This is a genomic window from Erwinia sp. BNK-24-b (genome assembly GCF_047456155.1).
Lineage (GTDB): Bacteria > Pseudomonadota > Gammaproteobacteria > Enterobacterales > Enterobacteriaceae > Erwinia > Erwinia phyllosphaerae.
Map to the genome: position 1 here is coordinate 974,802 of NZ_CP179901.1, position 57,671 is coordinate 1,032,472.

Annotated in this window: 50 protein-coding genes (1 of these 50 only partly in view); 35 read left to right on the top strand and 15 right to left on the bottom strand. The window is 53.3% G+C overall.

The genetic code is table 11. From position 1 onward, the window contains the following. The 4 genes in view from ACMGGR_RS04550 to ACMGGR_RS04565 are tightly spaced (at most 2 nt apart) and all read left to right on the top strand, a layout consistent with a single transcriptional unit that may run on beyond the window. Positions 1–156: the final stretch of a baseplate J/gp47 family protein gene (locus ACMGGR_RS04550; RefSeq protein ID WP_414148261.1), read on the top strand. 1,047 nt of this gene lie to the left of the window's left edge; the window shows 156 of its 1,203 coding nt (coding positions 1,048–1,203); its start codon lies beyond the left edge, outside the window; the stop codon is at positions 154–156. Further along, on the top strand, positions 153–725 hold the full coding sequence (locus ACMGGR_RS04555) for a DUF2612 domain-containing protein (protein WP_414148262.1): 573 nt from the start codon (positions 153–155) through the stop codon (positions 723–725). Before ACMGGR_RS04550 ends, ACMGGR_RS04555 begins: the two co-directional genes overlap by 4 nt. Before the next feature lie 2 nt (positions 726–727). Beyond that, positions 728–1,708: a hypothetical protein gene (locus ACMGGR_RS04560; RefSeq protein WP_414148263.1), complete on the top strand. Its 981-nt coding sequence runs from the start codon at positions 728–730 to the stop codon at positions 1,706–1,708. 1 nt (position 1,709) lies between these two features. Beyond that, the gene (locus tag ACMGGR_RS04565) at positions 1,710–2,135 is read left to right on the top strand and encodes a tail fiber assembly protein (RefSeq protein ID WP_246760682.1); all 426 of its coding nucleotides are present in this window, start codon (positions 1,710–1,712) and stop codon (positions 2,133–2,135) included. A 345-nt stretch (positions 2,136–2,480) separates the two neighbouring features. On the opposite strand, the gene ACMGGR_RS04570 is transcribed toward ACMGGR_RS04565, so the two are convergent. The 4 genes from ACMGGR_RS04570 to ACMGGR_RS04585 all read right to left on the bottom strand — a co-directional run bounded on the left by ACMGGR_RS04570 (position 2,481) and on the right by ACMGGR_RS04585 (position 7,762). Further along, entirely contained in the window at positions 2,481–3,698 is a 1,218-nt protein-coding gene (locus ACMGGR_RS04570) for a DUF6056 family protein (protein WP_414148264.1), read from the bottom strand. Between the two features lie 241 nt (positions 3,699–3,939). Continuing rightward, positions 3,940–5,319, bottom strand: coding sequence for a hypothetical protein (locus tag ACMGGR_RS04575; RefSeq protein ID WP_414148265.1), 1,380 nt, complete (start codon positions 5,317–5,319; stop codon positions 3,940–3,942). Positions 5,320–5,324: 5 nt separating this feature from the next. Then, positions 5,325–6,602, bottom strand: coding sequence for an O-antigen ligase family protein (locus ACMGGR_RS04580; RefSeq protein WP_414148266.1), 1,278 nt, complete (start codon positions 6,600–6,602; stop codon positions 5,325–5,327). Positions 6,603–6,922: 320 nt separating this feature from the next. Further along, a complete protein-coding gene (locus ACMGGR_RS04585; protein WP_414148267.1) occupies positions 6,923–7,762 on the bottom strand; it encodes a MurR/RpiR family transcriptional regulator in 840 nt (279 codons plus the stop codon). A 161-nt stretch (positions 7,763–7,923) separates the two neighbouring features. Here ACMGGR_RS04585 and murQ point away from each other — a divergent pair, with 161 nt between their 5' ends. From murQ to tadA, 3 genes are all read left to right on the top strand, one after another. Then, complete coding sequence (murQ, locus tag ACMGGR_RS04590) at positions 7,924–8,832, top strand: N-acetylmuramic acid 6-phosphate etherase (RefSeq protein WP_414148268.1); 909 nt, start codon at positions 7,924–7,926, stop codon at positions 8,830–8,832. Between the two features lie 125 nt (positions 8,833–8,957). After that, on the top strand, positions 8,958–9,596 hold the full coding sequence (yfhb, locus tag ACMGGR_RS04595) for a phosphatidylglycerophosphatase C (RefSeq protein ID WP_246760688.1): 639 nt from the start codon (positions 8,958–8,960) through the stop codon (positions 9,594–9,596). Between the two features lie 39 nt (positions 9,597–9,635). Continuing rightward, positions 9,636–10,151: a tRNA adenosine(34) deaminase TadA gene (tadA, locus tag ACMGGR_RS04600; RefSeq protein WP_414148269.1), complete on the top strand. Its 516-nt coding sequence runs from the start codon at positions 9,636–9,638 to the stop codon at positions 10,149–10,151. Between the two features lie 139 nt (positions 10,152–10,290). On the opposite strand, the gene mltF is transcribed toward tadA, so the two are convergent. Beyond that, positions 10,291–11,748 (bottom strand): membrane-bound lytic murein transglycosylase MltF, encoded by a 1,458-nt coding sequence (mltF, locus tag ACMGGR_RS04605; protein WP_414148270.1) that lies wholly within the window; start codon positions 11,746–11,748, stop codon positions 10,291–10,293. 266 nt (positions 11,749–12,014) lie between these two features. Between mltF and purL the strand changes: the two genes are divergently transcribed. Next, complete coding sequence (gene purL, locus ACMGGR_RS04610) at positions 12,015–15,902, top strand: phosphoribosylformylglycinamidine synthase (RefSeq protein WP_414148271.1); 3,888 nt, start codon at positions 12,015–12,017, stop codon at positions 15,900–15,902. Positions 15,903–15,952: 50 nt separating this feature from the next. Here the strand turns inward: purL and ACMGGR_RS04615 are convergent, their stop codons facing one another. Continuing rightward, on the bottom strand, positions 15,953–16,123 hold the full coding sequence (locus ACMGGR_RS04615; RefSeq protein WP_414148272.1) for a hypothetical protein: 171 nt from the start codon (positions 16,121–16,123) through the stop codon (positions 15,953–15,955). A gap of 373 nt (positions 16,124–16,496) precedes the next feature. Between ACMGGR_RS04615 and ACMGGR_RS04620 the strand changes: the two genes are divergently transcribed. The 4 genes from ACMGGR_RS04620 to glnB all read left to right on the top strand — a co-directional run bounded on the left by ACMGGR_RS04620 (position 16,497) and on the right by glnB (position 20,419). After that, entirely contained in the window at positions 16,497–17,924 is a 1,428-nt protein-coding gene (locus ACMGGR_RS04620) for a sensor histidine kinase (RefSeq protein ID WP_414148273.1), read from the top strand. Beyond that, positions 17,924–18,625 carry a two-component system QseEF-associated lipoprotein QseG gene (gene qseG, locus ACMGGR_RS04625; RefSeq protein WP_246760693.1) on the top strand — a complete coding sequence of 234 codons (702 nt, stop codon included), beginning with the start codon at positions 17,924–17,926 and terminating at the stop codon, positions 18,623–18,625. The genes ACMGGR_RS04620 and qseG overlap by 1 nt, the downstream gene beginning before the upstream one ends. Beyond that, entirely contained in the window at positions 18,622–19,953 is a 1,332-nt protein-coding gene (gene glrR / locus ACMGGR_RS04630) for a two-component system response regulator GlrR (protein WP_246760694.1), read from the top strand. Before qseG ends, glrR begins: the two co-directional genes overlap by 4 nt. 127 nt (positions 19,954–20,080) lie before the next feature. After that, the gene (gene glnB, locus ACMGGR_RS04635) at positions 20,081–20,419 is read left to right on the top strand and encodes a nitrogen regulatory protein P-II (RefSeq protein ID WP_246760695.1); all 339 of its coding nucleotides are present in this window, start codon (positions 20,081–20,083) and stop codon (positions 20,417–20,419) included. Positions 20,420–20,822: 403 nt separating this feature from the next. Here the strand turns inward: glnB and hmpA are convergent, their stop codons facing one another. Then, positions 20,823–22,007 (bottom strand): NO-inducible flavohemoprotein, encoded by a 1,185-nt coding sequence (gene hmpA / locus ACMGGR_RS04640; RefSeq protein ID WP_414148274.1) that lies wholly within the window; start codon positions 22,005–22,007, stop codon positions 20,823–20,825. A gap of 333 nt (positions 22,008–22,340) precedes the next feature. Here hmpA and glyA point away from each other — a divergent pair, with 333 nt between their 5' ends. Together glyA and ACMGGR_RS04650 are read left to right on the top strand one after the other, a co-directional pair. Next, a complete protein-coding gene (glyA, locus tag ACMGGR_RS04645; protein ID WP_246760697.1) occupies positions 22,341–23,594 on the top strand; it encodes a serine hydroxymethyltransferase in 1,254 nt (417 codons plus the stop codon). 70 nt (positions 23,595–23,664) lie between these two features. Further along, the gene (locus ACMGGR_RS04650; protein WP_414148275.1) at positions 23,665–24,807 is read left to right on the top strand and encodes a 3-phenylpropionate MFS transporter; all 1,143 of its coding nucleotides are present in this window, start codon (positions 23,665–23,667) and stop codon (positions 24,805–24,807) included. Here ACMGGR_RS04650 and csiE read toward each other — a convergent pair. Further along, positions 24,802–26,067: a stationary phase inducible protein CsiE gene (gene csiE / locus ACMGGR_RS04655; RefSeq protein ID WP_246760699.1), complete on the bottom strand. Its 1,266-nt coding sequence runs from the start codon at positions 26,065–26,067 to the stop codon at positions 24,802–24,804. The genes ACMGGR_RS04650 and csiE overlap by 6 nt on opposite strands. A 187-nt stretch (positions 26,068–26,254) precedes the next feature. Here csiE and ACMGGR_RS04660 point away from each other — a divergent pair, with 187 nt between their 5' ends. Further along, the gene (locus ACMGGR_RS04660) at positions 26,255–26,848 is read left to right on the top strand and encodes a DUF1007 family protein (RefSeq protein ID WP_414148909.1); all 594 of its coding nucleotides are present in this window, start codon (positions 26,255–26,257) and stop codon (positions 26,846–26,848) included. Continuing rightward, positions 26,839–27,870, top strand: a complete 1,032-nt coding sequence (locus tag ACMGGR_RS04665) for a nickel/cobalt transporter (protein ID WP_414148276.1) — start codon at positions 26,839–26,841, stop codon at positions 27,868–27,870. The genes ACMGGR_RS04660 and ACMGGR_RS04665 overlap by 10 nt, the downstream gene beginning before the upstream one ends. Before the next feature lie 49 nt (positions 27,871–27,919). Here the strand turns inward: ACMGGR_RS04665 and suhB are convergent, their stop codons facing one another. Next, positions 27,920–28,723, bottom strand: coding sequence for an inositol-1-monophosphatase (suhB, locus tag ACMGGR_RS04670; protein ID WP_246760702.1), 804 nt, complete (start codon positions 28,721–28,723; stop codon positions 27,920–27,922). A 117-nt stretch (positions 28,724–28,840) separates the two neighbouring features. Between suhB and trmJ the strand changes: the two genes are divergently transcribed. From trmJ to sseB, 5 genes are all read left to right on the top strand, one after another. Then, positions 28,841–29,569 (top strand): tRNA (cytosine(32)/uridine(32)-2'-O)-methyltransferase TrmJ, encoded by a 729-nt coding sequence (trmJ, locus tag ACMGGR_RS04675; RefSeq protein ID WP_246760703.1) that lies wholly within the window; start codon positions 28,841–28,843, stop codon positions 29,567–29,569. 154 nt (positions 29,570–29,723) lie between these two features. Beyond that, entirely contained in the window at positions 29,724–30,221 is a 498-nt protein-coding gene (gene iscR, locus ACMGGR_RS04680; protein ID WP_246760704.1) for a Fe-S cluster assembly transcriptional regulator IscR, read from the top strand. Between the two features lie 105 nt (positions 30,222–30,326). Then, positions 30,327–31,514 carry an IscS subfamily cysteine desulfurase gene (locus ACMGGR_RS04685; protein ID WP_414148277.1) on the top strand — a complete coding sequence of 396 codons (1,188 nt, stop codon included), beginning with the start codon at positions 30,327–30,329 and terminating at the stop codon, positions 31,512–31,514. A 159-nt stretch (positions 31,515–31,673) separates the two neighbouring features. Beyond that, positions 31,674–32,957 carry an aminopeptidase PepB gene (gene pepB / locus ACMGGR_RS04690; protein ID WP_414148278.1) on the top strand — a complete coding sequence of 428 codons (1,284 nt, stop codon included), beginning with the start codon at positions 31,674–31,676 and terminating at the stop codon, positions 32,955–32,957. Positions 32,958–33,004: 47 nt separating this feature from the next. Then, complete coding sequence (gene sseB / locus ACMGGR_RS04695) at positions 33,005–33,769, top strand: enhanced serine sensitivity protein SseB (protein WP_246760707.1); 765 nt, start codon at positions 33,005–33,007, stop codon at positions 33,767–33,769. Positions 33,770–33,881: 112 nt separating this feature from the next. On the opposite strand, the gene sseA is transcribed toward sseB, so the two are convergent. Further along, positions 33,882–34,736 carry a 3-mercaptopyruvate sulfurtransferase gene (gene sseA / locus ACMGGR_RS04700; RefSeq protein ID WP_414148279.1) on the bottom strand — a complete coding sequence of 285 codons (855 nt, stop codon included), beginning with the start codon at positions 34,734–34,736 and terminating at the stop codon, positions 33,882–33,884. Positions 34,737–35,011: 275 nt separating this feature from the next. Here sseA and ndk point away from each other — a divergent pair, with 275 nt between their 5' ends. From ndk to ACMGGR_RS04760, 12 genes are all read left to right on the top strand, one after another. Continuing rightward, positions 35,012–35,443, top strand: a complete 432-nt coding sequence (gene ndk / locus ACMGGR_RS04705) for a nucleoside-diphosphate kinase (RefSeq protein WP_414148280.1) — start codon at positions 35,012–35,014, stop codon at positions 35,441–35,443. 179 nt (positions 35,444–35,622) lie between these two features. After that, positions 35,623–36,783: a bifunctional tRNA (adenosine(37)-C2)-methyltransferase TrmG/ribosomal RNA large subunit methyltransferase RlmN gene (locus tag ACMGGR_RS04710; RefSeq protein WP_246760710.1), complete on the top strand. Its 1,161-nt coding sequence runs from the start codon at positions 35,623–35,625 to the stop codon at positions 36,781–36,783. A gap of 79 nt (positions 36,784–36,862) precedes the next feature. Further along, positions 36,863–37,585, top strand: a complete 723-nt coding sequence (pilW, locus tag ACMGGR_RS04715) for a type IV pilus biogenesis/stability protein PilW (RefSeq protein WP_414148281.1) — start codon at positions 36,863–36,865, stop codon at positions 37,583–37,585. Then, the gene (gene rodZ / locus ACMGGR_RS04720) at positions 37,575–38,540 is read left to right on the top strand and encodes a cytoskeleton protein RodZ (protein WP_246760712.1); all 966 of its coding nucleotides are present in this window, start codon (positions 37,575–37,577) and stop codon (positions 38,538–38,540) included. Before pilW ends, rodZ begins: the two co-directional genes overlap by 11 nt. Before the next feature lie 37 nt (positions 38,541–38,577). Further along, complete coding sequence (gene ispG, locus ACMGGR_RS04725) at positions 38,578–39,699, top strand: flavodoxin-dependent (E)-4-hydroxy-3-methylbut-2-enyl-diphosphate synthase (protein WP_246760713.1); 1,122 nt, start codon at positions 38,578–38,580, stop codon at positions 39,697–39,699. A gap of 66 nt (positions 39,700–39,765) precedes the next feature. Continuing rightward, positions 39,766–41,055 (top strand): histidine--tRNA ligase, encoded by a 1,290-nt coding sequence (gene hisS, locus ACMGGR_RS04730; protein ID WP_414148282.1) that lies wholly within the window; start codon positions 39,766–39,768, stop codon positions 41,053–41,055. A gap of 13 nt (positions 41,056–41,068) precedes the next feature. After that, on the top strand, positions 41,069–41,689 hold the full coding sequence (locus tag ACMGGR_RS04735) for a YfgM family protein (RefSeq protein WP_414148283.1): 621 nt from the start codon (positions 41,069–41,071) through the stop codon (positions 41,687–41,689). Between the two features lie 42 nt (positions 41,690–41,731). Continuing rightward, positions 41,732–42,913: an outer membrane protein assembly factor BamB gene (gene bamB, locus ACMGGR_RS04740; protein ID WP_414148284.1), complete on the top strand. Its 1,182-nt coding sequence runs from the start codon at positions 41,732–41,734 to the stop codon at positions 42,911–42,913. Positions 42,914–43,076: 163 nt separating this feature from the next. Next, the gene (gene der / locus ACMGGR_RS04745) at positions 43,077–44,567 is read left to right on the top strand and encodes a ribosome biogenesis GTPase Der (RefSeq protein WP_246760717.1); all 1,491 of its coding nucleotides are present in this window, start codon (positions 43,077–43,079) and stop codon (positions 44,565–44,567) included. Between the two features lie 431 nt (positions 44,568–44,998). After that, on the top strand, positions 44,999–45,904 hold the full coding sequence (locus tag ACMGGR_RS04750) for a hypothetical protein (protein WP_414148285.1): 906 nt from the start codon (positions 44,999–45,001) through the stop codon (positions 45,902–45,904). Between the two features lie 224 nt (positions 45,905–46,128). Next, positions 46,129–46,356 (top strand): zinc ribbon domain-containing protein, encoded by a 228-nt coding sequence (locus tag ACMGGR_RS04755; protein WP_246760719.1) that lies wholly within the window; start codon positions 46,129–46,131, stop codon positions 46,354–46,356. Between the two features lie 461 nt (positions 46,357–46,817). After that, complete coding sequence (locus ACMGGR_RS04760; protein WP_246760720.1) at positions 46,818–49,250, top strand: glucose/quinate/shikimate family membrane-bound PQQ-dependent dehydrogenase; 2,433 nt, start codon at positions 46,818–46,820, stop codon at positions 49,248–49,250. Between the two features lie 43 nt (positions 49,251–49,293). Here ACMGGR_RS04760 and ACMGGR_RS04765 read toward each other — a convergent pair whose 3' ends face one another. From ACMGGR_RS04765 to xseA, 3 genes are all read right to left on the bottom strand, one after another. After that, on the bottom strand, positions 49,294–49,626 hold the full coding sequence (locus tag ACMGGR_RS04765) for a protealysin inhibitor emfourin (protein ID WP_246760721.1): 333 nt from the start codon (positions 49,624–49,626) through the stop codon (positions 49,294–49,296). Beyond that, entirely contained in the window at positions 49,623–50,636 is a 1,014-nt protein-coding gene (locus ACMGGR_RS04770) for a M4 family metallopeptidase (protein WP_246760722.1), read from the bottom strand. The genes ACMGGR_RS04765 and ACMGGR_RS04770 overlap by 4 nt, the downstream gene beginning before the upstream one ends. A gap of 169 nt (positions 50,637–50,805) precedes the next feature. After that, entirely contained in the window at positions 50,806–52,182 is a 1,377-nt protein-coding gene (xseA, locus tag ACMGGR_RS04775) for an exodeoxyribonuclease VII large subunit (protein WP_414148286.1), read from the bottom strand. 170 nt (positions 52,183–52,352) lie between these two features. On the opposite strand from xseA, the gene guaB reads away from it, so the two are divergent. Together guaB and guaA are read left to right on the top strand one after the other, a co-directional pair. Further along, entirely contained in the window at positions 52,353–53,819 is a 1,467-nt protein-coding gene (gene guaB / locus ACMGGR_RS04780) for an IMP dehydrogenase (protein ID WP_246760724.1), read from the top strand. A gap of 77 nt (positions 53,820–53,896) precedes the next feature. After that, positions 53,897–55,477, top strand: coding sequence for a glutamine-hydrolyzing GMP synthase (guaA, locus tag ACMGGR_RS04785; RefSeq protein WP_414148287.1), 1,581 nt, complete (start codon positions 53,897–53,899; stop codon positions 55,475–55,477). A gap of 220 nt (positions 55,478–55,697) precedes the next feature. Here guaA and ACMGGR_RS04790 read toward each other — a convergent pair whose 3' ends face one another. Together ACMGGR_RS04790 and ACMGGR_RS04795 are read right to left on the bottom strand one after the other, a co-directional pair. Beyond that, entirely contained in the window at positions 55,698–56,786 is a 1,089-nt protein-coding gene (locus tag ACMGGR_RS04790) for an amidohydrolase family protein (RefSeq protein WP_246760726.1), read from the bottom strand. A gap of 134 nt (positions 56,787–56,920) precedes the next feature. Then, positions 56,921–57,550, bottom strand: coding sequence for a TetR/AcrR family transcriptional regulator (locus tag ACMGGR_RS04795; RefSeq protein WP_246760727.1), 630 nt, complete (start codon positions 57,548–57,550; stop codon positions 56,921–56,923). Positions 57,551–57,671 lie beyond the last annotated feature (121 nt).

The following is a 57,671-nucleotide window of genomic DNA, read 5'->3' on the forward strand; positions in this document are numbered from 1 at the left end:
ACGGGTATCGACAGTACGGACAGCCAGTTTTATGACATTCTTGGTCTGCAGGCGGGCAGCAGCGAATCGGCATTATCGTCAGCTAATATCACCATTGGCTACAACCAATACGCCAGCTGTGAGGTAAATAATATTACTATCACGGTGACGTCATGAGTAAATATACCGATCTTATTACTAACTATCATCGCGGGAAGCCATTATTTGTTGACCATATTGATCTTGTAACAAGGCCTCAGCAGGAAACTATTTCTGTTTTCAATGAGATCGTTACGGCATTAGATATAGACAGCGCGACTGGCGACCAGCTGGATATTTTAGGCGAATGGATAGGGCGGGACAGGCGTATTAATGCGCCTGTCGAAGACTATTTTTTCACCTTCGATAAGGCTTCGCTGGGTTTTAATCTGGGAAGCTGGAAAGACAGGTACGAACCCGATTCGGGCATTATTAACGTTGATGATGAGGATTATCGCACCATGCTGCGCGCTAAAATCGGCGCAAACCGATGGGACGGAACGGCGGATAGCCTGCCTGGCATACTGCAAAGTATCTATCCTCAGCAGGATATAAAAATAACCTTTACCGATAATCAGGATATGACGGTAACGGTTTATGTTACGGAAAAAAATATTTCTACCATTACCTCAGAGATTATTAAGCAAGGTTATCTGGCCATCAAGCCTGCCGGTGTCGCGGTAAACTATAAAATTAACGGAGAATAGATATGGCAAAAAATGATTTTAAGCCCTTTGCAACGGGTGAAGGTGCCAACGTGCTGTCGCAGGCAGAATTTGAAGCGCTAGATGCAGTAGAAAATGGCTTTCAGACCGGTATTGCGAGAAGCGAACAGTTAAATAAGGTATGGCGTCAGGCTTCGACCATAGCCTCAGTTGTCGCAAGCTTTATGGCTGACAAATCCGGAAGTGATGTCGTCGATAACGGTGACATTGCTACCCTACAGGCAACTTTATTGAAGGCACTATTGAGTAATTCGAAAGCTCAGCTGGATAGCCACTATTTGCAAACCGAAAAGAATCTTGCGGATCTCAACAGTGCGGAAAAAGCACGAGGCAATCTTGGCCTTGGCAGCCTGGCTTTAAAAAATAGCCTTAGCGCGGCAGATGTAGGGGCGTTTCCTGCAGCGGGGGGATCCGTAGGAAGTCAGGGGATTAAATCACCTGGCGTTTTCGTGAATAACCATACTATGCCTGGAAACAGTCAAGGTATGTATATGCTATGGAACGAAACCAACGGCGGCGGTGAAGGGGCATTAGTTTGTAACAAAGGTACTGGCGACGGCGGGTTTGTACTTCGTACTGTTAACTCTACCAATACCGTTGAAACAGGTAGGATAACAATTAATGGTAGCGGCGATTTGAATACTTCTCGCAACCTGACTGAAATGGGACAACGCGTCTATAGTCCAAATAACCCTCCTTCTCAATTGAATGGGGGAGGCTGGTTCAAGGATGTTGCGACAGGATTTATTATTCAGTGGGGAACGACATCGAACGGGTCAGCTAATATTGAAAATCACAATTACAACATTGCTTTTCCACATGCTGCTTTAGTTACTATTGGTACGCTTGGTGTAAACCAGGATCCTGGACGGGTTGTTTATTTGCAATCCACAAATAATACTGTATTTTCTTCCAGAACCACAAGTAATGGAATTGGGTTTTCTTGGATAGCTTTAGGATACTAATATGAATAATTATTTTTATAGTAAAAAAAGTAATGGATTTTATCCGGCTTCTATGAAGGGAATATATGAATTGTCACCTGATGGCTGGCCCAGCGATGCGGTTGAAGTTAGTGAAGAGGATTATAATAATCTTTATTCAGGGCAGGCTAAAGGTAAAAAAATTACTGCAGATGATAAAGGCTATCCGGTTCTGATTGATCCACCTGGGCCAACTCAGGAAGAGCTTATCGCTGCCGCAGAAGAAAAACGTGATATGTTAATAGCTGAAGCAGCGATAAAGATAGCGCCACTTCAGGATGCTATTGATCTGGATGAGGCTACTCAGGATGAACAAATTAAGCTTACAGCCTGGAAAAAGTATCGAGTTTCATTAAACCGTATTGATATCAGCAGTCCGCAAGAAATTGTTTGGCCGGGGCAACCTTAATTTTGGATAAATATCAATGATTTTAAATAATGAGATAATAATAGAGATGAAATTTGCTTTGATTTTAAATTAAATGCATTTGTCAATATATTAAGTAAAATTCAATCCAGGACTTTATCTTACAAGTCACAAGGTTTGATTATGTTATTTATAAGGGTGAACAGTACAGCACTTTATTCAAGATGATGTAATTTTTATCTGATGGGGGTAAAGTAGGCGTTCTTATTTATATCTAAGTCAATGTTGCTCTGCTCATTTTCATAAAGGTGGTGATGCAGTTTTTTTATTGCCATCACCACCCTACCTGATAAAATAATGAAACCCTCAGTTTTTATCCGCTGTAAATTATTTTGCGCGGTAATGTCTTATTGTATGTATTATACTGGCTGTCGCTAAGGAACAAATAATCATTGCGGAAACAAAAAATATTCTTTGCCCTGATGAATATAGAGTAGGCGATAATCCAAGCATTACGGTGCTTGCATAGGAGGATACATAAACTACCATCATAACTAGCGCTATCTTAAACTTTCTCCGCAAGAACCAAAACAATAATATTGTAGCACCCGAAAAAAATAACACGGTTATAATTCGGGCGATTGAAAAAAAGCTTGATATACTATCCGAATTGAATTTAAATATTGTATCGAAATTCATTTCATTAAACATATGTCGCTGAAATAAGATTAAAGATATAGTCAGTAAAAGCAGAAAGGATGAGGTGATTTTCACCCGTGAGTCAGGAGAAAGCACTATGAGTGAGCAGTAAATGATAGCTATGGCAATCGGCTGTATTGAAAAGAACTGGTCAAAAGAAAGATTTAAACCAGATGCAATTTTTCCATAGAACGTCATATTAACAAAATCTGGATTCCATCTACCTATTTCCAGATGAAACCTGGAAGCATTTCCCGGGCAAAAAATAATATACAAAAAGACCAGCGTGGTAGCGATCAATGCGCATATGGAAACGCCACGCCTTTCATTTTTAAATAAAACTATTATGGCTACCAGTAAAATAATGTTTGTCACGACAATTTGTTCATTGAAAGAAGAGAGGGTAAATAAAAAAAAGACGAGTGAGTATATCATCTTTTTGTTATAAATCCCCTTACACCCTTTAATTAAAGCATATCCGGCAACAGCAAGCGCGAATGGCCATAAATAATTCAATGAACCAGTTATCCATAAAATCCCTTCCTTAAAGAAACCTTTTTTTAGAGATGATATTATTAATGTCAAAAATATTATACTAGTCAGAAAAAGTTCTTTTTTATTCTCAGAGATGATATAAGAAATAGCACTGACTGCTATTGCGAAAAAAAAGGCGTTACACAACTCCCAAAGGAATCTGTGTTTTATTATACTTATTAAAGCAAGTTCTATTGGGGTACGGGAAGACCAGCCTTGATATCTGCTTATCAAAAAATCCACTATATTTATATCGTAAGACTCTTTTAAAAACCATAAGTCATCTGAGTAATAAGAAATACCCTTTGCGTGGAGATATAAAAATGCGCATGAAAATATGGTAACTAGCATATAACCGGTTGTTTTTACCATTGCTTTTCCCTTTAGTTTCCTTTTATAAATTAATGTCATTATATGTTATCACAAATAGCGACTTCGTTTAATTATTTATTGTGTTTACTTTGCTGATTGACTCACAAATCTATTGCGGCTCAATTTTTTTGGAATAAATAATTATTATCATATCCTGAAATGTTAATACTTCATCTGGATTGCCAGATTGTTTTTTAATAATTTTAGATTGCTTATTTTCTGCAGGGTTGGAAGTGGGTTTTTACGTCAGGGGAATAGCTATAAACTGACGATTGGGAGCAGATTTTATAAATTTCTCTGATAGCCGGGAGCGTAAGGTTTGAGAACGCGATGATTTAACATCCAGGATAAGATCGTCATTGAAAAGTACAGGCATAATATGTATTCTTCCACCAGATAGCCAGTTAACATTATTTGAAAGATGCCAGAAGTCATCGTAACCAAAATTTAAATGGTTTTTCTCTAAAAAAGACATGTGCTGATTAGTCAGCTGCTTCTGATCTTGAAAAGGCTTATCGGTAATATGATATGAATAACATGAAGATGCCACGTAAAAAAACAATAAAAACAGGTAAAATGGATTTTTAGTTAAAGCATAACATAATGTTGATATAATAACAGAAAAGCAAATAACATTTACAAAAAACCTTGCGCTAACTATAGAAGGTAAATCATAACTAATAATAAAAGATGAAATTATCGCAGCAATAGTCAGAAAGCTGAAGAGCGCGATAAAAACAGTTTTATTATTATGCTTTAAACATTTATATAAAGCCCAGACCACCATCATCGTCCAGATAATCAGTGAAGATGTACAGGCCAGAAAATTGTCTACAAAAAACAAGTTAAGGCTTTTTCCCAGTACCTGAACCGTCCATTGAACATTGATAAGCCATTGATCAACCGGAACCAGTTTAAAACGTTGAATGGGCAATCCAGGCATTCTTGGCAGGACATGCGTCATCGACAAAATAAACGCGACAAACACGATGCCGGTAGTTTTCACCGATATTACTTTTTTCCATGAAAAATAAATATTCACCAATAACAAAGGTAAAAAGTAGGTAGCTGAGAACCACGGATCGGAAACGGCAACCAGTAGGGAAATAATACTATAAGCAACAGCCAGCGGAACAGAGTTCTTTTTGAGATTATAAAGGCTCAAAGCCAGACAGACTGCGCCAAAAAAGTTTGTAGAGTAATGTGAAAAGGGATGAGCAACAAAACCAAATGTATAAACAAAAGCGGGAAGGCATACTAAAGCTAATATCGCCAGGAGTGCATGCCAGGTGCGGGTAATGGAATATAAAATTGCTGCAAGAACGATCGCCGTCATCGCAACAAAAACCGACGTTGATAGCGTTAGTGGAAAAATGCCATCATCGCCCGTTAATAAAAAGAAAAGAAAATTGATGGGGTAAACGGTAAAATACCAGTTGTCGGGCGTGGGTGCCCAGTCTTTAAATACGGATATACCTTCAGCAAGTAAGGCTCGCCAGACCAGAGAACTGTTGGCGGCATCCGGTTCAATCGGAAAGTGTCTGCTGGTTAACCCGTAAGCAACCCAAAATGTAAGGATTGAAATGATTATAAAAAAATAAAAACGATTTATCTTAGACACTGTTATCAATCCCTGATTTTTTCAATACTGTTAACGCTAGCCAGTAAAATTAACGTGCTCAGTAACGCTATATATTCTATTGAGGTCAAAACGACATCCGTCATACCATAGAGTAGCGCAGATAATGCCACAATGGAGACGGGATTATCAAAAATACCCTTTGTACCATTATCAAAAATTAACTTTATAAAGAAGAAGAGAAGGATCAATACGCCAAACACGCCAAAAAGAGAAGCGTACTGTATAAATTCATTATGTAAATGAACATCAATATATTCAAGCGCGAATGAATTTGGATGATTAACGCCAAGCCAGCTACGCAGGATTGTATTTCTGGTGGTTTGCGTTTCGCCAAAGGGATGCTGCTTTATAGCGACAATGCCTGATTGCCAGAGTGAAAAACGTGAGCCTAAAGAGGTATGGTCGTCGCCTTTTGTGAACAGGCTTATTTCCTGCTGCGTCGTTTCAAATCGAGATAAGATGATGTTTTTGCTTAGTAAAGCAACAACAAAAAAAGCTAAAAGGATGGCAACCAGCGGCAAGGGTTTAATCACTTTTCCACGCCATAAGGCGCTAAGCATAATCGCTATAGAAAGCAGCGTATGGATAAGCATTGCCGAACGCGTTTCGGTAAGAAGTATAATGTAGATGGAAAGCAGACAGGTTAAGATGATTGCCGAAAACCTGACGGGTAAGGATTTTATCTGGTTCAGCATCGTCATCATAGCAAGTGCCATCGCACTATAAGCATAGGCGGTCATCGTGGCACGGTTTATACCAAGAACAATTCTGTCAACACCATTTATATGCTGCCAGATACCATAGACGCTGGAAAGGATAAAGGCAGCAGATAATGAAATCCAGGTTAGCTTAAATAATAATTCTTTATTAACCAGTTTGTTCTTCACGCCCCATAGTGTAAATAAGGCAATAAGAGAGGCCAGGAACCATCTTTTGGCAGGCGTAAATAGAAGGCCATTATCAACATTGGGAACGATATTAAATGATACAACAAGCGACCACGTCGAATACATTGCTGCCAGAAGCAGGCCGGGAAGTATTATTTTTGCAGAAAAGAGAGTGGAACGGATACTTTTAAAATTGAGTAAAATCCCTGCACCACAAAGATAGCTGCAATTATAGAATGCAATTCGGCCTGCTTTTTCATGGATAAAGCCAAGGGGAAGGATAAGCAAAAGTAGAATTAAAGAAAGACTGAATATCACTCTGGTGATTTTTTCGGTCCTTGCGCAGCCATCATGAAGAGGAAGTGAGTCGTACATTCGGGATATTTTCCTTGTTACAAGGGAATGTTTTACTAATTTAGTGAACTCTACCTGAATAAACTTCCGATAACACCTGGTTCATATAGCATTTTCATATCTTCAGGATAATTATCTCAGGCCCTGCATTTTTGGTGAAAAACCAGCCATCTTATTTTAAAAAATGGTTTTCGTTTATAGCTGATTTATATAGGAAAATCAAAAAAACATAGCCAGCATCTGTGCATAGATTTTGTTTACATTCGTTAAAAGAGTCTGGCAAAGCGCGTAAACCATATTACCTGTCAGATGCTTACCCGTTTTTTTCTGCCAGTGGCTTATCACACCAGCTTCTTCACCAGCGCCTCGCTGTGGCGAATATGACTGGAAGCCCGTTCGGGATCGTGCTGGACCAGCGCCATAAACAGCAGATCGGTCAGCGCCAGCTGTGCCGAAGTAGAGGAAATTGATGCGCTGCTTGTGCTTTGCTCCTCAGCCACCGTATAGAGACAGTGGGTTGCGCATTGCTGCAACGTATTTGGCGTAAAACCGGTAAATGCCAGCACGCTGGCACCCGTGCGCCGTGCTTCCTGCGCGGCCAGGTTAATTTCTCGCCGCTCGCCGGTATAGGAAATTGCCAGCAGCACATCATCCACCCCGAGCGCCTGCACGCTGGCTAATAGCGCATGCATATCCTGTTCCGCTACCACATGAATGCCAATCTTCATTAGCTTCCACGAAAAATCTTTTGCTACCAGGCCAGAAGCGCCAATACCCACCAGAACGATTCGCTTTGCATTTTTTAACAGGTTTAGCGTCTGTAACAGCTTCTCTTCACTATTGATATCCAGCGTGGCGCGGATCGCCGACTGCTTCTCCGCCAGCAGTTTTTCGCCAACCACTTTTAAAGGATCGTCGCTTAAAATAAGGTTGTGGACGGTAATAGCATCCTTTTCCGCCAGCGATTCGCTCAGCGCCAGTTTTAAAGCCGGGAAACCTTTATAACCGAGCTTTTGCGCAAATTTAACCACGCTGGACTGGCTAATACCGGCTTCTTCCGCCAGCTTTTGCGAGCTAAGATGACGCGCCCGATCCGGCTGTGACAGCAGGAAATCAGCCAGTCGCCTTTCGTTCAGGGCCAGCGTGGGATAAAGCTGGCGAATACGTAGCAGTGAACTCATCCTGGTACTCCTTTCAGACTGGTCTGCACACGGTTCAGCAGGCAAACTACCCTGACCAGAGCGGTTCGCTGATGGCCAGCGGGCAGTCAGCGGGCAGATGAGAATATAATATTCAGCAATTTAGCCCGACAAAGAATTAAAAATTCACCTGAGAGGATAGCATGAATTTAGGCTCACTGATTTCAGAAACGCGCAATGTTGAGACAATGGAGCTTGACGGCCTGTCCACGCTGGAGATGGTCACAAAATTTAATGAGCAGGATGCGACTGTGGCTGACGCCGTGCGGCAAACGCTGCCGGAAGTGGCGAAAGCAGTCGAGGCCGCAGCTTACTCGCTTCAGCAGGGGGGACGACTAATTTATATGGGCGCAGGCACCAGTGGGCGTCTGGGCGTGCTGGATGCTTCCGAATGTCCGCCAACGTTTGGCGTGCCGCACGGTGTGGTAGTGGGCCTGATTGCTGGCGGGCCGGGAGCGTTACTGAAAGCGGTCGAAGGTGCGGAAGATAATGAACAGCTGGGCGTAAGCGATTTACAGGCGATAGCGTTGAAGCCGCAGGATATGGTAGTGGGCCTGGCCGCTTCTGGCCGGACACCTTATGTTATCGGCGCGTTGCGCTTCGCCCGCCAGCTGGGCTGTAAAACGGCGGCTATTTCCTGCAATCCTGACTCCCCCATAGCGCGGGAAGCGGAGATTGCCATTTCTCCCGTTGTAGGGCCGGAAGCGTTAACAGGATCGACACGTTTAAAATCCGGTACGGCCCAAAAGCTGGTACTTAATATGATTTCAACCGGCGCGATGGTCAAAATCGGCAAGGTTTACCAGAATCTGATGGTCGATATGCAGGCTACCAACGTTAAGCTTGTCGATCGCGCCTGCCGTATGGTTTGTCAGGCAACGGGCTGCGAAAGGGCGGAAGCGGAGAGCGCGCTACAGCAAACGGCTTATGAAGTTAAGCCCGCCATCCTGATGGTGTTAAGCGGCGTTGATGCCGTACGGGCCAAAACGTTGCTTAGCAAACATCGGGGCTTTTTGCGGGCGGCGCTGCAGGAAAGCGGTCACTCTTCATAAAATTGTTATCCCGATAAGGTGCGCGCCTGAAGTTTTGACACTGTTATCTCAGCGTTCACTATTATTACTGGTTAGCAAGCGGCGTGAAAGCGCATGGTTTATGGGATCCCCCTGAGGAGAAAGGTTTGATTACTGGCCAGGAACGACGCGTGGTGTTTTTCGATCTTGACGGCACGCTGCATCAGCAGGATATGTTCGGCACTTTTATGCGCTATCTGTTATGGCGTCAGCCGCTTAATCTGTTGCTGGTGATACCTTTGCTGCCGGTAGTGGGTGCAGGCATGCTGTTAAAAGGACGCGCGGCGCGCTGGCCGATGAGCCTGCTGCTGTGGTCAATAACGTTTGGGCACAGCGAAGCAAGGCTGCTTGCCAGAGAGAAAGCTTTTGCGCAGTGGTTCCGTCAGCGGGTAACGGCCTTTCCTGTCGTGCAGCAGCGGCTTACGGACTATCTTAACAGTGCTGATGCGGACGTCTGGCTGATTACTGGTTCGCCACAGCCGCTGGTAGAGCAGGTCTATTTCGACTCCTCTTTTTTGCCGAAGGTAAAGCTGATCGCGAGCCAGATGGCGCGCGCTTACGGCGGGCGAGTGCTGGCGATGCGCTGTCTGGGGCATGAAAAGGTTGCGCGGCTTGAAGAGCAAATCGGCACGCCTCTGCAGCTTTACAGCGGCTATAGCGACAGCAAGCAGGATAATCCGCTGCTGTTTTTCTGTCAGCACCGCTGGCGCGTGACGCCGCAAGGGGAACTGCAACAGCTTGAGTAAACGGGTATACTGCCCGGCGTTTTTTGGCTGGAGGCTCAGGTGAGCAATACCCTTAATGATGAAAAGTGGATGCGCTATGCTTTGACGCTGGCGCGCCGTGCCTGGGAAGAGGGCGAAGTACCGGTCGGTGCCGTGCTGGTACAGAACGACAGCGTCATCGGCGAAGGCTGGAATCGGCCTATCGGCCATCACGATCCTACTGCCCATGCGGAAATTATGGCGCTGCGCCAGGGCGGCAAGGTGCTGGAAAATTATCGCCTGCTGGATACCACGCTATACGTTACGCTGGAACCTTGCGTGATGTGCGCAGGCGCGATGGTACACGGCAGAGTAGGGCGGCTGGTGTTTGGTGCCAGAGATGAAAAAACCGGGGCGGCGGGCTCATTGCTGGACGTGCTGGGGCATGCGGGCATGAACCATCAGGTTAAAGTCGAGGAGGGCGTGTTGGCCGCAGAGTGCGCGGCAATGCTGAGCGACTTTTTCCGTTACCGCCGAGCAGAGAAAAAAGCGTTGCGCGATAAGCTACGCGCCGCAGCGCAGAAGGACGCAGAGTAATGTTTTGTTGTTGGGCCTGACGTTGCCGATAAATTAACGTCAGGCCGGAACGCAGACAGGCGAGTATCCGTCCATAAAGAAGCATTTTGCGCGTCCATGCGCGAAAACGGCGATATCGATATCGGTCAGCCAAACTTTTTCAGTTTACCGCTACCTTCGGTTCAACGGCCGGATAGCCTTTACCAAGCTGTGCTTCCAGTGCCGCCTGCTGCGCCAGCTTCCTTTCCTGATCCTGTAAATAGCCCACCAGGCTGAGCTGGTAGATGCGGATATTCTCCACATAGTTATAGGCTTCCTGGCCGCGTGCATAGCCGTAGGTCGTCTGGCTGTAATAGCGTTTCTGGCTCAGCATCGGCAGCCGCTGCTTAACGTCGGCCCAGCTGTCCGGGTTGCCTTTCTGCTTTTCGGTCAGCCTGCGCGCGTCCAGCATGTGGGCATAGCCCATATTATAGGCCGCCAGCGCGAACCAGATGCGTTCATCCTCGGGGATAGTCGGCGGCACCTTGGCCATCATCCGCACCAGATATTCACTGCCGCCGCGAATGCTCTGTTCCGGATCGGTTCTGTCGCTAACGTCAACGCTGTCGGCCGTATTGCGCGTCAGCATCATCATGCCGCGTACGCCAGTCGGCGACGTAGCCTGCGGATTCCAGTGCGATTCCTGCCAGGAAATGGCCGCCAGCAGGCGCCAGTCGATCTCCTGGGCATATTTTTCAAACAGCGGCCGAATGCCGGGCAGGGTGCTGTCGATAGCGCGCAGAAACGTGCTGGTATCGACATAGTCAAAAGTCCCGACGTGGCCCAGATACTTCTCATCCAGCCGCGCCATCGCGCCTTCTTCCGCCATCTGGTTAAAATAGTCCAGCATTGCGGCATACAGGCTGTCGTCATCGTCGCGCGGCATATACCAGGTGACCGGCTCTTCATCGGTAATATCAAAAGCCACCGCCAGCTGCGGATGAATACGTTGCAGCAGCGCGATCGACACCGAATCGCCTACCGTATAGTCAAGCTTGCCGTCGGCCACGGCTTCCAGCAGCGCGTTCGGGCTTTGATCGGTAGAGATTGCCCAGTCGAGATCGGGATACTGATTCTGTCTGATATCGCGCAAGGTAGAGGCGAAGGCAGAATCAGAAGCCACCGTCAGACGTCCCTTTAGCGCACCCAGATTTGGCGGGCGTGGCTTGCCCATCCGGTAAACCAGCTGCTGAGAAACAGAATAGTAGGTTGGCCCGGTACGAAAGTGCGTAAGGCGATCGTTGTTATAAATCAGGCCGGCGGCCAGCATGTCCGCTTTGTTATTTTCCAGGTCGTCAAACAGCTCGCTGAGGTTTTGACGCACCGTGATTTGCAGTTTTACTCCCAAATAACTGGCGAAGCGTTTTGCCAGCTCGTAATCCATACCGGCTGGCGCTTTATTCACTGTGTAGTAAGTCAGAGGCGAATTGAGCGTGCTGACGCGCAAAACACCCCGCGATTTTATCTGTTCTGTTCGATCCAGCCCGCTGCTGTGCCACGGGATTGACGGCCACAGCGCCAGCGCGAGCAGCAGCGTTACCAGCCCGACAAACAGATAATTAATTTTCAGGCGTTTCAAATGGTTATCTCTCGATGTCTCTCAGGATTCTGTCTGTAACGGCAGTATTTATGGTCTGAAATGGCCCTGAGCGTGGGGCATTTTGCGCAACTCCACCGACCTGCGCAACTGAATTCATCCGGAATTGTGCGCTTTTCAGGCAATTCCTCTGTGCGATAAATTCTGCGCAAACGGTTTCGTAACAGGTGGGGATTCTCTATAATAGCGCCCGTTTTCCCTGTTGCGCCCAAAGAAGCGTCGCCTGGCGCTCTGACGAGAGATCTTTAATGATGGAAATTCTGCGTGGTTCGCCCGCTCTGTCGGCATTTCGTATTAACAAACTGCTGACCCGCTTTCAGGACGCTCACCTGCCGGTGAGTGACATTTACGCCGAGTACGTCCATTTCGCCGATGTCAGCGCGCCCTTAAGCGAGGATGAAAAATCCCGTTTGCAGCGCCTGCTGAAATACGGTCCTTCTCTCGCCGAACACACTCCCGAAGGTCGCCTGCTGCTGGTGACGCCGCGTCCGGGAACCATTTCTCCCTGGTCTTCCAAGGCGACGGATATCGCCCATAACTGCGATCTGCCACAGGTATTGCGCCTGGAGCGCGGCCTGGCTTTCTATGTGAAAGCGCCGCAGTTTACCGAAGCGCAGTGGAGCGGGCTTGCCGCGCTGCTGCACGATCGTATGATGGAAGTGGTGCTGAGCGATCTGTCTCAGGCTGAACAGCTGTTTGCCCATCACCAGCCGGCACCGCTCACCAGCGTCGACGTGCTGGGTGAAGGCCGCGCGGCGCTGGAGCAGGCTAACCGCAAGCTGGGCCTGGCGCTGGCAGAAGATGAAATCGACTACCTGCAGCAGGCTTTTGAAAAACTCGGGCGCAACCCGAACGACATTGAGCTTTATATGTTTGCGCAGGCAAACTCCGAGCACTGTCGTCACAAAATTTTTAACGCCGACTGGGTAATCGACGGCGTGCAGCAGCCTAAATCGCTGTTCAAAATGATCAAAAATACCTTTGAGAAAACGCCAGACCACGTTTTGTCCGCCTATAAAGACAACGCGGCGGTAATGGAAGGTTCTCAGGTAGGCCGCTTTTATGCCAATGCCGACAGCCAGTACGATTTCCATCAGGAAGAAGCACACATCCTGATGAAGGTGGAAACGCATAACCACCCAACGGCTATCTCGCCGTGGCCTGGCGCCGCTACCGGTTCCGGCGGTGAAATTCGTGATGAAGGCGCAACGGGGCGCGGCGCGAAACCGAAGGCGGGCCTGGCAGGCTTCTCTGTTTCTAACCTACGCATTCCAGGTTTTGAACAGCCGTGGGAAGAGGATTTCGGCAAGCCGGATCGTATCGTCACCGCGCTGGATATCATGACCGAAGGCCCACTGGGCGGCGCGGCGTTTAATAACGAATTTGGACGCCCGGCGCTGACCGGCTACTTCCGTACCTATGAAGAGCAGGTTAACAGCCACAACGGCGTCGAGCTGCGCGGCTACCACAAGCCGATTATGCTGGCTGGCGGTATCGGTAATATTCGTGCCGATCACGTGCAGAAAGGTGAAATCACCGTTGGCGCGAAACTGATCGTACTGGGCGGCCCGGCGATGAATATCGGCCTGGGCGGCGGCGCGGCTTCCTCAATGGCTTCCGGCCAGTCTGATGCGGATCTCGACTTCGCTTCCGTACAGCGCGATAACCCGGAAATGGAACGCCGTTGTCAGGAAGTGATCGACCGCTGCTGGCAGCTGGGCGAAGAAAACCCGATCCTGTTTATTCACGACGTCGGCGCGGGCGGTCTTTCTAACGCCATGCCGGAACTGGTCAGCGATGGCGAGCGCGGCGGCCGTTTTAATCTGCGCGACATCCTTAGCGATGAGCCAGGCATGAGCCCGCTGGAAGTCTGGTGTAACGAGTCGCAGGAACGTTATGTGCTGGCCGTTTCGCCAGAAAAACTGGCGCAGTTTGATGCGCTTTGCCAGCGTGAACGCGCGCCTTATGCCGTTATCGGTGAGGCGACGGAAGAGCTGCATCTGACGCTGAACGACAGCCATTTCGACAACAAGCCAATCGATATGCCGCTGGACGTGCTGTTGGGCAAAACGCCGAAGATGACGCGCGACGTCAGCACGCTGAAGGCCAAAGGCGAGCCGCTGGCGCGTGAAGCGATAACGGTTGCCGATGCCGTGCATCGCGTGCTGCATCTGCCGACCGTGGCGGAAAAAACCTTCCTGATAACCATAGGCGACCGTACTGTTACCGGTATGGTTGCACGCGATCAGATGGTTGGCCCATGGCAGATCCCGGTTGCTAACTGCGCCGTGACCACCGCCAGCCTGGACAGCTATTACGGCGAAGCGATGGCGCTGGGCGAACGTGCGCCGGTTGCCTTACTGGATTTCGCTGCTTCCGGTCGTCTGGCCGTGGGCGAGGCGCTCACCAATATCGCCGCGACGCAGATTGGTTCACTGAAGCGCATCAAGCTTTCCGCAAACTGGATGGCGGCAGCAGGCCATCCGGGCGAAGATGCCGGGCTGTATGAAGCGGTGAAGGCCGTAGGCGAAGAACTCTGTCCGGCGCTGGGAATTACGATTCCGGTCGGCAAAGATTCAATGTCGATGAAAACCCGCTGGCAGCACGGCACCGAGCAGCGCGAAATGACTTCGCCACTCTCTCTGGTGATCACCGCTTTTGCCCGCGTGGAAGATGTACGTCGTACCGTTACGCCACAGCTGCAACCAGACCGTGACAACGCGCTGCTGCTGATTGACCTGGGCCGTGGCCTTAACGCACTGGGCGCAACCGCGCTGTCGCAGGTTTACCGTCAGCTGGGCGACAAGCCTGCCGACGTGCGCGACGCTACACAGCTGGCCGGTTTCTTTAACGCCATGCAGGCGCTGGTGGCTGAAGAGAAGCTGCTGGCCTATCACGACCGTTCCGACGGCGGCCTGCTGGTCACGCTGGCAGAAATGGCCTTTACCGGCCACTGCGGCATTGAGGCGGATATCGCCGCGCTGGGTAGCGATTCTCTGGCGGCGCTGTTTAACGAAGAGCTGGGTGCGGTGATCCAGGTTGCTGCTGAAGATCGCCAACACGTTGAGCAGATCTTTGCCGATCACGGCCTTGCCGACTGCGTTCATTTCCTTGGCCACGCGCTGCCTGGCGATCGTTTTGTTATCACTTCCGGTGATTCGGCGGTCTATAGCGAAAGCCGCACGACCCTGCGTACCTGGTGGGCGGAAACCACCTGGCAGATGCAGCGTCTGCGCGATAACCCAGAGTGTGCCGATCAGGAACACGAGGCGAAGAAAAACGATCTCGATCCTGGCCTGAACGTGAAGCTGGCATTCCGGCCGGAAGAAGATGTCGCCGCTCCTTATATCGCTAAGGGCGCTCGTCCGAAAGTGGCCGTGCTGCGTGAGCAGGGCGTTAACTCCCATGTGGAGATGGCTGCCGCGTTCCATCGCGCTGGTTTTGACGCGGTTGACGTGCACATGAGCGACCTGCTGGCTGGACGCCGTGGCCTGGAAGAGTTCCAGACGCTGGTTGCCTGCGGCGGCTTCTCGTATGGTGACGTGCTGGGTGCCGGGGAAGGCTGGGCGAAATCTATTCTGTTCAACAGCCGCGTGCGCGACGAGTTCGAAACCTTCTTCCACCGTCCGCAAACGCTGGCGCTGGGCGTCTGTAACGGCTGCCAGATGATGTCTAACCTGCGCGAACTGATCCCGGGAAGCGAAGCCTGGCCGCGCTTTGTGCGTAACCAGTCCGAACGTTTCGAAGCCCGCTTCAGTCTGGTAGAAGTAGCGGCCAGCCCGTCGCTGCTGCTGGACGGCATGGCAGGCTCCCGCATGCCGATTGCCGTTTCCCACGGTGAAGGTTTTGTCGAGGTGCGTGACGAAGCGCATCTGGCGACGCTGGAGCACAAAGGACTGGTAGCGCTGCGCTTTGTCGACAACTTTGGCAAAGTGACAGAAAGCTACCCGGCTAACCCGAACGGTTCACCAAACGGCGTCACGGCCGTGACCAACGAAAGCGGTCGCGTCACCATCATGATGCCGCATCCGGAGCGCGTTTTCCGCACCGTCAGCAACTCCTGGCATCCGGCGGAGTGGGGCGAAGACAGCCCGTGGATGCGTATTTTCCGTAACGCGCGTAAGCAGTTAGGTTAATACGCCAGGCGTAATAAAAGGGCAGCTTCGGCTGCCCTTTTTTAATCCCGTTATCCCGTTTGTTGTAAATCAGCGACACGGCCAATCTTATGTGTCGCTAAATAGCGACACATAACCCATTGATTAAGCTTATCTATTAAGGTTAATCCTAAAGATGTTTCTTTCTGGCGACACTTTCCTGGCGCTGTGAAAACCGAATCCCCTGCGTATAAATCCATCATGTTTTTTTCTTCTTATTAATCAATGCAATAAAAAATAAATTTAAACATGGCACGGGTTTTGCTATAGTTTACCCAGTGGCTCATTCACCTGGTTATGACAGCCCTGCGCAAGCGGTCAAGCGCTTCATAACAACCTCGAATGACGCACAATACGGTGCCTGCCGTCCACCGGACCGATAACAGACCAGCAATGGCTTTATCACACCACGGGCGCAACGTTGAGTTAGGCACCACCTTTTTCGGCATGGCGGTTATTACCGACATCGCTCTAGCGGCAGGCTTTTAAGCCTGCCGTTTTTCATTCTGCCGCAGGGCTTTCTTCCGGCGTCGCACTCAGCTAGCATCGGGCTGAACTGTCTAAAGAGAGCTGCGCGTGAAAACATGGCGTTTTTTTCCCCAATCCTTACGTCAGCTGGTGCTGATGGCCTTTCTTCTGGTGCTGCTGCCGCTGCTGGTGCTGGCGTGGCAGGCATGGGAAAGCCTCTCCGCCTTAAGTAACCAGGCGGCGGATACCAACCGCTCGACCCTGACCGACGTGCGGCGCAGCGAGGCGATGGCGCGTACCGCCCTTGAGCTGGAGCGAAGCTATCGCCAGTACTGCGTGCTGGACGATCCGATGCTGGCCAATCTTTATCAAAGCCAGCGGACCAAATATGTACAGATGCTCGCGGAGCAGACGGCAGCGTTGCCGAACGAGAAGCTTTCTCAGACGCTACAGCAGCTGCTTTCCCGCCTGGATAAAATCAGCTGTGAAAACAGCAGCCCGGTAAAAGCGGCCTCCGATAATCTGGAAAGCTTTTCCGCCACTAACGGCCAGCTGGTGCAGTTTACTCGCGAAGCGGCCTTTTCTCGCGGGCTACAGCTACAAAGAGAGATAGCCGAGCGCGGCCAGTATTTTGGCTGGCAGGCGCTTATCCTTTTTCTGCTGAGCCTTGGCCTGGTATTGCTGTTTACCCGCATGATCATTGGGCCGGTAAAAGCCGTGGAGCGCATGATTAACCGCCTGGGGGAAGGGCGTTCCGCCAGCCATAATCTGGCCTTAAAGGGGCCGCGCGAGCTGCGTTCGCTGGGGCAGCGCATCCTGTGGCTGAGCGAGCGGCTGGTCTTTCTGGAATCGCAGCGGCACGAGTTTTTGCGACATATCTCGCACGAACTGAAAACGCCGCTGGCCAGCATGCGGGAAGGCACGGCGCTGCTGGCGGATGAAGTGGCCGGCCCGTTAACGGCTGACCAGCGCGATGTGGTGACTATTCTTGATGAAAGCAGCCGTCATTTGCAGCGGCTGATTGAGCAACTGCTGGACTATAACCGTAAGCTTTCGGAAGCGCAGATAGTGTTGAAACCCGTTGAGCTGGGGCCGCTGATTGACCGCATCGTCGATAGCCATAATCTGACGGCGCGCAAACGTATGATGCAGACGGACATCACGCTGGCGGCCAAAACGTGCCGGGCAGAAGAGACGCTGCTGACCAGGGCGGTCGATAATCTCTACTCGAATGCGATACACTACGGCGACGAATCCGGTACTATCTGGATCCGCAGCTGGCCAGAGGGCCGCAAGGTCATTATCGAAGTCGCTAACAGCGGCTCGCCAATTCCCGAAAGCGAACGGGCGATGATCTTTGAACCGTTTTTTCAGGGCAGCCAGCAGCGCAAAGGCGCGGTAAAAGGCAGCGGTCTGGGACTCAGTATCGCCAAAGATTGCGTGAACCGTTTACAGGGCGATCTCAGGCTGGCGACCAGCAAACAGGCGGACGTTTGCTTTCGCATCGAACTCAATTCTATCGTCGAGCATAAATAATGAGATCTTCACTCTTTTTTGCTGCGGGATTTTTTGCGCAGCCGGGCAAACTGACCGCTATCACGCTGCTGGCCGGCTTGCTGGCGGCCTGCGCAAGCCATAAGCCAGACGCCAGAATAGCCGGGCTCCACGAGGCCAAAGAACCCGAAGCGAGCGTGATTGACTATCGACTGGTCGACTGCGCGCTGATCTGGAATGTTGAAGAAAGCAAAACCGATAACGCGCTTTACTGGCTACGGGCGATGGACTGTGCCGCCAGGCTATCGCCAGCCGATGCCCGCGCCGAAGCAAGACGCCAGATAGCTGACAGCTGGCAGGCCGCGTTTAAACAAGGGGTGCTGATGGCTAACGGTAACGTCACGCCGATTGAACGACGCCAGTATATGCTGCATCTTGACGAATTTGGCCGCGACTTTCCGGCCCCGGTCAGAACGTTACAGCAGCTGTGGCGCGATAACCAGATGGCGCAGCTCCAGCTTTCAGAAGAGCGCACGCGCTATCACCATCTCCAGCAAACCAGCGACGCCCAGCTGGACACGCTGCGCCAGCAGCAGGTGGCTTTAAGCGCAGAATTAAAGGTCACGCGCCGCAAGCTTGACTCGCTAACGGACATTGAGCGCCAGCTTTCATCTCGCCACTCTCCTGACAGCACAGACAATCACAACGATAAAAGCGGCGTGGAAAAGGAGACCCGACAATGAAAAAATCGGCCAATCTGCTGCTGGTGGACGACGATCCGGGCCTGCTGAAGCTGCTTGGAATGCGCCTGAGTAGCGAAGGCTTTAGCGTCTTTACCGCCGAAAGCGGCGCGGAAGCGCTACGCATGCTGCAAAACCAGCGCATCGATCTGGTGATCAGCGATTTAAGAATGGACGAGATGAACGGCCTGGCGCTGTTTGGCGAAGTGCAAAAAAGCCATCCTGGCATGCCGGTTATCATCCTGACCGCGCACGGCTCTATCCCGGAGGCCGTTTCCGCCACGCAGCAGGGCGTTTTCAGCTTCCTGACTAAACCTGTCGATCGTGATGCGCTGTATAGCGCTATCGACCAGGCGCTTGCCCAGCGCGCGCCGGCCAGCGACGATGCATGGCGTGAAAGCATCGTTACCCGTAGCCCGCTGATGCTGCGGCTGCTGGAGCAGGCCAGAATGGTCGCGCAGTCGGACGTCAGCGTGCTGATCTCCGGCCAGAGCGGTACCGGTAAAGAGGTGTTGGCTCAGGCAATCCATGCGGCCAGTCCGCGAGCGAACAAGGCCTTTATCGCTATTAACTGTGGCGCACTGCCGGAACAGCTGCTCGAATCGGAGCTGTTCGGCCATGCTAAAGGTGCCTTTACCGGCGCGGTCAGCCAGCGGGAAGGGCTGTTTCAGGCGGCGGAAGGCGGCACGCTGTTTCTTGACGAAATTGGCGATATGCCGCAGGCGCTACAGGTTAAGCTCCTGCGCGTTTTGCAGGAGCGTAAAGTCCGGCCGCTCGGTAGCAATCGCGATCTGGATATTAACGTGCGCATCATTTCTGCCACCCATCGCGATCTGCCAAAAGCGATGGAGAAAAAAGAATTCCGCGAGGATCTTTTTTACCGTCTGAACGTAGTCGCGCTACGTATTCCGGCACTGCATGAACGCGCTGAAGATATTCCGCTGTTGGCAAACCATCTGTTAAAACAGGCGGCCGAGCGGCATAAACCCTTCGTGCGCAGTTTTTCTACCGACGCGATGAAGCGCCTGATTGCCGCCAGCTGGCCGGGTAACGTACGGCAGCTGGTCAACGTTATTGAACAATGCGTGGCGCTAAGCTCCGCGCCGGTTATTGGCGAGGCGCTGGTTGAACAGGCGCTGGAAGGCGAAAATACGGCGCTGCCTGGCTTTGTAGAGGCCAGAAACCAGTTTGAGCTGAACTATCTGCGTAAGCTGCTGCAAATGACCAGGGGTAACGTAACCAACGCGGCTCGCCTGGCGGGACGCAACCGCACGGAATTTTATAAATTACTGGCGCGTCACGAGCTGGATCCCTCTGATTTTAAAGAGTAGTTTTTTTGTGCCGCTTCAGGGTCGGGATGTGATAGGTTATCCACCCGGAAAAGAGACGGGCTGTCCGCTGTCCGTCCACTAAAATACACTTATCCTCCGGCTGGTGAGGGAATAACAAGGGCCTGTCATGAAAAAGATTGATGCAATTATCAAACCGTTCAAGCTGGATGACGTGCGCGAAGCGCTTGCCGAAGTAGGGATCACCGGTATGACCGTGACCGAGGTAAAAGGTTTTGGTCGTCAGAAAGGCCATACCGAACTCTATCGCGGCGCGGAATACATGGTCGATTTTCTGCCAAAGGTGAAGATTGAGATCGTGGTGGCGGACGATATTGTCGATACCTGCGTGGAAACGATCATGAAAACCGCCCAGACCGGAAAAATCGGTGACGGCAAGATTTTTGTATTCGATGTGGCTCGCGTAGTACGTATTCGTACCGGCGAAGAAGACGAAGAAGCTATTTAAGCCGCTCGAGCGCTGATGAAAGGCCGATAAAGCCATCGGCCCTAGGCTACTTTTCTGAGCCAGCCTGTCTTGAGTTACTTCTCAGAGCCAGCCTGTCTTGAGTTACTTCTCAGAGTCAGCCTGTCTTGAGTTACTTCTCAGAGCCAGCCTGTCTTGAGTTACTTCTCAGAGTCAGTCTGCCTGGGCTACTTCTCAGAGTCAGTCTGCCTGGGCTACTTCTCAGAGCCAGCCTGTCTTGAGTTACTTCTCAGAGTCAGTCTGCCTGGCGCTACTTCTCAGCGCCAGTCTGCATCAGGCTACTGTTCAGAAACCACCCCGCAATAGCCAGCTGTTTAGAAAGCTATCTGCTCAGACGCCGCTCCAGGGCGGCGTCCTGCTTAACAGGCTTAAGCCCACGCCTCGCTTAAATCACCTTATGCGGACCAAACACTTCGTAGTGGATCCGATCGGTATCTGTCCCCATTTTTACCAGCTGTGCAGCAACAAACTGCATAAACCCAATCGGGCCGCAAAGATAGTAATGCGTAGCCGGATCGCTGAACTGGTTTTTTATCGGCAGCAGGTTCATCAGGCCCGGCACGTTATAGCGATTGTGGTCTTCAGGCTGCGGGTCTTTGTACCAGATATACTGAGAAAAAAGTGTAAGCTGACCGCCAGCGGCGGCAACCTCAGCGGCAAAAGCATGCGTTTTGCCATTATCAGCCGCGTGGAACCACTGCACGCGTGCCGGATGTCCGGCGGCCGCCAGTACCTCGAGCATCGCCAGCATCGGCGTCTGGCCAACGCCTGCGGAAATCAGCGTGACCGGCGTTTGCGGCTGCACGTTCAGGAAGAAATCACCGGCCGGAGCCGCGAGCTGTACTTCGTCGCCCACGCGCGCATGCTGATGTAACCAGCCGGAAACCGTTCCGCCTGCTTCATAACGCACGGCAATTCGGTAATCTTTGCCGTTAGGCGCGCGAGTCAATGAATACTGACGGATTTCCTGATTGGCAAAGCTTTCGTTGCGCACCCATACGCCCAGATATTGTCCGGCCTGATAGTCGGCTACCGGCTTGCCGTCCGTGGGAACCAGCAGGAAACTTTTAATCACTTCACTTTGCTGCGTAATCTCCGCAATACGGAAGGCGCGCGGTGTCCGCCAGCCGCCCGGCTTCTGCTCCGCGGCTTCATAAAGCTCTTCCTCGCGCTTGATAAACACGCCAGCCAGCACGCCGTAAGCTTTCCCCCAGGCATCCAGCACTTCCTGGCCGGGGCTGAGCATTTCATCCAGCGTGGCCAGCAGGTGCTCGCCGACAATCTGATACTGTTCCGGCTTCACTGCAAAGCTGGTGTGCTTCTGCGCGATTTTTTCTACCGCGGGCAGAATAGCGGGTAGATTTTCAATATTCCCTGCATAGGCGCAGATGGCGTTGAACAGCGCTTCCCGCTGATTGCCATTGCGCTGGTTACTCATATTAAAAATGTCTTTCAGCTCGGGATGATGGGTGAACATCCGCTCATAGAAGTGAGCGGTGAGGGCAGGACCGGTTGCCAGCAAAGCGGGAATGGTTGCCTTAATGGTGCTGATAGTCTGGGCGTCTAACATAGCGTGCTCCTGGGGATCTCTATAAGTTGCATTTTAAATGCATCTTATAGCGAAACGGCCTGTTTTGTAAATATCCCTCTACTAAACAGGGTGATTTATTACCGCATAAAACAAGCGAAGATGAAAAATTTGCATTCGCATGATGAGGGATTATCCAGCTCGCCGCGTGGAGAAAACGATTAATTAACCCTTGCCAGCCGTAGAGCCAATCGTTTGCGTAAAAACCGCGCTTTCTGGCTATCCCTGAACGGGCAAAACGGTTTACACTGTTGGCCTTCGCCCAAAAGGGCCGTTCAATGCCGAATAGATTGTTAGCTGAGTCAGGAGAAGCGGATGTTAAAGCGTGATATGAATATTGCCGATTATGATGCCGAGTTGTGGCAGGCAATGGAGCAAGAGAAAGTGCGTCAGGAAGAGCATATTGAACTGATTGCTTCGGAAAACTACACCAGTCCGCGCGTCATGCAGGCGCAGGGATCTCAGCTGACCAACAAATATGCCGAAGGCTATCCGGGCAAGCGCTACTACGGCGGCTGTGAATATGTGGATATCATCGAGCAGCTGGCTATCGACCGTGCGAAAGAGCTGTTTGGCGCAGACTATGCCAACGTGCAGCCACATTCCGGCTCACAGGCCAACTTTGCTGTTTATACCGCGCTGCTGCAGCCGGGCGACACTATTCTGGGCATGAACCTGGCGCACGGCGGCCATCTGACCCACGGTTCACCGGTTAACCTGTCCGGTAAGCTTTATAACGTGGTGCCTTACGGCATCGACGAAACCGGCAAAATTGACTACGACGATCTGGCTGCACAGGCGCAGAAGCACAAGCCGAAAATGATCATTGGCGGTTTCTCTGCCTATTCCGGCGTCTGCGACTGGGCAAAAATGCGCGAGATCGCAGACAGCATCGGCGCTTACCTGTTTGTTGATATGGCACACGTTGCTGGCCTGATCGCCGCAGGCGTTTATCCAAACCCGGTTCCTCATGCGCATATCGTTACCACCACCACGCATAAAACGCTGGCTGGCCCGCGTGGCGGCCTGATCCTGGCGAAAGGCGGCGACGAAGATCTGTATAAGAAACTGAACTCTGCCGTCTTCCCTGGCGGCCAGGGCGGCCCGCTGATGCACGTAATTGCCGGTAAAGCGGTAGCGCTGAAAGAAGCGATGGAGCCAGAGTTCAAGGTCTATCAGCAGCAGGTTGCCAAAAACGCTAAAGCAATGGTGGAAGTGCTGCTGGAGCGCGGTTACGACATCGTTTCTGGCGGTACCCACAACCATCTGTTCCTGATCGATCTGGTGGCGAAAAACCTGACCGGTAAAGAAGCCGATGCGGCGCTGGGCCGTGCCAACATCACCGTAAACAAAAACAGCGTGCCGAACGATCCGAAAAGCCCGTTTGTGACTTCCGGTATCCGTATCGGTTCCCCGGCCGTAACCCGTCGCGGTTTTAAAGAAGCCGAAGTACGCGAGCTGGCTGGCTGGATCAGCGATATTCTTGACAACGTCAACGATGAAGCCACTATCGAACGCGTGAAAAAGCAGGTGCTGGAACTGTGCGCCCGCTTCCCGGTATACGCATAAAATTTTAGCTTTAACGATAAAACGGGACTTGATGTCCCGTTTTTTTTGCCTGAATTTTGCCGGAGGGAAAATGGCAATTCGTTCTGCCTGGTGGCTTGCGCTGGGTTACTTCACCTATTTCTTTGCCTATGGCGTCTGGCTACCTTTCTGGGCCGTGTGGCTAAAAGGCGTCGGTCTGGATGCTGAAAAAATCGGTCTGCTGCTTGGGGCTGGCATGGTTGCCCGCTTTACCGGTAGCCTGCTTATCGCTTCCCGCGTCACCAATCCTTCTCGATTAATTACCGTGCTTCGTCTGCTGGCTGGCTTATCGCTGCTGTGCGCGCTGGGCTTCTGGATCGGGACTTTTTGGGTCTGGCTGCTGCTGGTGATGATTGGTTTTAACCTGTTTTTCTCGCCGCTGGTGCCGATCAGCGACGCGCTGGCCGCCACCTGGCAACGGCAGATTGCGATGGCCTACGGGCCGGTCAGGCTATGGGGATCGCTGGCGTTTGTTATCAGCTCTGCGTTGACGGGCGTACTGGTTAACGCTTTCTCTTACCAGGCCATTTTATGGCTGCTCTGTGCGGGCGTGGCGGCCATGCTTGGCGGCATGCTGTTTCGTCCGGCGGTAATGCCGCAGGGCAGCGAAAAGCAGGTGGAACGCGCCAGCTGGCAGGACTGGCAACGGCTGCTGAAGGAAAATGCGGTCTGGCGCTTTTTGCTGTGCGTAATGCTGATGCAGGGTGCGCACGCGGCTTATTACGGCTTTAGCGCTATCTGGTGGCAGGATGCAGGCTATTCCGCCAGCGTGGTGGGCTACCTCTGGTCGCTGGGCGTGGTGGCGGAAATCATTGTTTTTGCCGCCAGCGGTAAACTGTTTCGCCGCTGGACGGCGCGTGATTTGCTGCTGCTTTCCGGCATTTGCGCGCTGATCCGCTGGAGCCTGCTGGCCTCGACAACCGCTTTACCGCTGCTGGTGATAGCGCAAATTCTGCACTGCGGCAGCTTCACCATTTGCCATCTTGCTGCCATGCGCTTTATCGCAGCCAGGGAAGGAGCGGAAGTGATTCGCCTGCAGTCCGTTTATTCAGCAGTCGCAATGGGCGGCGGCATTGCGGTCATGACGGTCGTCTGCGGCTTGCTGTTCCCGCATCTGCACGGCAATATTTTTTGGGTGATGGCGCTGCTGGTCGTTCCGGCGCTCTTTCTGCGTCCAAAAGCGGCCGGTTTATGATTCAAGCAGCAGCCGGATACGTTCCTGCTGATGAGACTGCAACGGCAGTTCCGCATGAATTAACGGCGGAGAATAGAGCGGCAGCGGCGTGGCGTAAGGCGTAATCACCAGCGCAATACCTTTCGGCGCGCTGCTGCGCTGATACTCGATGACATCCAGATATTTAATGCTCAACGGCAGCAGCGTCAGTTCTCTGAGCTGCTGTTCGACCTGCTTTTCCAGCTCGCGATCTTTTCCGGTCAGCAACAGCACCTGTTTTTCCTGTAGAACGTTCTCCTGCATCAGCCAGGCACCAAAGATAATGGCAATCAGACCCATCTCTTCCTGCGAGAAAGCCAGCCCGTAATGCTGCTCGAAGTTGACGATCGCTTCTTTGGTGGTGCGCAGCAGCCGGGGATAGAGCTGGACCACCTCGTCCGACAGGCTGTTATCAATGCCGATGCCGAACAGGCAGCGTTCCAGCGCCTGAGCAAGGTGGGTATAAAGCTGTTCGCCAAGCTCGTCTGGATTGCTAAAAAAATGGCCCGAAAGCATTTGAAAGCGCTCGATCAGCAAGTGCACTTCTTCATGCAGCTGGCGCTGGTAGTCGAAACGAATGTCGGCCACCACGGGGGCATGAATCTGGCTAAACAGCAGCGCGAGCAAACAGGCAACGCTGCTGTCCGGCGCGTTTTTACAGCGTTTCTGCCAGTGGTTAACTATCTCCTGCGCTACCCTGAATTCTGCGCGCGCTGACAGCCAGGCCTGCTGCGATTCGTTAAAGGCCAGTTCCGCCCGGCAGCACAGTACGTACTGCATAAACAGCGGCAAAAACTGGCGGTCACGGTCAGTAAAATCCCGTGCCAGCCCCTGCGAGCAATGTTGGATCAGCGCGCTCAGGTTATGCTCGTCGTAGAGCAATTTTTCCATTTGCAAACGTTGCAGCTGCTGTTTGATGGCGGGCGAAAATTGCTGGCGAACGAAATCGGGCGTCAGCCGCAGCGCACGTCTGAGCCAGTGCAGCAGGCACAGCTGCCGATCCAGTTCCGCACCTTCGATCGCAAAGCTTTCGCTGGCTGGCTGTACAACAGCGAGCCTGTGATAGCGCTGGATTTCTGCCGCCACCTCCGCTATATCTTGCCGGGCAACGGCAGGATCAACGCCGTTGAGCTGGCAGACGAGATCCAGCGTTACGCTGGTCGGAAGATAAAGCAGTAAAAGCAGGTGGCAGCGTCGCTGCGGGCTGGAGAAAGCAGCAGGCCCGGATAAGGATTCTGTCATGGTCTGCCGTCTCTGTTAAAAGCACTTCGCTAAGAATAGCGTGATTGCCTTCGACTAAACCGACAGTCCCAACATTTTTTTGTAGCTTTTAAGGCAGGTCACAGAATTGACTGTCCGAGCAGAAAAGGAGCAGATATTGTTACGTTATAACGTTTCCATTACTCTGGTTTTCGTGGCATTCTTTGCCATGGCACCGCTGGCCTGGAGCCATCCCCATAGTTTTATCAGCATGCAGACGACGCTGGTGCATCAGGACAATCAGCTTACCGGCCTGAAAATGCGCTGGGTAATGGATGAAATCACTTCCGCCGATTTGCTCTACGACGCGCGCTCTGCCAAACCTGATTCCGTTATCTGGAAAAAGCTGGCCGCAGAAGTCATGGCAAACGTGCTTGGGCAGCACTATTTTACCGAGTTCTGGCATCAGGGAAAACCGGTAAAATTTGGTAATTTACCGCCGGAATACCGGTTGCTGAGACAGGGAAATAAAGCCGTGCTGGAGTTTATTTTACCGCTGGGCGAGCCGCAGCCGCTGGCCGGACAACGCTACAGCTTTTCCGTTTTTGATCCGACTTACTTTGTTGATATGACTTTTGATTCTGAAAAAGCGTTACATATTCCTGCGGAGCTGGCCCGGCAGTGCCGCTTCAGCTTAAAAACGCCCGATCCCAATACCTCCTTGCAGGCCTATGCGCTGTCGCTGGATAAGGCTGACGCGCCGCCAGCCGATATGGATTTAGGCCGCCAGTTTGCCCAGACGGTAACCTTACTATGTCAGTAATCTCCTGTTTATTGCCTTCGCGCCGCCGCTGGCTTCAGGCCTGGCCGCTTTATCTTTTGCTTTTGCTGTTTACCGCAGCGGGCATCACGTTGTGGTTCTCCTGGCCGCAAATTTTATTACAAAGCGTGGTCTGGCAGCGGAATCTGCACGTTGAGATGACGGCGCTGCTGCAACAGGTTGCAAGCCAGCCGGGTCAGGTCGGCGTAACGCTGATGGGCTTTAGCCTGGTTTACGGCATTCTGCACGCGGTGGGGCCTGGTCACGGCAAAGTGGTTATCGCCACTTTTCTGGCAACGCATCCGACAAAGATGAAAACCAGCATCAGGCTGACGCTGGCCGCCGCCGTATTGCAGGGCGGTGTGGCGATTGCGCTGGTAACCATCATGCTGACGGTGCTGCAACTCTCTTCGCGCCAGCTGCATATCAGCAGCTACTGGCTGGAAAAGGGCAGCTATCTGCTGGTGGCAGGGCTGGGTCTTTGGCTGTGCTGGCGCGCGGCCGCCAGGATGGTTCATCTGTTGAGAAAGCCCAAAATGGTTATCCGTAACGTGCTGCCCGCTACGCAGGTTGGTGTGCATCCGCATCAATATCAGCACAAACATCAGCACCACGAACAGTGCGGCTGCGGCCATCAGCACGTGCCGGACAGCGGAATGCTCGACAAAGCGGTCAGCGGCAAAACCAAAGCGCTGGTGGTGCTGTCGATGGGCCTGCGTCCCTGTTCCGGCGCGATTATGATGCTGCTGTTTGCTAAAGTGATTGGCGTTTACTGGTGGGGCGTGTTGTCGGCGCTGACGATGGCTGTCGGCACGGCGATCACGGTAACCGCTATGGCGCTGCTGGTACAGGTTTCCCGCGCGCTGGCGCTAAAGCTCAGTCAGAATAAAAAAGGGCAGGGCGGGCAAAAACTTCTGTGGGCCTGTCTGTCATTTACGGGTGGGCTAATGCTGGTGGCAATCGGCACTATTCTGTGGCTGAGCGCGCAACCGGCGATGTCCGGCGGTATTCGACCCATGTTTTAAGCATAAAAAAAGGCCGAACGAAGGTTCAGCCTTTTATCACCGGGGCGACTTAGCGCTTCAGCGCTTCGCTCAGCTCGTCACGCATAGAGGCCAGCATCGCTTTCACCACGCGCGGATTACCCGCTACGATGTTGCCAGAATGCATATAGCCATGCGCGCCCACGAAGTCGGTAACCAGGCCGCCCGCTTCACGCACCAGCAGTTCGCCTGCGGCGAAATCCCACGGCTTCAGACCGATTTCGAAATAGCCATCCACGCGACCCGCGGCCACATAGGCCAGGTCCAGCGCGGCAGAGCCGGAGCGGCGGAAGTCCGCACACTGGGTAAAGAGTTTGCCAACGATATTGATATAAGGCGTGGCGTGCTGCTTCAGCTTGAACGGGAAGCCGGTAGCCAGAATGGTGCCGTCCAGATCGCGAGCGGTAGAACCACGCAGGCGATAGCCGTTCAGCTGGGTGCCCTGGCCGCGAACGGCGCTAAACAGTTCGTTACGCATAGGATCGTAAACCACGGCCACTTCGGTGCGGCCTTTAATGCGCACGGCGATAGAAACGGAGAAGTGAGGCAGACGCTTGATGAAGTTGGTGGTGCCATCCAGTGGATCGATAACCCATTGCACATCCTGGTCTGTTCCGGCTAACTCACCACTCTCTTCGGTAATGATGGTGTGCTGCGGATAAGACTTGCGAATCACCTCAATAATCAGGCGCTCGGCGTCGCGGTCAACATTGGTAACGAAGTCGTTGCTGCCTTTCTGGCTGGCTTCAACGGCGTCCGGAGTTTCATAATTTTTGGCAATCAAATTACCGGCCTTGCGCGCAGCGCGCACGGCGATGTTGAGCATCGGATGCATCGGTCTCTCTCACTGGATGTTAAAGAACGGAAAACGGCGCGGATTATAACAGCGGGTTCATTAAAAGTCCTGAAAATATGTTAATATCCCAAAATTATCTCACAGACCTGAATCCCTATGCTGCAAAACATCCGAATCGTGCTGGTGGAAACTTCTCACACCGGCAATATGGGTTCCGTCGCTCGCGCGATGAAAACCATGGGCCTGACCAACCTTTATCTGGTTAATCCGCTGGTAAAACCTGACTCGCAGGCGATTGCCCTGGCCGCCGGTGCCAGCGACGTCATTGGCGAAGCGCACATTGTCGACACGCTTGATGAAGCGCTGGCCGGATGTAGCCTGGTCGTGGGCACCAGCGCTCGCTCGCGTTCGCTGCCGTGGCCGATGCTTGACCCGCGCGAATGCGGTATCAAAAGCGTGCAGGAAGGCCAGCAGGCACCGGTTGCGCTGGTGTTTGGCCGTGAACGCGTGGGCCTGACCAACGAAGAGCTGCAAAAGTGCCACTACCACGTCGCTATCGCCGCGAACCCGGAATACAGCTCGCTAAATCTGGCGATGGCGGTACAAATCATCGCTTATGAAGTTCGTATGGCCTGGCTGCAGTCGCAGGAAAGCAGCCAGCCAGAATATGAAGAGTCGCCTTATCCGCTGGTGGACGATCTGGAACGTTTCTATCAGCATATGGAGCAGATGATGGTCAGAAGCGGTTTTATCCGCGAAGGCAATCCTGGCCAGGTGATGAGCAAAATGCGCCGCCTTTATACGCGAGCGCGCCCGGAGCGTGACGAACTGAATATTCTGCGCGGCATGCTCTCTTCGCTGGAGAAGCCAAAGAGCGAAAAGTAACTGAAAAAGCACAGCGGTAACGCGGGTAATAGTTGAGTAAATTACCAGGTTAAATACTTGAGTGATTTACCAGGTTAAATAGTTGACCAAATCACTCGGGAATGGCAGACTTGCGACCATCGAATGTTTCTGAATAACCGAGGTCGATTACGCCATGAGACTGACATCCAAAGGCCGTTATGCCGTTACTGCTATGCTCGACGTTGCACTTCACTCACACCAGGGACCCGTCCCTTTAGCTGATATTTCAGAGCGTCAGGGCATCTCCCTGTCCTATCTGGAACAGCTGTTTTCTCGCCTGCGCAAAAATGGTCTGGTGGCTAGCGTTCGCGGGCCGGGTGGCGGCTATCTGCTGGGTAAAGAGGCTGGCGCAATCGCAGTAGGCGCGGTAATTACCGCCGTGGATGAGTCCGTAGACGCGACCAAATGTCAGGGTAAAGAAGGCTGTCAGGGCGGTGAGCGCTGTCTGACCCACGTACTGTGGCGCGATCTGAGCGAGCGCATCAGCGACTTCCTGAACAATATTACGCTGGCCGAGCTGGTCAATAACCAGGAAATCCTGGACGTGGCCGACCGTCAGAACAACACTGAAAAAGCTCGCGTGCCGGTGGGCCGTGTGCTTGAAACTATTAACGTCAATCTGCGTGCCTGATTAAAGCGGCGGTGCCCGCGCCGCCCGTTATACCGTTTCGGAGACGAGCATCGCCGATAGATCGGTCGCGTTGAATGACATACTACATGTACGGAGTTCAACGCAATGAAAGTCCCGATTTACCTCGATTACGCCGCGACTACGCCCGCCGATCCTCGCGTAGCGGAAAAAATGGTGCAGTTTCTGACTATGGACGGCACCTTTGGTAATCCGGCTTCCCGTTCCCACCGCTTTGGCTGGCAGGCTGAAGAAGCCGTTGACGTCGCCCGCAACCAGGTTGCCGAACTGATCGGTGCCGACCCCCGTGAAATCGTCTTTACCTCTGGCGCGACCGAAGCCGACAATCTTGCTATTAAAGGCGCTGCCGAACTCCGTCAGGAGAAAGGCAAACACATTATTACCAGCCAGACCGAGCACAAAGCGGTGCTGGATACCTGCGTTCAGCTGGAGCGGGAAGGGTTTGAGGTAACTTATCTGCAACCCCAGGCCGACGGCATCATCACGCTACAGCAGCTGAAGGATGCAATGCGCGACGACACCATCCTGGTTTCTATCATGCATGTAAACAACGAAACCGGCGTGGTGCAGGATATTGCCGCCATCGGCGAACTGTGCCGCTCGCGGGATATCCTTTTTCATGTTGATGCCACCCAAAGCGTTGGCAAACTGCCGCTGGATCTCAGCACGCTGAACGTCGATCTGGCCTCTTTCTCTGCCCATAAACTTTATGGCCCAAAAGGGATCGGCGGCCTTTTTGTCCGTCGCAAACCGCGTATTCGTATTGCTGCGCAAATTCACGGCGGCGGACATGAGCGCGGCATGCGTTCCGGTACTTTGCCCGTGCATCAGATTGTCGGCATGGGCGAAGCTTACCGTATCGCTAAAGAAGAGATGAGCAGCGAAACCGCTCGCCTGAATATGCTGCGCAGAACTTTGTGGGCTGGCCTGAGTGAAATCGAAGAGTTTTACCTTAACGGCAGCCTTGAGCAGAGCGCCCCCAATATTCTGAACGTCAGTTTTGCCCACGTCGACGGCGAGTCGCTGATCATGGCGTTAAAAGACCTGGCGCTTTCTTCCGGTTCCGCCTGTACTTCCGCCAGCCTGGAGCCTTCTTACGTTCTGCGCGCGCTGGGACTGAGTGAAGAACTGGCACACAGCTCGCTGCGTTTCTCGCTGGGTCGTTTTACGACTGGCGAAGAAATTGACTACGCCATTGAGCTGGTACGCAAATCAATTAGCCGCCTGCGCGATGTTTCTCCGCAGTGGCAGGCTTTCAAAGCGCGCTCCCGCTAACCCTTGCGGCCGCTGAGCGGTATTTTTCAGGATTCTGACGGGCTGATTCGGCCCGTTTTTCATTTATTCTGTTACTCTGGAAAATGAACAGGCAGCAACATTGACTGCCGCGTCCGGCTTTTCAGGCCGGAACGACCGTTTTTAACAAGGAGCGATGCGATGACAACCACGCCAATGATCATTACGCTGTCAACGGCAGCGGCAGATGCACGCTGGGGCGAAAAAGCGACCCTGACCAGCAACGACAGCGGAATGACAATTCACCTGGTGGGCGGCGATACGCTGACCACTATCCAGCGTGCGGCACGCAAAATTGATGCACAGGGGATCCGCCACGTTAGCCTGGAAGGCGACTGGGATCTGGAAAAGAGCTGGGCATTCTGGCAGGGCTATCGTGGGCCAAAAGGCGAACGCAAAGTAGAGTGGGCCGCGCTGAACGAGGCCGACCAGAAAGAGTTCGATCGCCGACTGAAAATTATCGACTGGGTACGCGACACCATCAATTTGCCGGCGGAAGAGCTTAGCCCTGAGCAGCTGGCGCAGCGCGCGGTCGATCTGCTTTGCGGCGTAGCGGGCGAGAAAGCCAGCTACCGTATCACCAAAGGCGAAGACCTGCGCCTGCAAGGCTACGCGGGGTTACACACTGTTGGCCGCGGCTCTACGCGCAGCCCGGCGTTGCTGGCGCTGGATTACAATCCGACCGGTGACGACAGCGCGCCGGTATTTGCCTGCCTGGTCGGCAAGGGTATCACCTTTGACACCGGCGGCTACAGCCTGAAGCCGAGCGGCTCAATGGATTCGATGAAGTCCGATATGGGCGGGGCGGCGACGCTGACCGGTGCGCTGGCGCTGGCCATTAGCCGGGGACTGGATAAGCGCGTCAAACTCTATCTTTGCTGCGCCGACAATATGGTGAGCGGCAACGCTTTCCGCCTGGGCGATATTATCCGTTATCGCAACGGCAAAAGCGTTGAGGTAATGAATACCGATGCGGAAGGGCGCCTGGTGCTGGCCGATGGCCTGATTGACGCCAGCGAACAGAACGCGGAGCTGATCGTTGACGCCGCCACGCTGACCGGCGCGGCCAAAACCGCGCTGGGGAATGATTATCACGCGCTGTTCAGCTTTGACGACGAGCTGGCGCAGTCGCTGCTGGCCAGTGCCGGTAGCGAAAACGAGCCTTTCTGGCGTCTGCCTCTGGCCGAATTCCATCGCGGCTATTTACCCTCCAGCTTTGCTGACCTGAACAATATCGCTGCACCTTCCCATACGGCGGGAGCCAGCACGGCGGCCGCTTTCCTGTCGCATTTTGTTAAAAATTATCAGCAGGGCTGGCTGCACATTGACTGTTCGGCGACCTATCGTAAGGGCGCTGTCGATCAGTGGTCGGCTGGCGCGACCGGGCTGGGCGTACGTACCGTGGCAAATCTGCTGCTGAAATAGTATCTGTAGCCGGGCCAGGCGGCCCGGCACCTTGACGGAATGCAATAATGAACGAAACCAATCAACGCCTGGAAGAGGTTTTGCAACTGGCGGCCACCGAGCCTGCGCATCGTCCGGAATTTTTCGCCTTGCTGCTGGATGCAAGCGTCTGGGTACCGGGCAAAAGCGCGGAGCAGTCCGCCACGGATGAAGTCGAGCTGCAGCACTGGGAGAAGGACGACGGAACCAGCATTATTCCGTTCTTTACCTCTGAGCAGGCTTTACAGCAGGCGGTAACCGAAGAGCTGCCGTTTCTGGTGATGCCGGTACGCACGCTGTTTGCCATGACTCAGGGCGAAACGCTGTTTCTGAATGCAAAGTTGCCCGTCGGCAAAGAGTTTTCCCCGCGTGAAATCAGCAATTTGCTGGGTGAGAACGGTAATGCGCTCAGCCAGCAGACGGTGCTGGAAGGCGGCACGACGCTGCTGCTGTCGGAAATTGCCGAACCGCCCGCGCAAACTATCGCCTCATTAACGCAGCTGTTCGCTAAATATAAACAGGTACGGCGTGCCTGGGTTGCGCATATTAAAGAAGCGGCAGAGCAGAAGCCGAATTTACTGATTGGTATTGAAGCTGACAGCGATATCGACGCCATTATTCAGGCTGCCGGTAGCGTAGCGACCGATACGCTGCTGGAAGATGAGCCGGTAGATATTTGCGAAGTGGTCGAGAATGACAATATCGGCCATTTTTTCACCGCCCATATCACCCCTTTTTATGAGCGGCGGTGGGGGAGTTTTTTACGATCGCTGAAGCAGGATCGGATTATCTAGGTGACAAATGCGCCCGAATTATTTAGCTTTTTCGGGCGTTTTTTGTCTGCCAATTAAAAAAGAATTTATTCAGGTAACTTAATAAAGCGCCGCTGAATTGTTAGTCCCTTTTTTAGCGTGCGGGTGCAGGCTCAATCGGTAAATCATCACGGCTTCCCCATTCGCCCCATGAACCGTCATAGAGCGTCACGTCTTCTACGCCCAGCGTGTTCAGGGCCAGAATCAGTACCACCGCCGTTACGCCGGAACCGCAGCTGGCCACAATCGGCTCGTCCAGCTTCACGCCCTGACGCTGAAAAATGGCTCTCAGCGCCTCAGGTGATTTTAGCTCGCCGTTTTCCACCAGCTCGTTCCACGGCACGTTCAGGCTGCCGGGAATATGGCCGCGATGCAGGCCGGGGCGGGGTTCGTCAACTTCAGCGTTAAAACGGTTGGCTGCCCGTGCGTCAACAATTTGCGCGCCGCCTTCGTGGCTAATGACCATGACTTCGGTGATGCGCTTGACCACCGCCGGATCGAAACGCGCCTCGAATTCCGCCTCTGGCAGGGCGACATCGCCGGACGCCAGTTCAAAACCGGCCTCGCGCCAGCCTTTCAGCCCGCCAGCCAGTACCGAAACGTTTTCCACGCCGAACTGGCGCAGCATCCACCAGGCGCGCGGCGCTGAGAAAAGGTTGCCTTCATCATAAACCACCAGGTGTTTATCGCTGCTAATGCCCAGCTCGCGCATGGCTACGGCAAAGGCTTCCGCACGCGGCATCATATGTGGATAGGGGCTGCTACTCTCGGAGAGCGCTTCAATATTAAAAAAGGGAGCGTCAGGCAGATGGCTGGCGCGATACTCCGCCTGAATATCACGCACCTTTTCCTGGCCTGGCGGCAGCATGCGCGCGTCCAGTACCTGGAGATCGTCATCGGCATAGTGCTCTGCCAGCCAGTCGGCGGTTACAAAAAAAGAGGAAGTCATAGCGGCCTCGCTGTAGGGATAAGTGTTTTGAGTGTCGGCTATCCTGACGGCCATCACAAGCCTTTGCCCGCACCGGTTTACGGTTAACGTCAGCTTTGCGCTATTTTTGTACGATTAGGCTGCTGCGTTACTAATCTGTATGCAGTTAAGCGATTTTTTTAATGATTTGTTGAATCTCCGATAGGCAACAACGGCTATCAACCCTATAATCGGCGCCATTTTCTCGGCCGGGGAGCCTTTTCACCGGCTAAACTAGACGTTAAACAGGGGTCAATATGACTATCGAACGTACTTTTTCTATCGTAAAACCGAACGCGGTGGCAAAAAACGTAATTGGTGCCATCTTCAACCGTTTTGAAAGCGCTGGCTTCAAAATCGTTGGCTGCAAAATGCTGCACCTGACCAAAGAGCAGGCTGAAGGCTTCTACGCAGAACACCAGGGCCGTCCTTTCTTCGACGGTCTGGTTGAATTCATGACTTCTGGCCCGGTAGTGGTTTCCGTTCTGGAAGGCGAAAACGCCGTACAGCGTCACCGTGACCTGATGGGTGCAACTAACCCGGACAACGCGCTGGCCGGTACGCTGCGTGCCGATTACGCGGACAGCTTCACCGAAAACGCTACCCACGGTTCTGACTCTGCCGAGTCTGCAGCCCGTGAAATCGCGTTCTTCTTCGGTGAAAAAGAAGTGTGCCCACGCACTCGTTAAGATTATTGACGGCCGGGCTGTGCGGCGCGTTTACAATTTATTTTCATAACGCCCTTTAATCCGCAGAGCCACTGCCTGTACAATAATGCGCCCCTGGTGAGCCTGCTCAGCGGGGGCGTTTCATTTATACTCCTTAACCCCCAGCGCCATAACGTGTAACAACGAGGCCAGAGAAAATTATGTCAGAACAAATTGTGACCCCGTCGTCTGCTATCACTACGCCTAAGAAAGAAAAAATCAACCTGCTCGATCTGAATCGCCAGCAAATGCGCGAGTTTTTCGTTGGTCTTGGCGAAAAACCTTTTCGCGCCGATCAGGTGATGAAGTGGATTTATCACTACTGCTGTGATGATTTCGACGAAATGACCGACATCAACAAAGTTTTTCGCGGCAAGCTGAAAGAGCTGGCCGAGATCCGCGCGCCGGAAGTGGCGGAAGAGCAGCGCTCGGCGGATGGCACCATCAAGTGGGCCATTACCGTTGGCGGCCAGCAGGTCGAAACGGTCTATATTCCGGAAAAAGATCGCGCCACGCTGTGTGTTTCTTCCCAGGTAGGCTGCGCGCTGGAATGTAAGTTTTGCTCAACCGCGCAGCAGGGCTTTAACCGCAACCTGCGCGTTTCGGAAATTATCGGCCAGGTATGGCGTGCGGCGAAGATTATCGGCGCATCCAAAGTCACCGGCCAGCGTCCTATCACTAACGTAGTGATGATGGGCATGGGCGAACCGCTGCTGAACCTCAACAACGTAGTGCCGGCCATGGAAATCATGCTGGACGATTTCGGTTTTGGCCTGTCAAAACGCCGCGTAACGCTTTCTACCTCGGGCGTGGTGCCCGCGCTGGATAAGCTGGGCGACATGATCGACGTTGCGCTGGCCATCTCTCTGCATGCGCCAAACGACGCCATCCGCGATGAAATCGTCCCTATTAATAAAAAGTACAATATCGAGACTTTCCTGGCCTCGGTCAGCCGTTATATTTCCAAATCTAATGCTAACCAGGGCCGCGTGACCATTGAGTACGTTATGCTGGATCACGTCAACGACAGCACCGATAACGCTCACGAGCTGGCCGCGCTGCTGAAAGAGACCCCGTGCAAAATTAACCTGATCCCATGGAACCCCTTCCCTGGCGCGCCTTATGGCCGTAGCTCAAACAGCCGCATCGATCGCTTCTCTAAAGTGTTGATGGATTACGGATTTACCACTATTGTGCGTAAGACCCGTGGCGACGATATCGATGCCGCCTGCGGACAGCTGGCCGGCGAGGTCATTGACCGCACGCGTCGTACTATGCGGAAAAAACTGGCTGGTGAAGCCATTTCTGTGAAAGCGCTCTGAAACCAGGCAGCGAGTAGCTAAAGCGGCTTGTTCGCTTAGTGAAAGGGCGTAACATCGCTTCCGCTACAAGGAGGCGATTATGGGTAAAGGATTACCGATCTGGCTGGTTGCATTACTGTTTTCAGGCTGTAACCTGTCGCCACAGCGCAGCGAGCTGGCGGAGACAAGGCTACAATTAGGGCTGGTTTATCTGGCGCGCGACGAACTGGCACCCGCCGGGCGCAATCTGCGTCAGGCGTTGGCCCTGGCGCCAAAGGATTACCGCTGCCAGCTGGCGATAGCTCGCTATTATCAGCGTACGGGCGACAGCGCGGCGGCAAGCGCCAGTTATCAAAAAGCGCTGGGGCTGGCAGAACAAAACCGTGACGTAATCAATAATTACGGTGCGTTTCTCTGTCGATTAGGGCAGTATGATGCGGCTCAGCAGCAGTTTAGCAAGGCGGTGGGTTTAGCAGGTCGCGCCGACGCGCTGGAAAATGCCGGATACTGTTATCTCCTGGCGGGAGAGCAGCAGAAAGCAAAAGCCGTGCTAATGGAAGCAACGCGAAACGATCCGCTGAAGGGGGCTGCACTGCTGGCAGAAGCCGAAAGGCGATTTGGAAAGAATGAGCGCGATACGTCGCGGCTCTTGTTAGATGTTTATCAACGCAACTTTGCCGCTTCGGCGCAAAGTTTGTGGTTAGAGATTCGCTTCGCCGCGCTGGCTAAGCGTCCCGAAGCCATCAGGCTTGCCGGGGAGCAGCTGGCGCGAAATTTTCCACAATCGATACAGTACCTGCATTTTTTAGCTAATGAATACTGAAGCCACTGATAAATCAGCAACAAATTCAACAGGCGAGCGCCTGCGCGAAGCGCGTGAGCAGATGGGCCTTTCTCAACAAAACGTTGCGGAGCGCCTTTGCCTGAAACTTTCCACCGTACGCGATATTGAAGAGGACAAGGCGCCTGCGGATCTGGCGTCAACCTTCCTGCGTGGCTATATCCGATCCTACGCCCGGCTGGTACACGTGCCGGAAGAAGAACTGCTGCCGATGATGGCGAAACAGGCACCCGTGCGCGCCGCCAAAGTGGAGCCGATGCAGAGCTTTTCGCTGGGCAAACGCCGCAAAAAGCGCGACGGCTGGCTGATGATTTTCACCTGGCTGGTGCTGTTTGTGGTGGTGGGCCTGACCGGTGCCTGGTGGTGGCAAAACCACAAGGCCGCGCAGGACGATCTGGTTTCGATGGCCGATCAGAACGCGGATACCAGTAACGGGCAGTCGATTCCGCTGAACGACAGCGGCGCAGACACCACTCAGCCTGCTGAAGCCACAACTGCCGGGCAGGCACCGGCAGCAGAGGCGACAGCGCCAGCCGACAGCGCGCAGCCTCAGGCAGCGGCTGCGGCTACGCCAGCGCAGCAGGCTCCGGCCGCTGCCGCTGCGCCGGCTGCGGTTTCACCTTCCCAGGTACCGGCAGATAATGCCGGTAATAGCCAGATGCCAACGGCCGCCGCGGCCGTTAGCGCGGAAGCAAAGGCGCTGGTGATGAATTTTAGCAAGGACTGCTGGCTGGAAGTCTCCGATGCAACCGGCAAAAAACTGTTCAGCGGAATGCAGCGCAGTGGTGGTAAACTCAGCCTTACCGGCACCGCACCATATCGTCTGAAGATTGGCGCGCCGGGCGCAGTTCAGATCCAGTATCAGGGTCAGCCGGTCGATCTGAGTCGTTTTATCCGTACCAACCAGGTTGCCCGCCTTACAGTCGGTGCGCAATAACGCATCTTCTGGTCGCGAGTAATTCCGGAGAAAGAATATGCATAACGAAGCACCCATTATCCGTCGCAAATCAAAGCGCATTTACGTCGGCCAGGTGCCGGTGGGCGACGGCGCACCCATAGCCGTCCAGTCCATGACCAATACGCGCACCACCGATGTGGCTGCCACGGTCAATCAAATCAAAGCGCTTGAGCGCGTTGGCGTGGATATTGTTCGCGTCTCTGTTCCTACCATGGATGCCGCGGAAGCCTTCCGCCTGATCAAGCAGCAGGTCAACGTCCCGCTGGTTGCTGATATCCATTTTGACTACCGCATCGCCCTGAAAGTCGCTGAATATGGTGTTGACTGCCTGCGCATTAATCCCGGCAACATCGGCAATGAAGAGCGAATTCGTCAGGTCGTCGACTGCGCGCGCTACAACAATATTCCTATCCGCATCGGCGTTAACGCCGGGTCGCTGGAAAAAGATCTGCAGGAAAAGTACGGTGAGCCAACGCCGCAGGCGCTGCTCGAATCCGCCATGCGCCACGTCGATCATCTCGATCGCCTTAACTTCGACCAGTTCAAAGTCAGCGTTAAGGCCTCCGACGTTTTCCTGGCCGTAGAATCTTACCGCCTGCTGGCTAAGCAGATTGAGCAGCCGCTGCACCTGGGCATCACCGAAGCAGGCGGCGCGCGAGCCGGTGCGGTAAAATCCGCCATCGGTTTGGGGCTGCTGCTGTCAGAAGGCATCGGCGACACGCTGCGTATTTCGCTGGCGGCCGATCCCATTGAAGAAGTGAAGGTCGGTTTCGATATCCTGAAATCGTTGCGCATCCGTTCCCGCGGCATCAACTTTATCGCCTGTCCAACCTGTTCGCGTCAGGAGTTTGACGTTATCGGAACGGTTAACGCGCTGGAGCAGCGGCTGGAAGATATCATTACGCCGATGGACGTCTCGATCATTGGCTGCGTAGTCAACGGGCCGGGCGAAGCGCTGGTCTCTACGCTGGGCGTAACCGGCAGCAACAAGAAAAGCGGCTTTTACGAAGACGGCGTGCGCCTGCGCGAGCGCCTGGATAACGACGATATGATCGACCAGCTGGAAGCGCGTATCCGCGCCAAGGCCGCGATGATGGACGAATCCCGCCGTATCGATGTACAGCAGCTGGAAAAATAAATGAGTGCGGGCCGGGTTTGTCTTAACGACAGGCCGCGCCCGCCGGAATAAAAGAAGAGAAGAAAAGTGGCGAAGAATATTCAGGCAATCCGCGGCATGAACGACTATCTGCCGGCAGATACCGTCGTCTGGCAGCGCATTGAACAGATCCTTAAGCAGGTGCTGGCCAGCTATGGCTATAGCGAAATCCGCCTGCCGATTGTAGAGCAGACCCCGTTATTCAAGCGCGCTATCGGTGAAGTGACCGACGTGGTTGAAAAAGAGATGTACACCTTTGACGATCGCAACGGCGAAAGCCTGACGCTGCGTCCGGAAGGAACGGCGGGCTGCGTGCGTGCCGGTATCGAGCACGGTCTGCTGTACAATCAGGAACAGCGTCTGTGGTATATCGGGCCAATGTTCCGCTACGAGCGTCCGCAAAAAGGCCGCTATCGCCAGTTCCATCAGATTGGTGCGGAAGTCTTTGGCCTGCAGGGCCCGGATATTGATGCCGAACTGATTATGATGACCGCGCGCTGGTGGAAAGCGCTGGGTATCGCCGACCACGTTCGCCTTGAGCTGAACTCTATCGGTTCGCTGGAAGCGCGCGCTAACTATCGCGATGCGCTGGTGGCTTTCCTGGAAACCCATAAAGACGTTCTGGACGAAGACTGCAAGCGCCGCATGTACAGCAACCCGCTGCGCGTACTGGACAGCAAAAATCCGGATGTTCAGAACCTGCTGAACGATGCGCCGGTGCTGGGCGACTATCTGGACGTGGATTCGCGCGAACACTTTGATGGCCTGTGCCAGCTGCTGGATGCCGCGGGCATTGCCTATACGGTCAACCAGCGCCTTGTTCGCGGTCTGGATTACTACAACCGTACCGTTTTTGAATGGGTTACCAGCAGCCTGGGCGCGCAGGGCACTGTTTGTGCCGGCGGACGTTACGATGGCCTGGTAGAACAGCTGGGCGGACGCGGCACGCCAGCCGTGGGCTTCGCGATGGGGCTGGAGCGTCTGGTGCTGTTGGTGCAGGCAGTTAACCCGGAATTTGAACCGACGCGCATTGTCGATGTCTATGTTATCGCTTCAGGGGCTGGCGTGCAGGCGAGCGCTATGCAGCTGGCGGAAAAACTGCGTGACGCCGATCCCTCGCTGAAGCTGATGACCAACTTTGGCGGCGGCAACTTTAAGAAACAGTTTGCCCGTGCCGACAAATGGGGCGCGCGCGTGGCGCTGGTGCTGGGTGAAGAAGAAGTCGCCAACGGTCAGGTCGTCATTAAAGATTTGCGTAACGGCGAGCAGCAAAAGCTGGCGCAGCAGGATGTAGCCGCCACGCTGGCAGCCATGCTGCAGCAGACAGCCGCGATTTAAGGAGAGAGTTTGCGTGGAAGTATATAGCAACGAAAATGAGCAGGTCGACGCGCTAAAAGGTTTCTTTGCGCAGAACGGCAAAGCGCTGGCAATCGGTGTGATCATCGGTATCGGCGCGCTGGCAGGGTGGCGCTACTGGAGCAGCCAGCAGGATAACGGCAGTCGTGAAACCTCGGCGGCCTACCAGCAGGTTTCTACCGCGCTGGACGGCAGCAAGCCGGCCACGCTGGATGCGGCAGCAAAATTTGTCAGCAGCAACAGTAACACCTATGGCGCGCTGGCCTCGCTGGATCTGGCGAAGCGTTATGTTGATAACAACCAGCTGGATAAAGCTGCGCTTCAGCTGGAAACCGGGCTGAAAGCCACCAAAGACGCTGACCTGCAGGCCGTGCTCAACCTGCGTCTGGCGCGTATCCAGCTGCAGCAGAAGCAGGCGGATGCGGCGCTAAAAACTCTGGATGCGATCAAGGGCGACGGCTGGACGGCAATTATCGCCGACGTGCGTGGCGAAGCATTGCTGAGCCAAGGCGACAGCAAGGGTGCTCGTGAAGCCTGGAGTAAAGGCATCGGCTCTAACGCCTCATCGGCGCTGAAAGAGATGCTGCAAATGAAAATGAATAATCTGCCGGGTTAAGATCCGGGCAGAAATTGCCGCAACAGGCTCAAGAGGGATTTCATGGAATTGCGTAAGATACTGCTGCCGGGACTGATTTCAGTCACGCTTCTCAGCGGATGTTCATGGTTTAGCGGTGAAGAAGACGTGGTCAAAATGTCGCCGCTGCCAAAAGTGGAAAATCAGTTTACCCCGGAAACAGTCTGGAGCACCTCGGTAGGCGATGGCGTAGGTGATTACTACTCCAATCTGCACCCGGCATGGTCTGAAAACACGGTCTATGCCGCCGATCGCTTTGGCATTGTAAAAGCCCTGAACGCGGCCGATGGCAAAGAGCAGTGGAAAGTTGACCTGTCGACCAAAACCGGCTTTTTCTCTAAAAACCTGCCCGCGCAGCTTTCCGGCGGTCTGACTTACGACGGCGGACGCGTCTACGTCGGCAGCGAACGTGCTGAGGTTTACGCGCTGAACAGTAACGACGGCTCCATTGCCTGGCAGACTAAAGCGGCAGGTGAAGTGCTTTCTCGGCCGGTGGTCAGCGACGGTCTGGTGCTGGTTCATACCAGCAACGGCATGCTACAGGGGCTGGATCAGAGCAGCGGCGTCGTGAAGTGGACCGTGAATCTGGATGTGCCAGCGCTGTCGCTGCGCGGTGAATCGGCTCCGGCTACCGCTTTCGGTGCGGCCATTGTCGGCGGTGATAACGGCCGCGTGAGTGCCGTAATGATGAACCAGGGCCAGATTATCTGGCAGCAGCGTATCTCTCAGCCTGGCGGCGCGACGGAAATCGATCGCCTGTCAGACGTTGATACAACGCCGGTAGTGGTAGATGGCGTGGTCTATGCGCTGGCCTATAACGGCAGCCTGGCGGCGATGGATCTGCGTTCTGGTCAGATTATGTGGAAACGCGAGATCGGTTCCGTACATAACATGATTGTTGACGCTGGCCGCATCTATCTGGTCGACCAGGACGATCGCGTTGTCGCTCTCAGCACCGATGGCGGCGTGACCGTCTGGCGCCAGAGCGATCTGCTGCATCGCAACCTGACTACGCCAGTTCTGTATAACGGTTACCTGGTGGTTGGCGACAGCGAAGGCTATCTGCACTGGATCAACACGACCGACGGCCGTTTTGTCGCTCAGCAGAAAGTGGACAGCTCCGGCTTCCAGACTACACCAGTAGTCGCCAGCGATAAGCTGCTGATTCAGGCGAAAGGCGGCGAAGTTTACGCTTTTACCCGCTAATTTCAGCTTAGCGGCGTTATACAACGGCTCCTGAAGGTTCAGGGGCCGTTTCGTTTTTCTACAGGCGTGGTATCCTCTACGCCTTCAGCCTGCGTGTGCGTCAGCATAAGCTACTCTCAGTGAAGGGTCGTCAGGCGTTTAATTTTTGTAATGAGGCTTCAATATGGTACCTGTGGTCGCGCTGGTCGGGCGTCCCAATGTGGGAAAATCTACTCTGTTTAATCGTCTGACGCGCACGCGAGATGCGCTGGTAGCGGATTTTCCCGGGCTAACCCGTGACCGTAAGTATGGTCGCGCCGAGGTCGAAGGGCGTGAATTTATCTGCATTGATACCGGCGGTATCGATGGCAACGAAGAGGGTGTCGAAACCCGGATGGCCGAACAGTCGCTGTTAGCGATTGAAGAAGCCGATGTCGTACTGTTTATGGTGGACGCGCGTGCGGGCCTGATGCCTGCCGATCAGGCCATCGCTAAACATTTGCGCTCTCGCCAGAAACCTACTTTCCTTGTAGCCAATAAAACCGACGGCATGGATCCGGATTCCGCCGTAGTGGACTTCTATTCGCTGGGTCTGGGTGATATTCATCCTATCGCCGCCTCGCACGGTCGCGGCGTGACCGGCCTGCTGGAGATCGTCCTGCTGCCGTGGATGGACGAAGTTGCGCCGCAGGTGGAGCTGACCGAAGAAGAAGAAAACGAAGCCTACTGGGCTGAGCTGGCGGCAAAAGAGAACGGCGACGAGGCGGAGGAGGAGGAAGACGACTTCAACCCGCTGGATCTGCCGATTAAGCTGGCCATCGTCGGTCGTCCTAACGTCGGTAAATCAACGCTGACTAACCGTATTCTCGGTGAAGATCGCGTTGTGGTTTACGATATGCCAGGCACCACGCGCGACAGCATCTATATTCCGATGGAGCGTGACGGTCGCGAGTATATCCTGATCGACACCGCAGGCGTGCGCAAGCGCGGCAAAATTACCGAAACGGTAGAGAAGTTCTCGGTGATTAAAACGCTGCAGGCTATCGAAGATGCCAACGTGGTGATGCTGGTAATCGACGCGCACGAAGGCATTTCCGATCAGGATCTGTCGCTGCTGGGCTTTATCCTTAACAGTGGTCGTTCTCTGGTGATCGTGGTGAACAAATGGGATGGCCTGACGCAGGAGATCCGCGACGAAGTAAAAGAGACGCTGGATTTCCGTCTTGGCTTTATCGATTTTGCCCGCGTGCACTTTATCTCTGCTCTGCACGGCAGTGGCGTTGGTAACCTGTTCGAATCTGTTACCGAAGCCTACGACTGTTCCACGCGTCGCGTGAACACTTCTATGCTGACCCGCATTATGAATATGGCGGCAGACGACCATCAGCCGCCGCTGGTGCGTGGCCGTCGCGTCAAGCTGAAGTATGCGCACGCCGGTGGTTACAACCCGCCAATCGTCGTTATCCATGGTAATCAGGTAAAAGACCTGCCGGATTCCTATAAGCGCTATCTGATGAACTATTTCCGTCGCTCGCTGGAAGTGATGGGGACGCCTATCCGCATTCAGTTCAAGGAAGGGGACAACCCGTTTGCCGGTAAACGCAACCTGTTGACGCCTAATCAGCAGCGCAAGCGCAAGCGTCTTATGAGCCATCTGAAAAAGAATAAACGTTAATCCTTCAGGGAAATATCAGGGTGGCAAAACCTGAACGTGGGTTTTGCTGCTTTCCTCTGCCTGAATTCGTTATTTTGTCAGGCTCGCTTTAAAGCACGAGATGCTTGTTGAAGCAGGCTGGCAGCATGAGGCACGCCCTACAGCAGGTCGCTATAGCCGCAATGTATTATTATCGTTTATTAGTAACGATATATAGTTAAAATCCTCACCTGATTGTCAGTTTCCATTTTATAGAAATAGTAAGATGTTAAATATTGCGGTTTCTATAATCTGTAGCTCTCTGTAAAAATATTATAATAATATAACTTTTGATGGTAATTATTACCATGATTGCTTCAAGGTTTTTATTGCATGCTGATATTTAGTTGATATCATATGTTATTAATACAATGTTTCCCATAACTTGATTTAAGCTGCTGAAAGGATTCTTTATGCTAGTTTTTGACAGGAAAATCTCCCGCAAGCGTTTAAGTGCTTTTAAAGCCAGAACGGATCAAAGAAATCAGGATGAACAAAAAAAGGTTGATATCTTAAAAGCCTGGGACAGGGTCTTAAATTCTGCTGACAGAGATTTAAAGATCGTTCATTGCATCTCTTCCCGCGGCAGCACGTCTCATATTGGAACAGCTGTTAGATCCTCTCCGTTTTTGTTTAGCCCGGCAGGGCAGTTGTTATCAACCTGGGATGTTATTTCTGCAAGTTGCATCGGTGGTAAGGCTATGCGTGGTGGTCAGCAGTTAGGGGCGGCTCCGTTAGATATACATTTAAATCTTATCGTACCGGTACAAAACATCATCGGCACACATTTTAGCGACGTTTGTTTTAACAATTTTGCTGGTCTTGAAGGTAATTTGCCTGGGGGGCGAGTTATCGATAAAAATTTGCTGGCGGAAAGTATATTAAAAGGCAGGGAGAGACCTAACGCTCATGGTTTTAAAATGCAAGAGCCATATAATATTTTACGGCATCCCGATGAATTCCGTACCAGAATGATTAAGGGTATTGGAAATTATAATGAAATTTTGCTGATAGGGAGGCCGGGGGTAAGGTTATATACACATTTTCCCTGTACGGATGTGATAAAACTAAAAGATATTTCGTTCAGGCCAAATTATATGGTTAATTCAATGAGAACAGGATCGTGTAATGAGGAGTTTATCAGGAAATTTAATGAAGATCTTGAATTCATCAAAAAGCTGCTGCGTATTAATTGTACTAATAAGCTTATCTTTAGTCTGGGAAAACATCCGGCTGTGCAAGCACTGAATCTTTCTATCCACTTTGAAGCGGCTGGATTCAGGAAGCAAAGCGATTTAATATATATACTGGTCAGCTAGTAAAAAATTTATGCCCTGCAAACGTTGGGCAGAGTGGCAGAGTGGCAGAGTGGCAGAGTGGCAGAGTGGCAGAGTGGCAGAGGGACAGAATGGCAGAGTGGCAGAGTGGCATACTTGCTGATGAGCCTGATAGAGCCTGGCGCAAAATAAGGGATTGATCATTCCAGCCTGAATCCAGCACGCGTGCGGTTATGTTATATACTCAGATAAAACAGGAGAATAAGATGAGCGAACACTGTCCGGTTTGTCAGCATCATCTTATCGCCAGAGGCGAACGTTTCTACTGCGCCAGCTGCCAGCGTGACTTTGCGGCTAAAGCGATTTGCCCGGACTGCGGCCAGTCATTACAAATTTTGAAGGCCTGTGGTGCCGTTGACTATTTTTGCCCCAACGGCGACGGATTGATTTCCGGCAGGCGCGTTGTTTTTAAGCCGCTGAGTGAATCCTTATAAATTATCCTTAAGCTTATCCTCCTGTAATTGATCGGTCCTGGCACTTTCCCCGTCGGATTAACGCTGCTTTTATCTTCCGCCCTTTCTCAGTAATCACTTTTCAATTTCAGCCCCTCGCTCATTGTGTTCCGTCAGCCAGGCTGAACGGTTTTGCACCGAAATTGTTTCGCCACAGTTAATTTTTAGAGCGATAAACTTTCAAAGAAATCACAAGTGTGAAATTTGTTAATTTTATGTGTAGTCATTTACGAACCACATGGTACAATTTTGCCGTTAACTAAAGCGACTCTGGCGGTATACACGCGCTTTGGTTAAGGCGACACGGGGTAAACCCGCAGTGAATTGTTAATAAAAAGAGTGACCATAGCAGAATGTTGCTTCGCTTCGGCTGACGCCGGCCAGGCCTGTGCACAGCAGGAAGATTGCGCTACGGCTCTTTTTTTCCCAGGAGTATTTTTACCATGTCTCAAACCAATACCCGGTCTGCAAAATGGCTGGGGCTGTGGAGCGTTGTGCTGGGCCTGATTTTACTGGCTACCGGCCTGTTCTTTGTTATCTTCGGCGGAAAACTGGTGGCGCTTGGTGGCAGCTGGTATTTCATCATCGCCGGGATTTTTACCATTATTTCTGCTATCCAGTTCTTCCGCCGCAAATCTTCCGCCGTAGCGGTTTTTGCGCTGGTCTTTATCGGCACGCTTATCTGGGCGTTGCTGGATGTTGGCCTGGATTTCTGGCCGCTGGTTTCGCGGCTAATGACCATTGCCGGGCTGATGCTGCTGGCCGTAATAACGCTGCCCGCGCTGCGCAAGCGTGAAGGTAAATCTTCTGCGGCCAAACCGGCCTGTATTGCGGCGGCGGTCCTGGTGGCAGGCATGGTGGTAACTTTTGTTCAGATGTTCCAGCCACACGCGCCGGTTGCTGACGGCAGCGAACTGCCGCTGACCCCGGTAAATAAAGCAACCGAACAGAAAAACTGGGATAACTACGGCAACACGCCGGGCGGTAGCCGTTTTGTCGCGCTGGATCAGATCACGCGTGATAACGTAAAAGATCTGAAAGTGGCCTGGACCTTTCATACGGGCGATATTCCTGAAAGCCCGACCGGCAACGGCGCGGAAGACCAGCAAACACCTTTGCAGATTGGCGATGTACTTTACCTCTGTACGCCGCATAACAACGTTATCGCCGTAAATGCCGACACCGGTAAAAAGATTTGGGAGCACGTGGTTAACGCACAGGCAGAAGTCTGGAACCGCTGCCGCGGGCTGGCTTATTTCGACGCCACTAAACCCCTGACTCAGCCTTCTGTGCCTGGCTCTACGCCAGTGCCGCAGCCCGCGCTGGCGGCTGGTGATACCTGTCAGCGTCGTCTGCTGATGAACACCATTGACGCACGCCTGATGGCCATCAATGCCGATAACGGCGAGCTGTGCCAGAACTTTGGCGACCATGGCGTGGTGAATCTGAAAGCAGGCCTGGGCGAAGCGCAGGATCCAAAATATCAGTTAACCTCCGCGCCGACGCTGGCCGGAACCACCGTGGTGGTTGGCGGTCGCGTGGCGGATAACGTTCAAACCGATATGCCTGGCGGCGTTATTCGCGGCTTTGATGTTATTACCGGCCAGATGCGCTGGGCTTTCGACACGGGCAACGACGATCCAAATGCAAAACTGCAGCCGGGCCAGAACTTTGCTCGCAGTACGCCTAACTCCTGGGCGCCAATGTCCTATGACCCAACCATGAACACCGTGTTTATGCCGATGGGCAGCTCTTCGGTGGATCTGTATGGTGCGACGCGCACCGCATTAAACCACAAGTATGGCGCGTCGATTCTGGCGGTCGATGCGACTACCGGTAAAGAGAAGTGGGTTTATCAGACCGTGCACAACGATCTGTGGGACTTTGACCTGCCGATGCAGCCAAGCCTGATCGACTTCCCGCTAAAAGACGGCACCAGCAAACCTGCCGTGGTTATTGGCACGAAAGCGGGGCAGATTTATGTGCTGGATCGCCTGACCGGCAGGCCGCTGACCGAAGTAAAAGAAGTCCCGGTTAAAAAAGGTAACATTCCAAACGAGCAATATACGCCGACGCAGCCTAAGTCTGTCGGCATGCCGCAGATTGGTGCCGAAACGCTGAAAGAGTCGGATATGTGGGGCGCAACGCCGTTTGACCAGCTGGTCTGCCGCGTGGCCTTTAAATCTATGCGCTATGACGGCCTGTACACCGTGCCGGGTACCGATAAAGCGTTAAGCTTCCCTGGCTCGCTGGGCGGCATGAACTGGGGCAGCCTTTCAACCGATCCGAATAATCACTATATCTTCGTTAACGATATGCGTCTTGGCCTGTGGGTGCAGATGATCCCGGCTAACACCGGCGCGATTGCGCGCGGCAGCAACGGCGGTGAAGCGATTAATACCGGTATGGGCGCGGTGCCGCTGAAAGGCACGCCTTACGCCGTAAATAAAAACCGCTTTATGTCACCGCTGGGTATCCCGTGCCAGAAGCCGCCATTCGGCACGCTTTCCGCTATCGATCTGAAAACCCAGAAGCTGGTGTGGCAGGTTCCCGTCGGCACCGTGCAGGATACGGGTCCGTTTGGCATCAAAATGCACGCGCAAATGCCGGTAGGTATGCCAACGCTGGGCGGCACGCTGGCGACGCAGGGCGGCCTGGTGTTTATTGCGGGAACGCAGGATTACTATCTGCGCGCGTTTGATTCGGCTACCGGCAAGGAAGTGTGGAAAGCGCGTCTGCCGGTTGGCAGCCAGGGTGGCCCAATCAGCTACAGGTCGCCGAAAACAGGCAAGCAGTACATCCTGATTTCAGCAGGCGGCGCACGCCAGTCTCCGGATCGCGGCGACTACGTCATTGCTTACGCGCTGGATAAATAAGCGTAAAAAGAAAGCCCCGCCAGCAACGGCGGGGCTTTTTTATTTATTGCCCATCCTGCCAGAGCTGCACCAGTTCAGGCGGCGCCTGATCCTCAGGGATCAGAATCACGATATTGCCCGACTGGTGCTGCGTGGCGTAGCTAATTTCAATACGGTAATAGCGCTGATCGCCTCTTCCGGCGCAGTTTTGCCCTCCCGGTGGTTCTCCCATAGGCAAGACGCGGCGCAACACGCCGCAGACATGTTCCCGCTGTGGAGGATCTAACTGCGCCAGCGCAATACGTCTTGCGCCGGACAGCTTAGGAATAAAAGCAAAACCGCCTTCGCGCGCCACGTCAATAACCGCGTCGTCGCTCAGTTCCGGAAGAGAATTCATAGTACGCCAACCTCTTTCCAGGCATTTTCAATCGCCTGCGCTACCGATTTATTAAAACGTTTTTGACCGTGGCTAACGGTAAGCTTCGCAAAGGTTTTAAAGTCGGCATCCTGCGGCAGCGCTTTATCGCACACCGTGTCGTACCATGCGTGACCCGCCAGCTCCCACGCATAGCCGCCCAGCGCTTTCGCCGCCAGGTAGAAAGCATGGTTAGGAATACCGGAATTTAAGTGCACGCCGCCGTTATCGTCACGCGTCTGCACATAGCCTTTCATATCCGCTGGCTGGGGATCTTTGCCCAACAGCGGATCGTCATAGGCCGTACCGGGTGCCGCCATAGAGCGCAGCCCTTTACCATTGATCCCTTTAGCCAGCAGCCCCTCACCAATCAGCCAGTCTGCCTTGTCGGCGGTCTGTTTATGGTGAAACTGTTTCACCAGCGAGCCAAATACGTCCGAGAGAGATTCATTCAGCGCACCGGCCTGTTCAAAATAGATCAGACCAGCTTCGCTTTCGGTGACGCCGTGCGACAGTTCATGCCCCACCACGTCCAGCGCGATGGTAAAGCGATTGAAAATTTCGCCATCACCGTCGCCAAACACCATCTGCTGACCGTTCCAGAATGCGTTCTGATAGCCCTTGCCATAGTGCACGGTACCTTTCAGCGTCAGACCTTTATTATCCAGCGAGTTACGCTGATAAGCCTGCCAGAAAAAGTCGTAAGTCACGCCGAGATAATCGTAAGCTTCGTTGGCCGCAACATCGTTATTGCTTGACTGACCTTCGCTGCGTACCAGCGTGCCGGGAAGATTCTGCGTCTGCTCTGAATCATAGATTTCTCGCTCGACCTTGCCTGGCGTCGCGGTTTTCGCGCCGTCCGGTTTGATCCAGCTTTCCGCCATCAGCGTCTGCACGTGCGCCAGTGTCTGACGCGCGCAGCTCTGCTGCTGGCCGGAACCGTTATCAATGATTTTACGCAGAATATAGGGAGGAATGACGCCATAATTCATACCATGCTCCTTGGTCAACAGTAAGTGTCCAAAAAGTATAGTGGCTACATTGCGTACGCGCATGACGGTCCATTGCACATTTTAACAACAAATGCGCAATACGATGACGAGGAATATAATTTACTGAAATCTATAATAACAGAGCAGGTTAACTGGTCCTGTAAGGCAGTCAGCCTGCGCTTTTTTTGGCTCGCGTTTTTTTAAGCGGTGTGATTGCCATGACTTCGCTTTCGATCCAGCCGTCGTCCAGTCGCGTTTGTAAGCGGTCACCGGCCTTAAGCTGCGCGGTCTTTTTGACAACCTGGCCGTCGACGGCGGTGGTCACGCTAAAGCCGCGCGCCAGGGTTGCCAGCGGGCTGACGCCTTCCAGCTGGGCAGCCAGCGTGGCGAACTGCTGCTTGCTGCCGTTAAGCTGCGCCTGCATTGCCTGCTGAAGACGATAGCGCCACTGTTGCAGCTGCTGTTGCGCACGATGCAGACGCTGCTGCGGCTGCGTGGCTGCCAGGCGCTGTGCCGCGCGTTCCTGCTGACGAGTAGCCTGACGCAAGCTTGTTTGCATGGCGTCATCCAGCCTGCGCTGTAGCTTCATCAGCGTCGTCTGCTGACGGGCCAGGCGCAGCTGTGGATGCTGCTGCTGCAAACGATGATGCAGCCGCGTGAACGTGCGGCTTTGCTGAGCAAGGTAGTAATCCATTGCCATTTCCAGCCGCGTTTGCTGCGACTGTAGCTGGCGCAGCAGCTCAATCTGGTTCCGGCTTACCAGTTCCGCAGCGGCGGAAGGGGTAGGGGCGCGTAAGTCCGCAACGAAATCGGCAATAGTGACGTCCGTTTCGTGGCCTACGGCGCTGACGATGGCGATGCGGCTGGCAAAAATAGCCCGCGCCACGCGCTCGTCGTTAAAGCTCCAGAGATCTTCCAGCGAACCGCCGCCGCGGCCGACAATCAGCACGTCACACTCCTGACGAATATTTGCTAATTCAATCGCCCGAACGATGCGGGCCGGTGCGTCGACACCCTGAACCGGCGTCGGATAGATGACAACCGGCAGCGAAGGGTCGCGTCGATGAAGAACACGTAAAATATCGTGCAGGGCCGCGCCGGTAGAGGAGGTAATCACGCCTACCTGGCGCGCCGGATCCGGCAGTGGCTGTTTATGGCTTTGCTCAAACAGACCTTCGCTTGCCAGCTTTTGCTTTAGCTGTTCAAACTGTTGCTGAAGCAGACCGTCACCGGCAGGCTGCATGCTTTCGGCAATCAGCTGATAGTCGCCGCGCGGTTCATAAAGCGTAATCGTGGCGCGAACCAGCACCTGCTGACCATTTTGCGGGCGAAACGTGACGCGGCGGTTGCTGTTGCGAAACATCGCGCAGCGTACCTGAGCACCATCATCTTTAAGCGTAAAGTACCAGTGGCCGGAAGAGGGCTGGGAAAAGTTAGAGATCTCGGCGCTCAGCCAGACCTGGCCCATCTCCATTTCCAGCAGCTTGCGCACCGTGGTATTCAGGCGGCTGACGGTAAAAATATTGGCGGTTGGCGGTAGCGACATGTGATAGAGATCAAATTTTAAATCAGAGGGTTAATTAACCGATACTACATGGCTGACCGGAGGGATCAAGAGTTTTTCGTAAATAATGCTGGAGGCAATCGATTACGCCCTGTATAATGCCGCGGCAATATTTTACAAGTTCTCATTCACCCTGAGGTTGAGATATTGCTATGCTAAGAATCGCTAAAGAAGCCCTGACATTTGACGACGTGCTGCTCGTTCCTGCTCATTCGACTGTTCTCCCTAACACAGCCGACCTCAGTACCCAGCTTACTAAAACCATTCGCCTGAATATTCCTATGCTCTCTGCGGCTATGGACACCGTTACCGAAGCGGGTCTTGCTATTGCGCTGGCGCAGGAAGGCGGCCTGGGCTTTATTCATAAAAATATGTCTATTGAGCGCCAGGCGGAAGAAGTTCGCAAGGTGAAAAAACACGAGAGCGGCGTCGTAACCGATCCGCAGACCGTGCTGCCAACAACCGCGCTGAGCGATGTGAAGATCCTGACCGAACGCAACGGCTTCGCTGGCTATCCGGTAGTCAACGGCAACAACGAGCTGGTTGGCATTATCACCGGTCGTGACGTCCGTTTCGTTACCGATATGAGCCTGCCGGTTTCTGCCGTGATGACGCCAAAAGAGCGTCTGGTGACCGTCCGTGAAGGCGAAGCTCGCGAAGTTGTGCTGCAAAAGATGCACGAAAAGCGTATCGAAAAAGCGCTGGTGGTGGATGACAGCTTCCATCTGCTGGGCATGATCACCGTTAAAGATTTCCAGAAAGCCGAACGTAAGCCTAACGCCTGTAAAGATCACGAAGGCCGTCTGCGCGTTGGCGCGGCTGTAGGCGCTGGTGCGGGCAACGAAGAGCGCGTTGATGCGCTGGTGGCGGCTGGTGTTGACGTGCTGCTGATCGACTCTTCGCACGGTCATTCTGAAGGCGTTCTGCAACGTATTCGCGAAACGCGCGCTAAATATCCGGATCTGCAAATCCTCGGCGGCAACGTGGCAACCGGCGCTGGCGCGCTGGCACTGGTAGAAGCCGGCGTCAGCGCTGTGAAAGTGGGTATCGGCCCTGGCTCCATCTGTACTACACGTATCGTTACCGGCGTGGGCGTACCGCAGATTACCGCTGTTTCCGACGCGGTTGCCGCCCTGGAAGGTACCGGCATCCCGGTTATCGCTGACGGCGGCATCCGCTTCTCTGGCGATATCGCCAAGGCTATCGCTGCTGGCGCAAGCGCGGTGATGGTCGGCTCTATGCTGGCCGGTACGGAAGAGTCTCCGGGCGAGATCGAACTCTATCAGGGCCGCTCTTTCAAATCCTATCGCGGGATGGGATCGTTGGGTGCCATGTCTAAAGGTTCCTCTGACCGTTACTTCCAGACCGACAACGCGGCAGACAAGCTGGTACCGGAAGGCATTGAAGGTCGCGTAGCCTATAAGGGCCGCCTGAAAGAGATCGTGCATCAGCAGATGGGCGGCCTGCGCTCCTGTATGGGCCTGACCGGCTGTGGCACCATCGAAGCGCTGCGTACTAAAGCAGAGTTCGTCCGCATCAGCGGCGCCGGTATTACCGAGAGCCACGTGCATGACGTGACCATTACTAAAGAGTCGCCAAACTACCGCATGGGTTCCTGATAACCCGGCCTGACGCCCGGCGCTGACCGGGCGTTTTACTTAATCCCTGTATTTGTTTATCGCTCTGGAATAGCCCAATGACCACGGAAAATATCCATAAACACCGCATCCTGATCCTTGATTTCGGCTCGCAGTATACGCAGCTGGTTGCACGTCGCGTGCGTGAACTGGGCGTTTACTGTGAACTGTGGGCGTGGGACGTCACTGAAGAGCAGATCCGCCAGTTTAATCCAAACGGGATTATTCTGTCAGGCGGCCCGGAAAGCACCACCGAACACAACAGCCCGCGCGCGCCGGAATATGTCTTCACGGCTGGCGTACCGGTCTTCGGCGTTTGCTACGGCATGCAAACCATGGCGCTGCAGCTGGGCGGCAAGGTAGAAGGTTCCAGCGAGCGTGAGTTTGGCTATGCGCAGGTTGAAGTTGGCGTGGAAAGTGCGCTGACCCGCGGTATCGAAGATTCTCTGAGCGCCGACGGTAAGCCGCTGCTGGACGTCTGGATGAGCCACGGCGACAAGGTTACCGCTATCCCGTCTGACTTTGTCACCGTTGCCAGCACCGACAGCTGCCCGTTTGCCATTATGGCTAACGAAGAGAAGCGCCTGTACGGCGTGCAGTTCCATCCGGAAGTGACCCATACCCGCCAGGGGCTGCGCCTGCTGGAGCGTTTTGTACTGGATATCTGCCAGTGTGAAGCGCTGTGGACGCCGGCAAAAATTATTGAAGATGCCGTTGAGCGCCTGCGCGAGCAGGTAGGTAACGATAAAGTCATCCTGGGTTTGTCCGGCGGCGTGGACTCTTCCGTTACCGCCATGCTGCTGCATCGCGCCATTGGCGATCGCCTGACCTGCGTATTTGTTGATAACGGTCTGCTGCGCCTGAACGAAGCCGAGCAGGTAATGGATATGTTTGGCGACCACTTCGGCCTGAATATCATCCATGTGGAAGGCGAAAAACGCTTCCTTGACGCGCTGGCGGGCACGGATGAGCCGGAAGCCAAGCGTAAAATTATCGGTCGTGTCTTTGTCGAAGTCTTTGACGAAGAAGCGCTGAAGCTGGAAGACGTTAAATGGCTGGCGCAGGGCACTATCTATCCTGACGTGATTGAATCCGCCGCTTCCGCCACCGGCAAAGCGCACGTGATTAAATCGCACCATAACGTAGGCGGCCTGCCGAAAGAGATGAAGATGGGGCTGGTCGAACCGCTGCGTGAATTGTTTAAGGATGAAGTACGCAAAATCGGTCTTGAGCTGGGCCTGCCGTACAACATGCTTTACCGTCACCCGTTCCCTGGCCCTGGTCTGGGCGTGCGCGTACTGGGCGAAGTGAGGAAAGAGTATTGCGATCTGCTGCGCCGTGCCGATGCGATCTTTATTGAAGAGCTGCATAAAGCCGACCTGTATAACAAGGTCAGCCAGGCATTCACCGTCTTCCTGCCGGTTCGTTCCGTAGGCGTAATGGGCGATGGCCGTAAATACGACTGGGTTGTATCGCTGCGAGCGGTAGAAACCATCGACTTTATGACCGCGCACTGGGCGCATCTGCCTTATGACTTCCTGGGCCGCGTTTCTAACCGTATTATCAATGAAATCGACGGTATTTCCCGCGTGGTTTACGATATCTCCGGTAAGCCGCCAGCGACGATTGAGTGGGAATAAGTTCACGTCTGGCAACAGCCTGCACGTAAAAGCAATAAACACCTCTAAGCCCGCATAACCGCGGGCTTTTTTAAGCACTTGCATCCATAAGCGTCGTTTCGAAGAATATAAAATCAAACTACTCGGTTGCCGTCACCCCCTGGCAAAATGACAGCACGCCTTCATCTCATTAGCCGAAATCTTTAAATCGGTTGTAGAGGCATGCTTGCCGCACCCAAGGTTACAGATGCTGGATTTTCATCAGTGTTGCCGCGTTTTCCCAGGCGACTTTATTGCGTTCGCTGTCGGAGATGTTCGCGTTGCGGATCCAGTCCGTCGCGGTTTTCGTATCCTCAAACGGATAGTCTACTGAAAACATCACATTATGCTCACCCATAGAGTCCAGCGCACAGCGCAGCGCAGCGTCGTCGCAGACGCCAGAAGTGGTCAGCATGATGTTACGGCGCAGATACCATGAAGGCAGATGCTGAATCTCATATTTTGTATTGGCAATTTTATAACGACTGTCGAGACGCCATATTTGAATCGGGAGCGTTTCACCCATATGCCCCAGAATAATTTTGGCCCCCGGGAAGCGGTCAAAGGTGCCGCTAAATACCAGCCGAAGCGCATGTGAACATGTCTCTGCGGCCCAGCTCCATACTGGCCCCCACATTTCCGGATGATTAGCATACATGTGTGGGTAATCAGGTGGGTTGCCCGGATGAATATAAACAGGCACGGCCAGCTCTTCTACCCGTTGCCAGAAAACATCATAACGGCGATCGTCCAGGTAAAGCCCGTTTGTTTCCCCGTTAATCATCCCTCCCTGCATTTGGAGCTGCCTGACGCAGCGTTCAAGCTCATCTGCGGCGGCCTGCGGATCCTGCATGGCAAGGTGAGCGAAACCACCATAGCGCGTCGGGCGTTTTTGCATTTCTGCCGCCAGCCGGTCATTGGCATAGCGCGCCAGGCGAACGGCTTTATTCGTGTCCGGCTCAATCTGCACGCCAGGGCCGGAAAGAGAGAGTACGGCAAAATCAATGCCGTGCTCATCCATGATATCAAGCCTGCGTTGACCAAAATCAGAAAGGGGCGTCACGACTTTATCCACCAGCCCGCTTTTCAGGTTCTGCTGGGTTTCATGCAGATATCCCTCGAACTCGGGCAGCATAAAGTGCTCTTCAAGCGCAATGATGCGTTTGGGCTTGAGCTTTACCTGAGCGAGCTGGCTGGCTGCGGAGGCACTCAGGGTACCGCCTGCCAGTAAAGACGTCCCCGCGACCACTGATGCAGCGGCTCCGCGAAGAAAGTTACGGCGATCTGACATGAGAAAAATGCTCCTCAATAAATTAATTTAAGAAACGACTATCGTTTCTAAATTAATATTAGCTAGCCGACCGTTTTAAATCCCAGCGTAAAACGTCTCCGGCTGTAACTAACGGCAAGGTTGAGTAAATCGAGCTAGAGGAGCAGCGGCCTGAAGTCAGTTAAAACCCGGTCGATGATTAGACCCATTTCAGACTCGGTTGGCGCTGGGGTGATCCCCAGTGAGATATCCCGCAGTAGAGGAGTGACGATTAGCGCCTGCAGATAGGCAGCGCCGTTCTGCGGCCAGGAGGGGTTGATCCATCCCGCGGAACGCGCCTCTTCAAGCCAGCGGTTGAGCATGCTGCTGGCATTAACAATTCCGCCGCTCCGGTAAACGGCAAGCTTCTCACGCTTATCGGCCTTTTCATTTTGTAGATACTTGTAAATAGCTACTGATTCTCTTGAGAGCACACGCGATCCCAGCGCGATAAAAAAGAGGCGCAGTTTGTTAAGCACATCTTCCTTGCTGGAAGCCTTATGCAGCTCGGGTAAGGTGCGGGTTGACGTCCAGGCCACGATCATTTCATTTATCAGCATGTCTTTGCTGTCGAAGTATTTATAAATGGTTTTCTTGGCAAGCCTGCTTTGCCGGGCAATTTCGTCAATGGAAACAGCGGAGACGCCTTTAACCTCAATAATATCAATCGCCGCTGAGAAAACGGTCTTTCTAATTAACGCCATCGATTTTGCTGGTCTGCCGCGGGCAGCTGTTTCTTTCATCATCGTTACATTCCAGATTATCCTTTTTAAAATGTAACATGCGCAGGGGATGGCGTCTTCTGGATGGGAGAGAGCAAGGGCTTAACGCTGGTCTCCTGCTAAATTTACCCACAAGCAGCAAAAA

Bases quoted from the DNA above. Each gene is read 5' to 3' on its own strand.
- ACMGGR_RS04555 (WP_414148262.1), top strand. From the start codon at position 153: ATGAGTAAATATACCGATCTTATTACTAACTATCATCGCGGGAAGCCA.
- ACMGGR_RS04560 (WP_414148263.1), top strand. From the start codon at position 728: ATGGCAAAAAATGATTTTAAGCCCTTTGCAACGGGTGAAGGTGCCAAC.
- ACMGGR_RS04565 (WP_246760682.1), top strand. From the start codon at position 1,710: ATGAATAATTATTTTTATAGTAAAAAAAGTAATGGATTTTATCCGGCT.
- ACMGGR_RS04570 (WP_414148264.1), bottom strand. From the start codon at position 3,698: ATGGTAAAAACAACCGGTTATATGCTAGTTACCATATTTTCATGCGCA.
- ACMGGR_RS04580 (WP_414148266.1), bottom strand. From the start codon at position 6,602: ATGTACGACTCACTTCCTCTTCATGATGGCTGCGCAAGGACCGAAAAA.
- ACMGGR_RS04585 (WP_414148267.1), bottom strand. From the start codon at position 7,762: ATGAGTTCACTGCTACGTATTCGCCAGCTTTATCCCACGCTGGCCCTG.
- murQ (WP_414148268.1), top strand. From the start codon at position 7,924: ATGAATTTAGGCTCACTGATTTCAGAAACGCGCAATGTTGAGACAATG.
- purL (WP_414148271.1), top strand. From the start codon at position 12,015: ATGATGGAAATTCTGCGTGGTTCGCCCGCTCTGTCGGCATTTCGTATT.
- ACMGGR_RS04615 (WP_414148272.1), bottom strand. From the start codon at position 16,123: ATGATGGATTTATACGCAGGGGATTCGGTTTTCACAGCGCCAGGAAAG.
- qseG (WP_246760693.1), top strand. From the start codon at position 17,924: ATGAGATCTTCACTCTTTTTTGCTGCGGGATTTTTTGCGCAGCCGGGC.
- glrR (WP_246760694.1), top strand. From the start codon at position 18,622: ATGAAAAAATCGGCCAATCTGCTGCTGGTGGACGACGATCCGGGCCTG.
- glnB (WP_246760695.1), top strand. From the start codon at position 20,081: ATGAAAAAGATTGATGCAATTATCAAACCGTTCAAGCTGGATGACGTG.
- hmpA (WP_414148274.1), bottom strand. From the start codon at position 22,007: ATGTTAGACGCCCAGACTATCAGCACCATTAAGGCAACCATTCCCGCT.
- glyA (WP_246760697.1), top strand. From the start codon at position 22,341: ATGTTAAAGCGTGATATGAATATTGCCGATTATGATGCCGAGTTGTGG.
- ACMGGR_RS04650 (WP_414148275.1), top strand. From the start codon at position 23,665: ATGGCAATTCGTTCTGCCTGGTGGCTTGCGCTGGGTTACTTCACCTAT.
- csiE (WP_246760699.1), bottom strand. From the start codon at position 26,067: ATGACAGAATCCTTATCCGGGCCTGCTGCTTTCTCCAGCCCGCAGCGA.
- ACMGGR_RS04660 (WP_414148909.1), top strand. From the start codon at position 26,255: ATGGCACCGCTGGCCTGGAGCCATCCCCATAGTTTTATCAGCATGCAG.
- ACMGGR_RS04665 (WP_414148276.1), top strand. From the start codon at position 26,839: ATGTCAGTAATCTCCTGTTTATTGCCTTCGCGCCGCCGCTGGCTTCAG.
- suhB (WP_246760702.1), bottom strand. From the start codon at position 28,723: ATGCATCCGATGCTCAACATCGCCGTGCGCGCTGCGCGCAAGGCCGGT.
- trmJ (WP_246760703.1), top strand. From the start codon at position 28,841: ATGCTGCAAAACATCCGAATCGTGCTGGTGGAAACTTCTCACACCGGC.
- iscR (WP_246760704.1), top strand. From the start codon at position 29,724: ATGAGACTGACATCCAAAGGCCGTTATGCCGTTACTGCTATGCTCGAC.
- ACMGGR_RS04685 (WP_414148277.1), top strand. From the start codon at position 30,327: ATGAAAGTCCCGATTTACCTCGATTACGCCGCGACTACGCCCGCCGAT.
- pepB (WP_414148278.1), top strand. From the start codon at position 31,674: ATGACAACCACGCCAATGATCATTACGCTGTCAACGGCAGCGGCAGAT.
- sseB (WP_246760707.1), top strand. From the start codon at position 33,005: ATGAACGAAACCAATCAACGCCTGGAAGAGGTTTTGCAACTGGCGGCC.
- sseA (WP_414148279.1), bottom strand. From the start codon at position 34,736: ATGACTTCCTCTTTTTTTGTAACCGCCGACTGGCTGGCAGAGCACTAT.
- ndk (WP_414148280.1), top strand. From the start codon at position 35,012: ATGACTATCGAACGTACTTTTTCTATCGTAAAACCGAACGCGGTGGCA.
- ACMGGR_RS04710 (WP_246760710.1), top strand. From the start codon at position 35,623: ATGTCAGAACAAATTGTGACCCCGTCGTCTGCTATCACTACGCCTAAG.
- pilW (WP_414148281.1), top strand. From the start codon at position 36,863: ATGGGTAAAGGATTACCGATCTGGCTGGTTGCATTACTGTTTTCAGGC.
- rodZ (WP_246760712.1), top strand. From the start codon at position 37,575: ATGAATACTGAAGCCACTGATAAATCAGCAACAAATTCAACAGGCGAG.
- ispG (WP_246760713.1), top strand. From the start codon at position 38,578: ATGCATAACGAAGCACCCATTATCCGTCGCAAATCAAAGCGCATTTAC.
- bamB (WP_414148284.1), top strand. From the start codon at position 41,732: ATGGAATTGCGTAAGATACTGCTGCCGGGACTGATTTCAGTCACGCTT.
- der (WP_246760717.1), top strand. From the start codon at position 43,077: ATGGTACCTGTGGTCGCGCTGGTCGGGCGTCCCAATGTGGGAAAATCT.
- ACMGGR_RS04750 (WP_414148285.1), top strand. From the start codon at position 44,999: ATGCTAGTTTTTGACAGGAAAATCTCCCGCAAGCGTTTAAGTGCTTTT.
- ACMGGR_RS04755 (WP_246760719.1), top strand. From the start codon at position 46,129: ATGAGCGAACACTGTCCGGTTTGTCAGCATCATCTTATCGCCAGAGGC.
- ACMGGR_RS04760 (WP_246760720.1), top strand. From the start codon at position 46,818: ATGTCTCAAACCAATACCCGGTCTGCAAAATGGCTGGGGCTGTGGAGC.
- ACMGGR_RS04765 (WP_246760721.1), bottom strand. From the start codon at position 49,626: ATGAATTCTCTTCCGGAACTGAGCGACGACGCGGTTATTGACGTGGCG.
- ACMGGR_RS04770 (WP_246760722.1), bottom strand. From the start codon at position 50,636: ATGAATTATGGCGTCATTCCTCCCTATATTCTGCGTAAAATCATTGAT.
- xseA (WP_414148286.1), bottom strand. From the start codon at position 52,182: ATGTCGCTACCGCCAACCGCCAATATTTTTACCGTCAGCCGCCTGAAT.
- guaB (WP_246760724.1), top strand. From the start codon at position 52,353: ATGCTAAGAATCGCTAAAGAAGCCCTGACATTTGACGACGTGCTGCTC.
- guaA (WP_414148287.1), top strand. From the start codon at position 53,897: ATGACCACGGAAAATATCCATAAACACCGCATCCTGATCCTTGATTTC.
- ACMGGR_RS04790 (WP_246760726.1), bottom strand. From the start codon at position 56,786: ATGTCAGATCGCCGTAACTTTCTTCGCGGAGCCGCTGCATCAGTGGTC.
- ACMGGR_RS04795 (WP_246760727.1), bottom strand. From the start codon at position 57,550: ATGATGAAAGAAACAGCTGCCCGCGGCAGACCAGCAAAATCGATGGCG.